Origin of the sequence: Okibacterium sp. HSC-33S16 (assembly GCF_024171565.1) — a bacterium.
Classification (GTDB): domain Bacteria; phylum Actinomycetota; class Actinomycetes; order Actinomycetales; family Microbacteriaceae; genus Mycetocola_A.
In genome coordinates, this window is sequence record NZ_JALJZZ010000004.1 from 172767 (window position 1) to 230077 (window position 57311).

Annotated in this window: 52 protein-coding genes and 4 pseudogenes (2 of these 56 cut by a window edge); 34 read left to right on the top strand and 22 right to left on the bottom strand. The window is 62.4% G+C overall.

Going from position 1 to position 57311, the window contains the following annotated elements; genetic code table 11:
- A protein-coding gene (locus L1277_RS11095; RefSeq protein ID WP_253376453.1) for a cytosine permease crosses the window boundary here: on the top strand, window positions 1–193 show its end. 1271 nt of this gene lie to the left of the window's left edge; 193 of the gene's 1464 nt are visible here — the last part of the coding sequence; its start codon lies beyond the left edge, outside the window; the stop codon is at window positions 191–193.
- A gap of 90 nt (window positions 194–283) precedes the next feature.
- Window positions 284–1804, top strand: coding sequence for an amidohydrolase family protein (locus L1277_RS11100; protein WP_253376454.1), 1521 nt, complete (start codon window positions 284–286; stop codon window positions 1802–1804).
- Here L1277_RS11100 and L1277_RS11105 read toward each other — a convergent pair.
- From L1277_RS11105 to L1277_RS11115, 3 genes and pseudogenes are all read right to left on the bottom strand, one after another.
- A pseudogene (locus L1277_RS11105) lies at window positions 1724–2030 on the bottom strand (transcriptional regulator). The gene L1277_RS11100 and the pseudogene L1277_RS11105 overlap by 81 nt on opposite strands.
- A gap of 301 nt (window positions 2031–2331) precedes the next feature.
- Window positions 2332–3090, bottom strand: a complete 759-nt coding sequence (locus tag L1277_RS11110; protein WP_308215096.1) for an SGNH/GDSL hydrolase family protein — start codon at window positions 3088–3090, stop codon at window positions 2332–2334.
- A 1038-nt stretch (window positions 3091–4128) separates the two neighbouring features.
- Entirely contained in the window at window positions 4129–4749 is a 621-nt protein-coding gene (locus L1277_RS11115) for an SGNH/GDSL hydrolase family protein (protein ID WP_253376456.1), read from the bottom strand.
- A gap of 646 nt (window positions 4750–5395) precedes the next feature.
- Between L1277_RS11115 and L1277_RS11120 the strand changes: the two genes are divergently transcribed.
- The 10 genes and pseudogenes from L1277_RS11120 to L1277_RS11160 all read left to right on the top strand — a co-directional run bounded on the left by L1277_RS11120 (window position 5396) and on the right by L1277_RS11160 (window position 15366).
- A complete protein-coding gene (locus tag L1277_RS11120; protein ID WP_253376457.1) occupies window positions 5396–6625 on the top strand; it encodes an O-antigen ligase in 1230 nt (409 codons plus the stop codon).
- Window positions 6626–6924: 299 nt separating this feature from the next.
- On the top strand, window positions 6925–6990 hold the full coding sequence (locus tag L1277_RS15855; protein WP_374110227.1) for a hypothetical protein: 66 nt from the start codon (window positions 6925–6927) through the stop codon (window positions 6988–6990).
- 30 nt (window positions 6991–7020) lie between these two features.
- A pseudogene (locus L1277_RS15860) lies at window positions 7021–7362 on the top strand (ATP-binding protein); the annotation flags it as partial.
- A gap of 351 nt (window positions 7363–7713) precedes the next feature.
- Complete coding sequence (locus L1277_RS11130) at window positions 7714–9168, top strand: polysaccharide biosynthesis tyrosine autokinase (protein ID WP_253376458.1); 1455 nt, start codon at window positions 7714–7716, stop codon at window positions 9166–9168.
- Window positions 9165–9776, top strand: a complete 612-nt coding sequence (locus tag L1277_RS11135) for a low molecular weight phosphatase family protein (protein ID WP_256481639.1) — start codon at window positions 9165–9167, stop codon at window positions 9774–9776. Before L1277_RS11130 ends, L1277_RS11135 begins: the two co-directional genes overlap by 4 nt.
- A gap of 169 nt (window positions 9777–9945) precedes the next feature.
- Entirely contained in the window at window positions 9946–11430 is a 1485-nt protein-coding gene (locus tag L1277_RS11140; RefSeq protein ID WP_253376460.1) for a sugar transferase, read from the top strand.
- A gap of 106 nt (window positions 11431–11536) precedes the next feature.
- Window positions 11537–12046 carry a DapH/DapD/GlmU-related protein gene (locus tag L1277_RS11145; RefSeq protein ID WP_253376461.1) on the top strand — a complete coding sequence of 170 codons (510 nt, stop codon included), beginning with the start codon at window positions 11537–11539 and terminating at the stop codon, window positions 12044–12046.
- A gap of 170 nt (window positions 12047–12216) precedes the next feature.
- Window positions 12217–13512, top strand: a complete 1296-nt coding sequence (locus L1277_RS11150) for a lipopolysaccharide biosynthesis protein (protein WP_253376462.1) — start codon at window positions 12217–12219, stop codon at window positions 13510–13512.
- Between the two features lie 455 nt (window positions 13513–13967).
- Window positions 13968–14558, top strand: coding sequence for a glycosyltransferase (locus L1277_RS11155; protein ID WP_253376463.1), 591 nt, complete (start codon window positions 13968–13970; stop codon window positions 14556–14558).
- A 7-nt stretch (window positions 14559–14565) separates the two neighbouring features.
- Window positions 14566–15366: a glycosyltransferase family 2 protein gene (locus L1277_RS11160; protein ID WP_256481658.1), complete on the top strand. Its 801-nt coding sequence runs from the start codon at window positions 14566–14568 to the stop codon at window positions 15364–15366.
- Between the two features lie 24 nt (window positions 15367–15390).
- Here L1277_RS11160 and L1277_RS15865 read toward each other — a convergent pair whose 3' ends face one another.
- Window positions 15391–16515, bottom strand: a complete 1125-nt coding sequence (locus L1277_RS15865) for a glycosyltransferase (protein WP_374110228.1) — start codon at window positions 16513–16515, stop codon at window positions 15391–15393.
- 713 nt (window positions 16516–17228) lie between these two features.
- On the opposite strand from L1277_RS15865, the gene L1277_RS11165 reads away from it, so the two are divergent.
- The 3 genes from L1277_RS11165 to L1277_RS11175 are packed head-to-tail and all read left to right on the top strand — an operon-like array spanning window position 17229 to window position 20517.
- Entirely contained in the window at window positions 17229–18512 is a 1284-nt protein-coding gene (locus L1277_RS11165) for a glycosyltransferase (RefSeq protein ID WP_253376464.1), read from the top strand.
- A complete protein-coding gene (gmd, locus tag L1277_RS11170; protein ID WP_253376465.1) occupies window positions 18509–19540 on the top strand; it encodes a GDP-mannose 4,6-dehydratase in 1032 nt (343 codons plus the stop codon). The genes L1277_RS11165 and gmd overlap by 4 nt, the downstream gene beginning before the upstream one ends.
- Window positions 19540–20517: a GDP-L-fucose synthase family protein gene (locus L1277_RS11175; RefSeq protein WP_374110222.1), complete on the top strand. Its 978-nt coding sequence runs from the start codon at window positions 19540–19542 to the stop codon at window positions 20515–20517. The genes gmd and L1277_RS11175 overlap by 1 nt, the downstream gene beginning before the upstream one ends.
- 97 nt (window positions 20518–20614) lie before the next feature.
- On the opposite strand, the pseudogene L1277_RS11180 reads toward L1277_RS11175, so the two are convergent.
- Both L1277_RS11180 and L1277_RS11185 read right to left on the bottom strand, forming a co-directional pair.
- Window positions 20615–20890: pseudogene (locus tag L1277_RS11180) on the bottom strand (integrase core domain-containing protein); the annotation flags it as partial.
- A 656-nt stretch (window positions 20891–21546) separates the two neighbouring features.
- Window positions 21547–22093, bottom strand: a pseudogene (locus L1277_RS11185) (transposase); the annotation flags it as partial.
- Window positions 22094–22396: 303 nt separating this feature from the next.
- On the opposite strand from L1277_RS11185, the gene L1277_RS11190 reads away from it, so the two are divergent.
- A complete protein-coding gene (locus tag L1277_RS11190; protein WP_253376466.1) occupies window positions 22397–23743 on the top strand; it encodes a UDP-glucose/GDP-mannose dehydrogenase family protein in 1347 nt (448 codons plus the stop codon).
- Window positions 23744–23798: 55 nt separating this feature from the next.
- Window positions 23799–24812: an LCP family protein gene (locus L1277_RS11195; protein WP_253376467.1), complete on the top strand. Its 1014-nt coding sequence runs from the start codon at window positions 23799–23801 to the stop codon at window positions 24810–24812.
- Between the two features lie 151 nt (window positions 24813–24963).
- On the opposite strand, the gene L1277_RS11200 is transcribed toward L1277_RS11195, so the two are convergent.
- The 4 genes from L1277_RS11200 to aztA form a co-directional block, all read right to left on the bottom strand.
- The gene (locus tag L1277_RS11200; RefSeq protein WP_253376468.1) at window positions 24964–25740 is read right to left on the bottom strand and encodes an HAD-IIB family hydrolase; all 777 of its coding nucleotides are present in this window, start codon (window positions 25738–25740) and stop codon (window positions 24964–24966) included.
- Between the two features lie 176 nt (window positions 25741–25916).
- Window positions 25917–26600, bottom strand: coding sequence for a nucleoside/nucleotide kinase family protein (locus tag L1277_RS11205; protein ID WP_253376469.1), 684 nt, complete (start codon window positions 26598–26600; stop codon window positions 25917–25919).
- Window positions 26584–27456 (bottom strand): sugar phosphate isomerase/epimerase, encoded by an 873-nt coding sequence (locus L1277_RS11210; protein WP_253376470.1) that lies wholly within the window; start codon window positions 27454–27456, stop codon window positions 26584–26586. The genes L1277_RS11205 and L1277_RS11210 overlap by 17 nt, the downstream gene beginning before the upstream one ends.
- A gap of 66 nt (window positions 27457–27522) precedes the next feature.
- Complete coding sequence (gene aztA, locus L1277_RS11215; RefSeq protein WP_253376471.1) at window positions 27523–28188, bottom strand: zinc ABC transporter ATP-binding protein AztA; 666 nt, start codon at window positions 28186–28188, stop codon at window positions 27523–27525.
- A gap of 54 nt (window positions 28189–28242) precedes the next feature.
- Here aztA and aztB point away from each other — a divergent pair, with 54 nt between their 5' ends.
- The 5 genes from aztB to L1277_RS11240 all read left to right on the top strand — a co-directional run bounded on the left by aztB (window position 28243) and on the right by L1277_RS11240 (window position 34015).
- Window positions 28243–29136, top strand: a complete 894-nt coding sequence (aztB, locus tag L1277_RS11220) for a zinc ABC transporter permease AztB (protein WP_253376472.1) — start codon at window positions 28243–28245, stop codon at window positions 29134–29136.
- Window positions 29123–30343 (top strand): ABC transporter, encoded by a 1221-nt coding sequence (locus tag L1277_RS11225; RefSeq protein ID WP_253376473.1) that lies wholly within the window; start codon window positions 29123–29125, stop codon window positions 30341–30343. Before aztB ends, L1277_RS11225 begins: the two co-directional genes overlap by 14 nt.
- Window positions 30344–30345: 2 nt before the next feature.
- The gene (gene aztC / locus L1277_RS11230) at window positions 30346–31254 is read left to right on the top strand and encodes a zinc ABC transporter substrate-binding protein AztC (protein ID WP_253376474.1); all 909 of its coding nucleotides are present in this window, start codon (window positions 30346–30348) and stop codon (window positions 31252–31254) included.
- A gap of 28 nt (window positions 31255–31282) precedes the next feature.
- Window positions 31283–32524, top strand: a complete 1242-nt coding sequence (aztD, locus tag L1277_RS11235; protein ID WP_253376475.1) for a zinc metallochaperone AztD — start codon at window positions 31283–31285, stop codon at window positions 32522–32524.
- A gap of 129 nt (window positions 32525–32653) precedes the next feature.
- Window positions 32654–34015, top strand: coding sequence for an HNH endonuclease family protein (locus L1277_RS11240; RefSeq protein WP_253376476.1), 1362 nt, complete (start codon window positions 32654–32656; stop codon window positions 34013–34015).
- A gap of 57 nt (window positions 34016–34072) precedes the next feature.
- Here L1277_RS11240 and L1277_RS11245 read toward each other — a convergent pair whose 3' ends face one another.
- Window positions 34073–34582, bottom strand: a complete 510-nt coding sequence (locus tag L1277_RS11245; protein ID WP_253376477.1) for a VanZ family protein — start codon at window positions 34580–34582, stop codon at window positions 34073–34075.
- Window positions 34583–34673: 91 nt separating this feature from the next.
- Window positions 34674–34949 (bottom strand): hypothetical protein, encoded by a 276-nt coding sequence (locus L1277_RS11250; protein ID WP_253376478.1) that lies wholly within the window; start codon window positions 34947–34949, stop codon window positions 34674–34676.
- Between the two features lie 175 nt (window positions 34950–35124).
- Between L1277_RS11250 and L1277_RS11255 the strand changes: the two genes are divergently transcribed.
- The 4 genes from L1277_RS11255 to L1277_RS11270 all read left to right on the top strand — a co-directional run bounded on the left by L1277_RS11255 (window position 35125) and on the right by L1277_RS11270 (window position 43308).
- Complete coding sequence (locus L1277_RS11255; protein WP_253376479.1) at window positions 35125–35262, top strand: hypothetical protein; 138 nt, start codon at window positions 35125–35127, stop codon at window positions 35260–35262.
- Between the two features lie 117 nt (window positions 35263–35379).
- Window positions 35380–35946 carry an ECF transporter S component gene (locus L1277_RS11260; protein ID WP_253376480.1) on the top strand — a complete coding sequence of 189 codons (567 nt, stop codon included), beginning with the start codon at window positions 35380–35382 and terminating at the stop codon, window positions 35944–35946.
- A gap of 166 nt (window positions 35947–36112) precedes the next feature.
- On the top strand, window positions 36113–40561 hold the full coding sequence (locus L1277_RS11265) for a DUF11 domain-containing protein (protein WP_253376481.1): 4449 nt from the start codon (window positions 36113–36115) through the stop codon (window positions 40559–40561).
- Between the two features lie 134 nt (window positions 40562–40695).
- Window positions 40696–43308, top strand: a complete 2613-nt coding sequence (locus L1277_RS11270; protein WP_253376482.1) for a LuxR C-terminal-related transcriptional regulator — start codon at window positions 40696–40698, stop codon at window positions 43306–43308.
- Window positions 43309–43346: 38 nt separating this feature from the next.
- Here the strand turns inward: L1277_RS11270 and L1277_RS15810 are convergent, their stop codons facing one another.
- Window positions 43347–43763 (bottom strand): DUF2945 domain-containing protein, encoded by a 417-nt coding sequence (locus L1277_RS15810; RefSeq protein ID WP_308215097.1) that lies wholly within the window; start codon window positions 43761–43763, stop codon window positions 43347–43349.
- Between L1277_RS15810 and L1277_RS11280 the strand changes: the two genes are divergently transcribed.
- Window positions 43712–44299: a thioesterase family protein gene (locus tag L1277_RS11280; RefSeq protein WP_253376484.1), complete on the top strand. Its 588-nt coding sequence runs from the start codon at window positions 43712–43714 to the stop codon at window positions 44297–44299. The genes L1277_RS15810 and L1277_RS11280 overlap by 52 nt on opposite strands.
- A gap of 46 nt (window positions 44300–44345) precedes the next feature.
- On the opposite strand, the gene L1277_RS11285 is transcribed toward L1277_RS11280, so the two are convergent.
- From L1277_RS11285 to L1277_RS11300, 4 genes are all read right to left on the bottom strand, one after another.
- Window positions 44346–44693, bottom strand: coding sequence for a hypothetical protein (locus L1277_RS11285; RefSeq protein WP_253376485.1), 348 nt, complete (start codon window positions 44691–44693; stop codon window positions 44346–44348).
- 60 nt (window positions 44694–44753) lie between these two features.
- Window positions 44754–45089 (bottom strand): hypothetical protein, encoded by a 336-nt coding sequence (locus L1277_RS11290; RefSeq protein ID WP_253376486.1) that lies wholly within the window; start codon window positions 45087–45089, stop codon window positions 44754–44756.
- A 149-nt stretch (window positions 45090–45238) separates the two neighbouring features.
- Window positions 45239–45952 (bottom strand): GAF and ANTAR domain-containing protein, encoded by a 714-nt coding sequence (locus L1277_RS11295; RefSeq protein ID WP_253376487.1) that lies wholly within the window; start codon window positions 45950–45952, stop codon window positions 45239–45241.
- The gene (locus L1277_RS11300) at window positions 45945–46661 is read right to left on the bottom strand and encodes a GAF and ANTAR domain-containing protein (RefSeq protein WP_253376488.1); all 717 of its coding nucleotides are present in this window, start codon (window positions 46659–46661) and stop codon (window positions 45945–45947) included. The genes L1277_RS11295 and L1277_RS11300 overlap by 8 nt, the downstream gene beginning before the upstream one ends.
- 209 nt (window positions 46662–46870) lie before the next feature.
- Between L1277_RS11300 and L1277_RS11305 the strand changes: the two genes are divergently transcribed.
- The 4 genes from L1277_RS11305 (at window position 46871) to phoA (ending at window position 50627) form a co-directional block, all read left to right on the top strand.
- On the top strand, window positions 46871–47041 hold the full coding sequence (locus L1277_RS11305; RefSeq protein ID WP_253376489.1) for a hypothetical protein: 171 nt from the start codon (window positions 46871–46873) through the stop codon (window positions 47039–47041).
- A gap of 2 nt (window positions 47042–47043) precedes the next feature.
- Window positions 47044–47256 (top strand): YozE family protein, encoded by a 213-nt coding sequence (locus tag L1277_RS11310; protein WP_253376490.1) that lies wholly within the window; start codon window positions 47044–47046, stop codon window positions 47254–47256.
- Between the two features lie 3 nt (window positions 47257–47259).
- Window positions 47260–48279 carry an NAD-dependent epimerase/dehydratase family protein gene (locus L1277_RS11315; RefSeq protein WP_253376491.1) on the top strand — a complete coding sequence of 340 codons (1020 nt, stop codon included), beginning with the start codon at window positions 47260–47262 and terminating at the stop codon, window positions 48277–48279.
- 464 nt (window positions 48280–48743) lie between these two features.
- A complete protein-coding gene (gene phoA, locus L1277_RS11320; protein ID WP_253376492.1) occupies window positions 48744–50627 on the top strand; it encodes an alkaline phosphatase in 1884 nt (627 codons plus the stop codon).
- Between the two features lie 236 nt (window positions 50628–50863).
- Here the strand turns inward: phoA and L1277_RS11325 are convergent, their stop codons facing one another.
- Window positions 50864–51181: a putative quinol monooxygenase gene (locus tag L1277_RS11325; RefSeq protein ID WP_253376493.1), complete on the bottom strand. Its 318-nt coding sequence runs from the start codon at window positions 51179–51181 to the stop codon at window positions 50864–50866.
- A gap of 517 nt (window positions 51182–51698) precedes the next feature.
- On the opposite strand from L1277_RS11325, the gene L1277_RS11330 reads away from it, so the two are divergent.
- Entirely contained in the window at window positions 51699–51998 is a 300-nt protein-coding gene (locus L1277_RS11330; RefSeq protein ID WP_253376494.1) for a hypothetical protein, read from the top strand.
- 45 nt (window positions 51999–52043) lie between these two features.
- Here the strand turns inward: L1277_RS11330 and L1277_RS11335 are convergent, their stop codons facing one another.
- The 3 genes from L1277_RS11335 to L1277_RS11345 are packed head-to-tail and all read right to left on the bottom strand — an operon-like array spanning window position 52044 to window position 53220.
- Window positions 52044–52514, bottom strand: coding sequence for a heavy-metal-associated domain-containing protein (locus L1277_RS11335; RefSeq protein WP_253376495.1), 471 nt, complete (start codon window positions 52512–52514; stop codon window positions 52044–52046).
- Entirely contained in the window at window positions 52515–52907 is a 393-nt protein-coding gene (locus tag L1277_RS11340; RefSeq protein WP_253376496.1) for a heavy-metal-associated domain-containing protein, read from the bottom strand.
- 31 nt (window positions 52908–52938) lie between these two features.
- Window positions 52939–53220, bottom strand: a complete 282-nt coding sequence (locus L1277_RS11345) for a metal-sensitive transcriptional regulator (RefSeq protein WP_121659949.1) — start codon at window positions 53218–53220, stop codon at window positions 52939–52941.
- 104 nt (window positions 53221–53324) lie between these two features.
- On the opposite strand from L1277_RS11345, the gene L1277_RS11350 reads away from it, so the two are divergent.
- Window positions 53325–55676 carry a heavy metal translocating P-type ATPase gene (locus L1277_RS11350; protein ID WP_374110223.1) on the top strand — a complete coding sequence of 784 codons (2352 nt, stop codon included), beginning with the start codon at window positions 53325–53327 and terminating at the stop codon, window positions 55674–55676.
- A gap of 139 nt (window positions 55677–55815) precedes the next feature.
- Here the strand turns inward: L1277_RS11350 and L1277_RS11355 are convergent, their stop codons facing one another.
- A complete protein-coding gene (locus L1277_RS11355) occupies window positions 55816–56436 on the bottom strand; it encodes a dihydrofolate reductase family protein (protein WP_253376497.1) in 621 nt (206 codons plus the stop codon).
- A gap of 182 nt (window positions 56437–56618) precedes the next feature.
- On the opposite strand from L1277_RS11355, the gene L1277_RS11360 reads away from it, so the two are divergent.
- Window positions 56619–57311, top strand: the start of a protein-coding gene (locus L1277_RS11360) for an LLM class flavin-dependent oxidoreductase (RefSeq protein ID WP_253376498.1). Its footprint extends 711 nt past the window's final position; the window shows 693 of its 1404 coding nt (coding positions 1–693); its start codon is at window positions 56619–56621; the stop codon falls past the right edge of the window.

The window sequence follows — 57311 nt, forward strand, 5'->3', positions numbered from 1 at the left end:
AATGGTTCCGGCGCTGCAGGGCTTCGGGGCGAAGGCTCTCGGCGGCCTCGACCTGTCCTGGCTCGCCGGTGGACTTGCGGCCGGCCTCACCTACTACCTGCTCTCACGCACCAGCCACAAAAAATGGATGGCCCTGCAGCAGGCACCGACACACACCGCGGAGAGCGCAAGCGAACCGGTGGTCGTGAGCTAGCAGCATCCGTTCGAAAAAAGACCGGCCGTGCGTCGACCGCGACGCACGGCCGGGCAGATCACCGCATTCCCAGCACCCAAGGAACTTCAGATGAGCATCTTCATTCGCAACGCCAACGTCATCACCATGGACGCGATCTCGGGCACAACGCCGCTGACCCGCAGCATCCGCATCGAGAACGGGGTGATCACCGCGATCGGCACCGACCTCGAACCGCAGCCCAGTGACCGGGTGATCGACGGACGAGACCGTCTCGTCGCGCCCGGTTTCGTCAACGCGCACACGCACTCGTGGGAGATGCTCTACAAGGGTCGCTACGACAACCTGCCGCTCGAGCTGTGGATGGCGCTGTCGTATCCTATTCTCGGTGACAGCCGGGTCGCGCCCGACCTGATTCGCTTGCGCACCAAGCTCTTCGCGATCGAGTCGCTCAAGGCCGGTGTCACCACGGTGGTCGACGATGTGCTCGAGACGCCCGGGCAGGACCGCGAGCAGCTGACCGCGGTGTTCGACAGCTACGACGAGCTCGGCATTCGCGCGAACATCTCCGGCCACGTGATCAGCAAGCCGTTCATCGACACGCTCCCATTCGTGACCGAGTACCTGCCCGACAGCATTATTAAAGAGGTACGTGGGATGTCTGTGCCCACGACAGACGAATATCTTGCGTTCAGCCGGAACGCGTTCGGTACGCACCACGGCCGCGGCAATGGACGGTTGCGCTACATGGTGGCGCCGTCGGGCCCGCAGCGGGTGGAGAGCGATCTGCTGGTCGGGGCAACCGAGATGGCGCGGGAGTTCGACGCGGAGTGTCACGTTCACGTGCTCGAGACGAAGACGCAGCTGGTCACCGGTGACGAGATGTACGGGCAGAGCCTGGTCGCCTATATGAACAGCATCGGCGCATTGTCGCCGAACACCACGTTTGCGCATGGCATCTGGCTGACCGATGCCGACATGGAGATGATTGCGGATGCCGGTACCTCCATTTCGCATAACCCCATCTCGAACCTCAAGCTCGGTTCCGGCATCGCCGCGTGGCGGAAGCTGCAGAATGCGGGCATCAACCTCGGGCTCGGCACCGACGGCTGCTCGAGCAGTGACTCACCGCGGATGCTTGACGTGATCAAGATGGCCGCGCTGTTGCACAAGGTCACCGATCCGGACTACACGAGCTGGCCGCGCGTCGACGAGGTGCTGGCTGCTGCGACCATCGGCGGAGCGAAGAGTGCGGTGCTCGACGACAGCATCGGGTCGCTCGAGGTCGGTAAGCAGGCTGACCTGGTGATCTACAACCTGGAGACCATGGCGTTCACGCCGCGGCAGAAGCTCGACAACCAGCTGGTCTACTCCGAGAATGGATCGTCGATCGAGACCGTAATCGTGAACGGGCAGATTGTGGTCGACGGCGGAGAGGTCACGACCGCGGACGAGGTCGCCCTGCGTGCCGAACTCACCGAGCGACTCGACGAGATCGTCGCCTGGCAGGACAACCTCGACGACCAGAACAAGGTGCTGACGGATGCGTTCTCAAAGATGTATCACCGGGCGATGTCGACGCACGGGCCGGTGAACCGCTTCAGCGGTGACGAGAAGGCCTGGTTGGCGTAGCCCGGTCTTTGCCCACACGGCATCGAGCGAGAGTCCGAGCACATCGGTGATCGCCGCGATGGTCGGAAAGGCCGGGGCTGCTACACGGCCGGCTCGATCTTCCGAAGCATCTCCGGAAACACTCCGGTATCGAGGCGGCCTCAAGCATCGAGCGCTCGCCTCGGGTGCGGTTCAGTATGGCGCCAAAGACCTGCCCGCGCTCGACCTCTCGGGGGGTGAGCGGCAATCGAACCGCGGCACCAACACTAATACCGGGATAATAGGGCCGGGATAGTTATTGGTCACGAGGAGAAGGCCGCTGAAGGGCGTGCCGAGTGCCATATTCGCGTGCTAGAAACCAAGACGCAGCTCGTTTCACCGGGAGCGAGATGTACGGGCAGAGCCTCGTCGCCTATATGAATGACATCGCCGCGCTGTCACCGAACGCGACGTTTGCCTAGGTGCCTAGTTGGCACAGGCGGAAATGGAAATGGCTGCGAATGCTGGCAGCTCCATTCCAAAACCGAGCGTGAAGTCTCCTAGGGCGCCTAACTCGTGGCCTCGATCGGCCACGCGGCAAGAAATTCGGCGGCGATGGCTCGGTGCCCGGCATCGTTCGGGTGTACCCCGTCCTCGGTGACGAAGCGAACATTCCCTTGTAGCGGGTGGCCCATGTCTAGGAATGTTGCCCCTGATGCTGCGGCAGCTTCACGCACGGTTGTCACAAGAGTGGGCCACCACTGCGGGGCTGCGTCGTCATCCCAGATCGGACTCGTGACAACGACTGTGGCCTTGGGCCATTTTTTCTTCGCGGTGCTGATCGCTCCCTGCACCGCGGCGTTGTAGCCTTCAGTCGCCTGTCCGTCATTCCGCCCGCCTGAGATAATCACGACGTCGGGAGTGAACGTAGTGCTGGCTGCGATGGCTTCCGAGTATATGGGGCAGTGTTCCAGCCCGCAGCCTTCGACGCCGCTGGTCTTCACGTACCCGGTGCCGCCACGCCCTTCATTCTTCTCGGTCCATCCGAGCTCCGTGCTCACGAGGGTGGTCCAGCGCAATTCCGGCTCGGACGCTCCCACACCTGCTGTGTACGAATCGCCAATGAAAAGAGCTTTTGGCGGTAGCACCTGGGGCGTTTGAGGCTTCGGTGTCCAAGGCGTTGTCGTGCTGGGTTGCGTAGGCGGCAGATTGAGTGCGGCGGCAGTTAGCCCGAGCGACGCCACTGCGACGACCGCAAGAAGCGTGTAACCCCACTTTCGTCCGAACCAATTCCTGGACCGCATGCTGCGCACCCGTGATTTTCCCATCTGATCAATCTATGAGGACGCATGCAACCCGCCGGACCGAACTCCACCCCCAGTTTGGGTAGACCCGTTGCCCTTTGAGGGGTGAAATTCACGCAGCGCGATGGTAGGCAGTCGCGTTACCTCACCGGAGTGGCAACGGCATCGATTCGGGGGTGCACGACCCTGTTCGCATGAGGTAAATATCGGCTTCGTATCAAGGGCGGGTTCTATCCCAGAATGGTTTCTCCGTGCGGCGGAATGGTCGTCGGTTCTGACCTCCCACCAGATGGCATGCTGGCCCGTCCGAGCGAGCATGTCAAGATCACTCGCTTATGGCGGGCAGACTAGTCGCGATGCGGTGGTCGTGTCTATTGCGCCAAGGGGCTTGCTCAGCTCGCGCTCGCGGAGGGGTGGTTGGCGGTAGCGGGCTCTGCCCGCACAGCATCGGCTGAGACCCCGATTATCGTCGATCGACGCGACGGTGGTGAGGCCCTACAGACGCGCTCGCCCGGAGCACGCCCGTTAGGTACGGGTAGCAGGGCTCCGAGTCGTTGCCCCCGTTTGAGTTCGTTGGAGTGAGTCGCAAACGGACGATGACTCTAACACTGTTACTGGGCAGTATGGCGATAGTTCATTGCCAAATAGGGGCAGCACGAGCCATCGATGCCCTGGTCACCGGTATTCTGCAGTCGCCCAGGCTCACAATACGGTCGGTACGAATCCACTCGGGTCCATCGGTACGATCTGGACATGATCCTCAAGGCCGGTGCCGAATCCTGCTTCGTCTTATACGTGCCGTTTCCGGCCGTTCGGTCACTACATTCGCACATCCGTGAACGATGCCGCGTTGCAAAGATTCCTCACTGCTACAGGCTCGCCACCGATGACCTGCTCACATTCGAGCCGTGAGTCATGATCAATACCGCTGAGCTAGTGACCAACCACAAAGGCTGGAGTGTGGGAAACAAGACCAGGTGCCGGATCGCCCATAGCCAGCGCACCATGGCGATCACCGAGAACGGTGCCGAGATCACGATGCTGCCGTCGTTTTCTTTTGCGCTAAGGTGTCGCGTTTACGAGTGACTCGACAGATGGGCGGATTGCCTCAAGCAGGATTGCGTGGCCCGCGTCGTTGGGTGAAACGCCGTCGGCGGCAAGCACATGGGTTCGTGCTTCAAGGGGCTGCAGGATGTCAACATAACTGCCCCCTGCTGCTTCGACGGCGGCCCGTACTTCCGTTCCAATTTCAGCCAACCGTGTCGGTGGCTCTGAGGTTCCCCAAAGCGGGCTGATCGCGATGATTTTAGCCTGCGGCAATCCCGCCCGGAGCTCCGAAAAAGTTGCAACGATTGCCGCGCTGACTGTAGTGACGCTTGAGCTTCCCAGGTAATCAAACCGGCCCCCCGAGACGATCACGACGTCCGGTGCCGCAGCGACGATGTCCACAGTTCGCTCGGCATACGGCCGCGCGTTGGGTTCTCCGCCTGCGGTGGCGTACCCTGTCGCCCCAACCCCTGCATTGATTTCAGCCCATCCGTTGGCAGCAGACAGTCGAGCGGTCCACCGCTGCTCGGGTGCGCTCGTGGCAGCGCCGGACATGTATGAGTCACCCAAAAATGCCACCTTGAGCGGAGCGATGGTCGAGGCGGGAACCGGCGTTGGCGTGCCATCGCCATTCATCGAAGCGGGCGGGAGGGACGTTACGGCACTTGACGGTTCCCCGATTGGTCGGTTCAATGCAAGCACGACGAAAACCGCGGCAACTATCGCGAGAGCGACAAGAACCACGTACCGACCAACGGTAGACCTGTTTCGCGCGGACATCTGTCGATTTGTGCGCTTGCCCATACGTCGACCTTAGTCGGCGCTTGCCCTTCCGGCTCAGGTGATCCATCTGGTTGCACGTTGTTGCCGTCCCGCAGCCGTCCACGCCCATGTCCGTCGCGATCGTATTCCGCCTGACGTGCTTGGGCGCTTGAGATTCCCATACAATTAATCAGGACGGCAGCGGAACCATCGCTAAGTGGAGGGCGGGACAAGCCCCGCGGAGATGCGGCGGCGCGACCAAAAGAGTGTGCAGTCCCGTAACGGCATTGGGCGTCATCGTCGTGCCTTCGTCAGGCGTTGTGGTTGCACGACGACGCATCGCGAAATTCGATTCATCTAGTAGCATCAAGCCCGACCGAATCAATCCTGCTCGGCATTCACGATTACGAATTATCGACATCATGGAGTCTGACACTTGACAGTCGTGCCCGCTAGCAAGATTATGCCGCCGCGAGTCCGCGTGACCGCCGGCGGGGCGAAGCGCCACGAAACTTCCGTGATGGTGCTTATCGTTGCCCTTTGGTGCTTTGCTGCGTTGCCGTCGCTCATCGATCAAGTGCAGGGTCGGGAAGTGATCGACGTGACTCAATCTCGTTCGCTTACGGGGCTTGCGGCTTATGCGCAGGTGGCAAGCATCGGGCTTGTCCTCCTCGTCTGCGCCCACATAATCATCTCGAAGGCTGTTAGGCCGGTACCGCGCGCGTCTGGTTGGCTCGTGGTGCTGCTTTTGCTGCCGTGGGGCGCTGCGCAGATCGCGACCGCGTTCAGCTCATCCGATTTTGGTATTTCGACCATCTACTTCCCGTTCGTTCTCTTTGCCCTCTGGCTTGCGAACCCCCCGCTCGAGGTCATTCGAACCATTGGATGGCTCACGGTCCTAACGGCAGGTGTCAGTCTCGTGCTGATGGTCATCGCTCCCCTAATCGTGACGATCCCTCAATCGGCCGGTGAATATGCGAAGGCGTTGGTGGGGGATCGCCTTCTGGCTGGCCCTTATGGCCACCCGAATACACTCGGTGTCGCGATGGCTCTAGGATTTCCGGCCATCCTCTACATCAGAAAGTCACGAACGAGAGTGATCGGCTATGCCGCCACTTTTGCTGCTCTGCTTCTAACCGCCTCCCGAACGTCCTTGCTTGCTGTCGTACTTGGCGTTGCTGTCGTATTGCTTGTTGCGGTAGGACGCGGGCAGAATGTGCGCTCGCAGCTTGCGCGGGTGCTCGCCTACGGGTTAGCGTCTGCCGCGCTTATTGCAGTAGTCGTGATTCCTCTTACAACGGTCGCGCCCGAAAGTTGGTCCAACCGAGGTCGTATTTGGATCACGAGTCTCCAATATTTCGCTGTATCACCGGTTGCGGGGAACGGGCCAGATTTCTACGGCCAGGTGGCTCATTTCATGACGGATTTCAATAGACTGGCTTTTCATGGGCACAACATGTTCATAAACGTCTCCACGACGACCGGCTGGCTTGGGCTCTCGGCATTCGGTCTTGTCATAGCGGCTGTGTTGCGCTCATCAGTACGTGCGGCTGCGAGAGGTAATTGTTTCCCACTGATGTTCACAGCGGCATTCGCGGGCGTGAGCCTACTTGAAGTTGTCACTGATTTTCGAAACTTCGGCAGCTTCGCCTACTGTGCGTGGATTCCGATTGTTCTAGTGGTCTTTTCGGGAAGGAACCTACAGGCGCAGGTCTCAGAAGCTCAACTTCCCGTCGAGGGAAGTTCTTGAGGTCGACGGCAGCCTCTGACGCGCCGTCCAGGCGCTACCGGGCGTGATGAGTGTCCAACTAACGACAGCAGGTTTCACTTGGGGAGGCGGCCTCAGAAAATCTGAGCATGAGAGAGCTTCGCTGCTGTCTCATGCTCGGGTCGGTTCCAGGGGCTAATCGCCTCGGCTCACATAACGTGCCGCAACATGTCCGCGCGTGAAGCACGCAGCCCGGAGCGCGGTGCTGCGGTTACCGCCGATTCCACCGCCGCTTTGGTTTCTCCGATCGGGTCCGGCTGCCCAGGGACTACTACGTCAGGGTGTTCAGTAATGACTATTCCGTTCATCCGTCTGTGATCGGACGAATGCTGGGGTGTCGCAGCTGACCTGGAGCAAGCAGATCGGCTACCTCGCCCGTGCTGAAGGCACCCCGGATTCGAAACCCTGCGGCCCGGCTCGCGGACCGGGCCTGGGACAGTGGTTGGTTTCATGAGGAGTATTTAGCCGCACTTTTGGAACGAGAAGTCAGCGCCCGGGATGCGTCCGGGTCGCGAATGCGGATCAGAGCGGCCGGGTTCCCGGCTGGGAAAACGATCGAGGATTTCAGCTTCGAACCAAGTGTAAACGCGAAACGATCGGTCACCGGGTCACCGGGTCACCGGGCCACGGGCGCGTTCCTCGCCACCGCGCAGAACGTTGTCCTGCGAGGCCCGCCCTGCACTGAAAAAACGCACCGCGCGGTCGGGGTAGGCGTCAAAGCAGCACAGGCCAGCCAGACGAGCAGTGAACGCAGCCGAATGGAACCAACCACAGGTCCTACTTTTCGAAGGTCATCGAAAGTCCGAAGTCACTCTACAGAACTGACCCGCGGAGGTGCCTCGGCCCCCCGTCGGATACAAAATGGTGCTGCGGACGGCCTCGCTAGCAGACCGCGATCTCGGCTCGAGCGCTCTGCGGACCCCCAGCTCGGGTTACGAGCGAAGAGCCCTGGCGCTTCAGAAAAGTTCATAACCGAGGCATCGCACCCATTGGTGTCACAGGCGAGCTCGACTGTATGTAAAGATGAATCGACCTGTCCGCCCACAGGTCGCCACTATGAGGGGGATCCGTTGGAGATCAAAGACTACGTAAGAATTCTGCACAAGAGTTGGATTCTGATCGTGGCTTGCACCCTTCTAGGAGTTGGGACGGCTGCAGCATATTCATTGACGCTCGCTCCGAAGTATCAATCGACCACCCAACTGTACGTCTCCGTGCGGTCTGCCGAAGGGGCAGCGACCGGTGATCTTGTAAACGGAACGAGCTTTGCCCGGCAGGCAGTAGCTTCCTACGTCGATGTCGTCAACAGCGCGCTCGTGCTCGACAAGGTTATTGAAGAACTTGAACTGGAAACAACGGCACAGCAGCTTGCCCCCAGTATCGTCTCAACGTCGCCGCTCAATACAGTGTTGATCAACGTGACTGTTACCGACACCGATCCGGTTATGGCGGCGGCTATCGCTAATTCGGTGGGGGCGACGTTCGCGGATGTCGTCACGAACCAACTTGAGAAGCCTGAGGGCGAAACGGCGAGCCCCGTCAAGATTGAGACAATCCAACCCGCAGTCACGCCGCTAACACCTTCGAGCCCGAACGTCCCACTCAACATCGTGTTTGGCCTTTTGCTCGGTCTTGCTGTCGGTCTTGGCGTCGCAGTGCTCCGTAGTCTTCTCGACGCTCGCATTCATAGCTCACATGACATAGAGCAGTTGACGGATGCTTCTATTCTCGGTGGAATCGCGCTTGACCCAGACGCGAGGAAGCGTCCGCTTGTGGTTCACGCTGACCCGCGAAGTCCCCGTGCCGAGTCCTTCCGGAGCCTTCGTACCAATTTGCAATTCGTAAATGTGGCCACCGGCCCACGCAGTTTTGTCGTTACCAGCTCTATTCCAGGGGAAGGAAAGAGCACGACCACGGCGAATCTCGCTATCGCCCTTGCTGAGACTGGCGCTTCGGTCGCCTTGGTCGATGGCGACCTCCGACTGCCGAGGATCGCGGAATACATGAGTATCGAAGGTGGGGTTGGGCTGACGGACGTATTGATCGGTCGCGCCGAACTAGGCGACGTGCTCCAGAAGTGGGGCCGCGGTAAACTTTATGTACTGCCAAGCGGTCGCGTGCCTCCGAATCCAAGCGAACTTCTCGGATCCGCTGCCATGAAACGGGTGCTGAGCTCACTGACCGACCAGTTCGATTTTGTGCTCATTGACGCACCCCCGCTTCTCCTAGTCACTGACGCTGCCGTGGTATCTAAACTGACAGGAGGGGCAATTATGGTTGCCGCCTCAGGACGCACCAAAAAGAATGAGCTCGCAGCTGCGGTGAGGACTCTTGAAGGGATCGGAAGTACCCTCGCAGGTGTCGTCGTAACGATGCTTCCAACAAAAGGCCCAGACTCATACGCCTATGGCCAATACAGCTACGGCAAGTTTGAAGAGCTATCAGTGGACGACGGCGAAGCCCAAAAGGACGGCAGGAAAGTGCCAGCCAAACGGCGACGCACGCTTCGCGAGGTTGAGAATTGAGCCGGCTGTCTAACTTCGTAATCCTCACGGTTTGTTCTGGGAACATCTGCCGTTCACCAATGGCCGCGCAACTTTTTCGAGACCGATTGAGCGCCTATCCCGGCATCACCGTGGGCAGTGCGGGCACCGTTGGGCTCGTTGGTGAGATGATGGACGAGCGCGCACGGCGACTCGCCGCCAGCCATGGGGTGTCCGACTCCGCAGATCACGTCGCAAGGCAACTCGACGTGGAGCATATTAGCGATGCCAACGTGGTTTTCGCCATGTCGCGAGATCACCGGCGTGCGATTGTGCAGCTCCACCCTCGCGCGTCACGGTACACGTTCACCGTCCGTGAGTTCGCGCGAATAGCCGCGGAAATCACAGAGGCCGATTTGACGGATGCTGCTCTGCTGCCTCAGGACGATGTTCCCGGTCGGCTCGCGGTGGCCGTCGAGGTAGCTGCTTCACTGCGCGGGGTTGTAACTCCGTTGCAGAACGTCGAAGACGATGACGTTGTCGACCCCTATCGCCGGTCCGATGACGTCTACGCGCTCTCTGGACGGCAACTGGTTCCCGCTGTTCAAAGCGCGGTTGCTCTTTTTGCGCGCGCTGTTGCCGCGCGGTAGGAACCCTAATGCCAGCTAGGTCTCTGTCTGCCAGCGGGGGCGAGAGGGGAAGTAGGTTGTCCGCCTTCGTTCGCTGTGCGATTGGCGATCGAGAATCTCGTGGCCGCCCTGCAAAACTGAAGTCGTAAGTCAGTGTCGATCGAACATGTTTTGGGGGGCTGGGGACTAAATGACGAGTGATACAACGCAATCCGCTCGTTCGGTCACTGCGAAACGCACGATGGACTGGCGATCTTCCTATGCTCTAAAGCTCGTCGTGTCGGACTTGCTGGTTCTCGTTGGCATCATCTTCGGTGTCCAGATCGCGTGGGTCGGGCTGGACAGCGCCGCTTTGGGCGTCAGCGGGAGCCGGGGCGAAGTGGAAATTGGCTACACGTGCATTTCGGTCTGCATCGTCGCTGCGTGGATGGCTGTTCTTGGGATCTACGGAACACGAACGGACCGGGTAGTCGGTGTTGGGGTGAGCGAGTACAAGCTCATTGCTAACGCGAGTGTTCGGTTGCTTGGGATCATCGCGATCCTAGCGTTTCTGTTCAAAGTCGATCTCGCGCGTGGGTACATACTTATGTCGTTCCCTTTGGGGTTGGCGTTTCTGCTTCTTTCTCGTTGGATGTGGAGACAGTGGTTAGGTGCGAAGCGTCGCCTCGGATCGTATTCCTCTCGTGTGCTGCTCGTGGGCTCCGAGGACTCGGTTGTGCACATCGCTCGGCAACTCGCTCGCCAACCGGAAGCTGGCTATCAGGTGGTCGGCGCTTGTGTTGCCAGTGGCCGTGTCGCTGACACGCTCCCAGGCACGTCTATCGTCGTATCTGGAAACCTCTCTGACTTAGATGATGCACTTGAAACGACCGGCGCCGACACAGTCATAATCACCAGCTCCGACGAACTTCCCCCCGAGCGAGTTCGGGAGTTGAGTTGGTCGTTGGAGCCTGGGAGGCAGCACTTAGTGGTGGCGCCCACGTTAACCGGCATCGCGGGACCGCGGATCCACACCCGTCCGGTCGCGGGACTTCCGTTGATTCACGTCGAGACGCCGCGATACGAGGGTAGAAAGATCTTCACCAAGCGGACGCTAGACGTGCTGTTTTCGGGAGTGCTCCTCATTTTGTTGTCGCCGGTATTCCTCGCCGTAGCAATTCTGGTCAAGCTGAGTTCGCCCGGACCGGTCCTATTCCATCAAGCGCGGATTGGAATACAGGGTAAGCAGTTCAGAATGTTAAAGTTTCGTTCGATGATTTTCGATGCAGAACAGAGGCTTGGGAGTTTGGGTCCGGCCGCTCGGAGCGAAGGCAACGAGATCCTTTTCAAAATGAAGGACGACCCACGCGTTACGACAATAGGACGCATCTTGCGTCGATTCAGCCTGGATGAGTTGCCGCAGTTGCTGAATGTCTTTGAAGGAAGTATGTCGCTGGTCGGGCCTCGCCCTCCGCTCGAAACGGAAGTGTCTTCGTATGACGAACACGTGCATCGCCGTTTCCTCGTAAAGCCCGGCATTACTGGCTTGTGGCAGGTAAGCGGACGCTCGAATCTCGACTGGGAGGAGAGTGTTCAACTCGACCTCTACTACGTAGAGAACTGGTCGCTGACCGGCGACCTGATCATTCTCTGGCGAACGGTGAGAGCAGTATTGTCCAGCGAAGGCGCGTACTGACGCCGTTGCTGCGATACGTCGTCCAACTCATCTCGAAACCTAGCTTAGGAGCTTGCCCTTGCCTCGACTACCCGGTTTTCTCCATCGCCGCTATTCGGCGGTCGAAATGGTCGCCATCGCCCTCATCGGCAGAACCCCCATTCATCGGTTGAGGGTAGCAGTTATACGAGCTTTCGGTGCAGACGTAAGCAACACGGCCGTCTTGTATCACGGTTTCCAAATTCGCGCCGCCAGAAGGCTACGAATCGGACCCAACACTTCGGTTGGGGATGGCGCAATATTGGACGCTCGAGGCGGTCTGACCATAGGGGCGAACGTGAACTTCTCGACTGGCGTACAAATATGGACGGCACAACACAGCTGGCAATCTGCTGACTTCGACTATGAGGAAAACGCGGTAACCATCGGCGACCATGTCTGGATAGGACCCCGGGTAACTGTCCTTCCAGGCGCGGTCGTTGGAGAGGGCGCAGTTGTCGCTGCCGGGGCTGTCGTGAAGGGGAATATCGCGCCGTTCACGCTCGTTGGCGGAGTACCCGCTAGGAAACTCGGAGACAGGCCCCGTGATTTGCGATATACCGTCACAAAGCCACGGTTGAAGACATGGTGGTGGTGAGGCGCATGCGCGCGACTTTAGTTTGCAACTCACAAATGCCCCCGGGACAAATCCATGCCCATGGACTGGGACTCGGGCGCGCTTCACAGTGTGTCGGAAGGTGTGGAATCAGACACGAGCGGCAGATGTCTTCCCCCCGGCAGCCAGCGATCAAGCTGTTTGGTTTTTGAGTGACGACCGTTTTCCGTAGCATGGCTCTGTCCGGGTTCTCACGGGCTGTTACCCTTCCAATAACCTTTTTCGCTACTTTCGCGACCACTTCTATAGTCATCGCCTACGCGGGCGCAACTATGTACGGGTTCGTTGCCTTGATTGGCTTGTTGTTTCAACTGATTCCCTTCGCAGACCTGGGGCTCGGAGCTGCGGTTTCAACCGCGATGGCGCGCCGCTCTTCGAACGATGGAGGTGAAGATGTAGCTCGCGAAACCGTGAAATCGGCGTTTCGAGCTCTCATGCTCTCGTCTATTGTTCTGTTGGCGATTCTCACGGTGATAAGTGCTGCTGGAGCTTGGCCAGATATGTTGGGCTTGCCGGACTCTCTGGCAGGTGCTTCGAGGTGGGCCATTCTCGTAAGCCTCGCGCCATTTGCGCTCTCTTTGCCCTTCGGAATAGGTCAGAGGATGCTGCTCGGCGACGGAAAAAACCATGTCGTCAATCTGGTTTCGGTGATGGGCCCAGTGCTCGCGACGCTCGCTACCCTTGTTCTAGCGTTTTCAGGGGCAGAGCCGCTCGTATTGGCAATGGCTACTCCGTTCGGTGTTTTAGGAGTGTCGGTTACATGTTTCGTTCTCGCCTTTCGTAACGTGCATTGGAAGTGGCGGACCGTTTGGGAGGCTCCTCAGGCCCTCTCGACACCGCTCGACATTTGGCATGCCGCAGCACCAATGATGATCGTGATGATTACGGTCCCACTTGCCTTACAAAGCGGACGTCTGATCGTGGCACACATGGGCTCACCGGAACAGTTGGCTTCCTATTCACTCGCGGCCCAGTTTTACGCTCCGACGCTATCGCTGATAACCACGGCGGGAATTGCCTTATGGCCGTCGTTCGCGCGTCTTGGATCCCAAGGGCGCGCACTTTGGACCAAGAGCATTGGCATCATGGCGGTCACGGGACTGGTGGCAGGCATCCTATTTCTCGTGCTGGTTCGCCCGGTTGCTTGGATTGTATCGAGCCAACAGATTGATGTTCCATGGGATGTTGCGGCTGCCTTCGCGATGCTTCTTTTTGTCACGGCGCTCCATCAGCCTTCTGCCTACTTGCTCACCTCGCCCCGTCTGTTGACATTCCAAGCAGGTTCCTCAAGCGCTATGGCTTTGGCCGCGATTCCTCTGGCGATATTTCTGACTCCACTAGTGGGGGCTAGCGGGCCTATCTGGGCAATGGTGATTGCTGTTGGGGCGTGTCAAATGATCCCGTGCATTATCCGAAGCTCCCTCTTTCTGAAAGGACACGCCGAATGAAATCACGAACCGAGATGGTGGCGCTTTACGACCCAAACGACCTCAACCCATATGGGTTAGAGGTCTCGAGAGTTATCGCTAACATCGGGGTTTCTGTCCGATATTGGGGAGTTGTCTCGAGAGCAGTACCAGACGATATGGCTGATGCAGCCCGCTTGAAATTGGCGGGGTCCATTAAGAATGGAACTCTTCTTCGGCAGATCACTCGGCGCGTGGTCGGCCCGGTGCAAGTCGCTCTTTCAATTCCCCTCTCGTCGCCCCTTGTTCTGGCATGGACGAGAGATGCGTGGGACGCATTCGTGTTCCTTTGTCGAGCCAGCATCGGAGGGCGCACGCTCGTGGTTTATCACAACCCGAAACAAGTGCGGCCGCGCCCCGGACTTCGAGGAACTTTAGAGCAAAGGTTGCTTCGTCGATCACGAGCTTGTGTACATGCGTCCTGGATGGCGGACCTAGTGAAGGACTACGCGTCGGATGTTGTAGTTACACCCCACCCTCCTTTTAGCTTCGCCGCCGAAGCCACACCCTCAGTGGTGCCTCCGACGGATGTGCAACCGAAGCAAGTAACGATGGTCGGCGGGCTGAGGCCAGACAAAGGATCGATTGACCTGCCCGCAATCGCACGCGCCAGTGGCGGGGGCTGGACATTGCTCATCGCAGGGCCGGATGTTCTCACGGTCGAGGTCGCTGAGGCCGTTCGGGACGCTGGGGTAAACATCAAGTACGCGACCGATTCCATGCCGCCGACAGACGACGAGTTACGCGCGGCGATGAAAGGCAGCCGCGTTATGCTTGCGCCTTACCGTCTGGTCACCGAAAGCGGGTCTGTTCTTCTGGCGCTCAGCTTGGAAGTGCCGGTACTTGGATACTTCTCGACAGCTTTAAGTAGGGTGGTCGCTGAGAGTGCGCTTGCGGAAAGTCCGGAGGAGTTGGGGCAGAAGTTGAAACGATTCTTGAAAGAGCCGTGGGAAACCTTTCGCTTAAGTCCAGCTCAGCTCGCGCTTGAGTCCCGTCAAGGATGGGAGGCCGCTCTTGCTCGCCGATGAGAAGAACTTGCAACTTACTATTGTTATCGCAACATTCAATGCAAGTGCATTCCTACCTGCGACACTCGCTTCGTTGGCGTCACAGCGTACTGATGCTCTAGCGAAGTGTGAGGTGATTATCGTCGACGGCAAGTCGGGAGACTCAACCTTAGAGATCGCCAAATCATCTCCAGTGGTCTCCCGCATCATATGCGAGCCGGATGACGGTATCTATGACGCCATGAACAAGGGCGCAAAACACGCGCGTGGCGCGTGGCTCCATTTTCTGAATGCAGGAGACGTACTTGCCGACAGCGAGTCGCTCAGTTCAACGCTTACGGCTCTAACCCGCGCCGACAAGGACGCGCACTTTTGGATGGTCGGAGGTGCGAATAACCTCGGTGGCGGGGCGGGCGCGCCGAGGAAAATTCCCAATCTGCCACACATCTGGTGGAAGCACGCGCTCGGGCTTCAGCCTCACTGCCATCAGGCCACCTGGGTCCGTAGCGACCTGTTTCGAGCAATGGGTGGCTATTCGCTTGACTTCGGCTTGGCGGGAGACTTCGACCTCATACTGAGGATGGGATTGCTCGGTCGCCCGTTCGAAGAGCATTCCCTTTTGATTGGTTACCTTGGCGGGGGAGTATCTGAGAAGGAAGCGCACCTAATGCCGCAACTTCTTCATCGCGTACGATCGGAGCGATTGAACCTCACCGGGATGGCCCTCGCGGGCGATCGCCTCGTTAGCCGGATCGTTGTACTGCGGAATCGCACGAAAATTCGGCTCGGTGCGATGAGGCGGAAATCGCCGCTAACGCATAGTGCATAGCGGCGCCCTCCTTGCATCACTTAGCTACCGATTAAGCTTCGGTGGCCACCTCGCCGCGGTCACGTACTCGTTCTGGAGCTTGGCTCTCACCGACTCTTGGTTCAGTATTTCTGCGCTGAGTTGGCGGGCACCGTCGATAGCGCGATCACGTCGGCTACCGTCCGCCAATAGTTCGTGAACGGCGTGGGCAATGGCGGCTGGGTCACAGTCGTCGACTACTATGCCGGCACCGAAAGCTTCGATGTCGGGTGCCAGGGCGGCCGAACGGGTCACCACCACCGGCTTTCCCAGTGACAAGGCGAGAACGAGTACATTTCCCCAGGGTTCGTCTTTAGAGGGGAGTACAAACACTCGGCACTCGCCTACTCGGGTCGGTACGTGTTCCCCGGGGACGGCGCCGTCATAGCGTAGCAGCTTGCACGCGGCGACATCCTCTCGAATTCCTGCTAGGTCACCCTGATCCGGACCGACTATGGAATAGTGATCCGTCCAACCCAACTTCTCCGCATGGACAGCCGCTGCAGCAAAGTCGGAAACCCTCTTTCGCGGCTCTAGGCGGGCAAGGAACAGGGCTCCCTCTGGCGGAGCGGGCTCGGCGGGCGTTTCCCCTCGCAAGACGGGGTTACCAATACAAACCGTCCTCGGCATGCCGTGACCGCACCACCTTTTCAATTGCATCTCTTCGGTCGCGGTTAGCGCAATGACCGCGAAGGATCTCCGAAAAAGCGGACGAACAATCACGTCAAGCGCGCGATGAAGCGTGCTGGTGCGGGCGGTTAGCATGCCATGTGGCTGAAGTATTACCGGCCGTCTCAACACTAAACAGAGCAGGACTGCGGTAATCGGGAGAAATTCGCGGCTAAAACTAATGTGGGCTACATCGACTTCCTTAACTGTGCGCAGCAGCGAGGCGACGGCCTTTAGCGAGCCTAGGGCCGGGAACCCCAACGGAGGGATCATCGAGCGGACCGGTGCCAGCTCTACTCGAATGTTGGCCCGTTCGACCGGGTACGGTCGGTCATTACGCAAGAACCCTGCAACTAGCACCACCGATAGGTCCGCGTTTGCTACGAGCTTGGCTTGCGCGAGGGCTGTGTCAGAAGGGCCGCCGTATTTACCACTCGCGCTGACGAGGGGCACTGCACGCATAACCCTCAGTTCAGCATCTCCTGTACGCTGTCGGCCGACACCGCCGTTGTTTTCCAATCTTTTGTTGTTCACGTTTGCTCTCGGTCAGGGAAACGTCTCCCGCGAACCTCACCGGGGGCTGCGCCGAAAATAGCGTTGCTTGGCACATCCGAGCCAGCAACACACGTCCCCGGGGTGACCAAAGCGGATTGCCCAATAACTGATCCGCCGAGGATGACACATCGGCTTGTTATCCATGCGCCGGCCGCGATGTGTATTGGACGTGTAACGAGCGCCATGTCTTGACGATGCCGGTGACTTCCTGTCGTAAGGAATGTATCTTGAGACACGACCACGTCGTGCTCTAGGTGAATGTGGTCTTGGTTGTGGAACCACACTCCTTCGCCAATCCACGACCGGTCTCCAATATGGAGCTTCCAGGGCAATTTGACGCGAGTACGCGGACGGAAAACGACGCCGCTGCCAATGTCCGCTCCGAACTTGCGAAGCACCCAAATGCGTAACCCAGAACTGATTTGCCAGGCGTTCGTCACGAATAATAGTTCGCAGATAGCCCAAAAGTAAACGAGCGCTCGCGGTCTATCCCATGCTTCCCGTTCGCCGGGAGCATCCGCCAAGTTCACAACCGGAACGCCGTCGAGGTTGAGCGGCTCGCCCTGCTTCACCGCATCCCCCATACGTTGTTGTGACCAATTATCGAATAGTCTCACCACATGGTTTCGACTCCCCGCGTTTCAATTCTAGCGCTCAATTATCCGCCCGAGCCCACAGGCATATCTCCTTACATTGGGTCATTCGCGCGAGGCTTGCGTACGCGCGGTATCCCGGTGCGCGTCTATACGGCGCATCCTCACTATCCCGAATGGGAGTTCCGTGAAGGGTATGGTCAGTGGAGTCGACATGAACGCATCGATGAGATCACGGTCACCCGTTTTCGTCACTATATTCCTAGGACACAAGATGGCATCCAGCGCCTGCTTTCAGAGATCTCGTTCGGCCTCCGGCTGGCGTTCGCGCATTGGGGCAGGCCAGACGTTATCGTTTTGGTGTCGCCGGCGCTGTTCGCGACATCGATCGCTACCATCCGTGCCCGTCTCAGCAGGCGGAAGCCAGCCGTCGTAATCTGGGTTCAAGACATCTATAGCCTTGGAGTAATAGAGACTGGGACCGGAGGTCGGACCGTCGCCCGTGTGATGAAATCCGTGGAATCAGCCACTCTTCGTGCGGCGTCAGGCGTCGTCGTGATTCACTCCCGTTTCTCGTCGTACATCACAGACACCCTGGGTGTCGATCCAGAGCGAGTTCAAATGGTGCGCAATTGGACGCACCTAGAACCGTTGCCGGCTCCTGACGTCGATCGCGTTCGGACCAGACACGGTTGGGGAGCCGCCGAGATTGTCGTATTGCACGCCGGGAATATGGGCGCGAAACAGGGCCTTGAAAATGTCGTTGAAGCAGCGCGCCTCGCCGACGCACGCAAGTTGCCGGTGCGGTTTGTGCTGCTGGGCAACGGTAGCAAGCGGGAGCACCTCGAGAAGCTTGCGGAGCGGGTGGCAAGGCTTCAGTTCATCGATCCGCTCAACGACGGGGACTTTCAGGACGCAATTGCGTCGGCCGACGTTTTACTCGTCAATGAGAAGCCGGGCGTTTCTGAAATGGCAGTACCGAGCAAACTGACTTCCTATTTCAGCACCGGTCGTCCCGTTCTCGCGGCAACGGATCCTTTGGGCACCACCGCGGGCGAGATCATGGCGGCCCAGGCCGGTGTGGTCGTGACCCCCGGCGACCCGCAAGCTCTGGTGGATACCGCGCTTGCTCTAGGGAACGATCCGGGGCAATGCCGGATGTACGGTTCGAACGGACAGCGCTATCGCGACGAGGTGTTGGGCGAAAAGGCGGCGATCGATCGGTATGCTGAGTGGCTGAGAAGTCTGGCGGAGAAGCGTGCTCGCCCTGTCAGCGCGCGCCTGCCCAACAACCAAGGGGGAGACGCATGACGAAACGTGCACTGATTACCGGTATCACGGGCCAGGACGGTTCGTATTTGGCAGAACTGTTACTGTCGAAGGGCTATGAAGTCCATGGCCTCATCCGTCGAGCCTCAACATTTAATACGTCACGTATTGACCACCTCTACGTTGACCCACATGACCCGTCCGCGAAATTGTTTCTGCATTATGGAGATTTAAGCGACGGTGCCCGTATGGTCACGTTACTTGGCGAGATTGAACCGGACGAGGTGTACAACCTCGCCGCCCAGTCCCACGTTCGTGTGTCCTTCGATGAGCCGGAGCACACCGCCGACACCACCGGGACTGGCACCATTCGACTTCTCGAAGCAGTCCGGGTGTCGGGGGTGCACTGCCGCTTCTACCAGGCGTCAAGTTCTGAAATGTTCGGTGCGACGCCACCGCCGCAGAACGAGGAGACCCCGTTCTACCCCCGCTCCCCGTATGGTGCCGCGAAAGTCTATTCCTACTGGATTACAAAAAATTACCGGGAAGCCTATGACATGTTCGCGGTAAACGGGATCCTATTCAATCACGAGTCGCCACGTCGCGGCGAGACTTTCGTGACTCGAAAGATCACCCGGGCTGTCGCGGCGATCGCGGCAGGCAAACAGGAGCACGTCTACTTGGGGAACTTGGACTCGGTCCGAGATTGGGGCTATGCCGCCGAGTACGTTGAGGGTATGTGGCGGATGCTGCAAGCAAATGAGCCGGACGACTTCGTTCTCGCCACCGGCGGCAGCTTCACGGTTCGGGACTTCGTCGAAGCTTCGTTTACCCGTGCTGGTTTGGACTGGGAGAAACACGTCCGGTTCGATGAACGCTATCTCCGCCCCACTGAGGTTGATGCGCTCGTCGGGGACGCTTCCAAAGCAATGGACAAGCTTGGATGGATCCCCGAAGTCGACACAGCAGAGCTCGCGCGCATCATGGTCGACGCCGATATTGAAGCTATGAAGCACGACGGCTCGCACTGGATTGATGCGCCGAAGTTGACTAGCTGGGGAACGAAATAGTGCCCGCCGAACAGGTCACCTACACACCCGGACCACTGGACCGGGACGCCACCTTCTATGTGGCCGGGCACCGTGGTTTGGTCGGTTCCGGGATCTGGCGGTTGTTGGAGAAGGAAGGCTTCACCAACCTGATCGGCCGCACCTCCAAAGAACTGGACTTGAAGAACCGCGAGCAGGTGTTCGCGTTCTTCGAGGAAATGAAACCGAGATACGTGGTGTTGGCGGCGGCGAAGGTGGGTGGGATTCTCGCGAATGACACCTACCCGGTGGATTTCCTCAGCGAGAACATGCAAATCCAGGTCAACGTCCTCGACGCCGCAGTGACGACAGGTGTGGAACGGTTGTTGTTCCTGGGTTCGAGTTGTATTTATCCGAAGTTGGCGCCTCAGCCGATCAAGGAAGAACACATGCTGACCGGGCACCTGGAACCCACGAACGACGCGTATGCGATCGCGAAGATCGCCGGCATCCTCCAAGTCCAGGCGGTCCGCCGGCAGTACGGGTTGCCGTGGATCTCCGCAATGCCCACCAACCTCTACGGTCCCGGCGACAACTTCTCCCCCAAAGGCTCCCACGTCCTGCCCGCGCTGATTCGTCGTTACGACGAAGCCGTCCAGTGCGGTGCGGACACGGTCACGAACTGGGGCACCGGCACACCACGCCGGGAGTTCCTCCACGTCGACGACATGGCTTCCGCGTGCCTGCACTTGATGGAACACTACGACGGACCCGAACAGGTCAATGTCGGCACCGGAACCGACGTCACCATCAAAGAAATCGCCGAAACCATCGCAAAGGTCGTGGGATTCGAAGGCGCCACCGAATGGGACACCAGCAAACCCGACGGCACACCTCAGAAAGTCCTCGACGTCTCAAAACTAGCAGATGCTGGTTGGACAGCACAGGTCGGCCTCGAAGAGGGATTGACCTCAACCGTCGAATGGTATCGAGAACACGTCCACTCGTTGCGCATCTAAGCCCCATCGGCACGACGGCTTGTCGCCACTGTTTGTCTCGGATCACGAACTGCTGTAGTGAGTGGATGCGCTGCTAACAGGAGTTAGATGTACTGGGTCAGGAGGTTGGTGACACTCGGCTGATGGGTGTTGCTCCGATGCCGGTGTGGATGCGTTCAGTGTTGTAGCAGTTCAGCCACGGGTCAAGAGCTGCTGTGCGTTGGTCGTTGTTGGTGAAGACTTGCCGGTAGGCCCATTCGGTAGCGAGGGTGCGGTTCAGCCGCTCGACCTTGCCGTTGGTCCAGGGGCAATGCGGTTTGATGAAGCGTTGAATGGCTCCGATCTCAGCGACTGCGTCCTTGAACGCTTTCGATTTTCGATAGGGGAAGGCGTTTGCTCAAGCGTAAGCATCAAAAAACCTCGCTTGGTGCCGCGACCGAGGCGCTCATTAATGCGAGGGCCGCCGTAGTCGTGCTCGAGCGTAACGAGTGCAAGTCGCTGAATTCGGTTGAACGGGGATGCCCAGTGAGCGACGCGTTGTGATCGATTGGAGAAATGCTTCGGCGTCGTTGTCTGGCGCGCGGCTGGCCTAGGACAGATTGGGCCTCGGGCGCCGCTAGTGTTCCGAGGTATGGGAGCTCCCTGGTATGGGGACTCCCCAGTTCGGGGTGGATCGCGCACGATGTGCGATAATGAGATATTCTCAGCTTTATAGATTTCCTCCGATTTCGTCGACACGGGAGCAGTAATGGTTCCTTTACCTACCCACCTCCGAGTTGGTGACGGTCGGGGCGGAACTCATACCGCCGGCAGATTTCATGCGCTGGAGACTGTGGAGCGCGGGGCGTACACTGCGCTCCTTACCGCGGCTGGCTTCATCATCGTTACGCTTTTGAGGTTTGCCGAGCGTGGTGACCGTCGAGCAGGTAGGCCTCGCGGTTGATTGTCACTGATTCCTCACTGCTTGCGCTGGCTGAACAGGGTCTACTCGACGAGCTTTGTCCTGGGGTGCCCCTATGTTCTTTGCCAGGTGGTGATCTGATGCTCGGCTTAATAAAGGGTGCCGTCGCGAAGCATGGCGAAGAGGACGTCGCAGCGTCGTCTGGCGAGGGCGATGAGGGCTTGATTGTGGCGTTTTCCTGGGATGAGTTTGCGGTCGTAATAGGCGCGTGAGGTTGGTTCTCGAGGGGCTGCGAACGCGAAGAGGGACAGTGCCCTTGTGAAGATCTCGTCGCCACGCCAGGAGAGTTGTTCACCGCGGATCGAGGACCCGGATCGCCCCGCGACGGGGCGGGCCCGTAGGCGGCGAGGTGGCGGCGGTGGCGAAATGTTTGCCGGAGATCTCGGTGACGAGTCGGGCTGCAATCCTGACGCCGACTCCAGGGCATGCTCGTCAGGACGGCTTGAAGAGAGGGGCTTCCACGTGTCGCTCGACTTCAACAGTGATCTCTGTTCATTGCCGACGCAAACTTGCGAGCTGGTCTGCAAGGCGTGGCAGCGCCAAGGATGCGGCATCGGTACCGACCACGACCACCGTCTGCTCGGCGAGGGACTGGCTGATTCCGGTCGCCGGCTTCCTCGACGTGCGGCGCCTCAAACATCGCATCGTGACCGCATTGACGTCGAAACATCGCGAGCGGCGAGGTGGCGATGCACGACTGGTCGTGTGCGTGCTCGTTAGCCGAGATGGTTCTTTCCCATTGTTTGAATAAGCCCAGATATTGCCACTGGTCGACGTAGCTTGATCTTCCGACCCGAAATCCTTCAGTTGCGTCTTGAACTACTCGTATTGGTCGGGTCCTGGAGGTTTTCATTGGGTTGGGCAGGGCGCCGACAGGACCGTTGACCTGCTTCCTTTCAGTACGGCAAGAGTCGAGGAAAGCCGTAGGCTGGAATCACAATGAAGATATCGGTAATCGGCTGCGGGTACCTCGGCGCCGTACATGCAGCATCCATGGCCAAGCTCGGACACGACGTCATTGGCATCGACGTCGACAAGGCGAAGGTCGAGGCTCTCTCGCAGGGTAAAGCTCCCTTCTTCGAACCGGGTCTGCCCGAACTTCTCGTTGAGGGGGTGCAGTCCGGATCGCTGCGGTTCAGCACTAATATGTCTGACGCTTCGGATGCCGTCACGCACTTCATCGCCGTCGGCACCCCCCAGCAGAAAAATGGTTCCGGCGCTGACCTCGCCTACGTCAATGGCGCCGTTGACGCTTTACTCCCGCACCTCAAGGCCGGCGATCTTGTTGTCGGCAAATCCACGGTTCCCGTCGGGACGGCCGAGCGTCTCGCGGCAATCGTCGAACCCACCGGAGCGCAGCTCGCCTGGAACCCAGAATTCCTTCGCGAGGGGTATGCGGTCAAAGACACGATCTCGCCTGACCGCCTCGTATATGGGGTGAGGCGCAACGCTGGCGACGGCCTGAACTCAAAGGCCAGGAGTGAGCTCGTAAATTCAGATCGATCGGCCGTCGACATCCTTAACGAGGTATATGAGCATGCCGTTTCACTTGGCACTCCACTCGTGGTCACCGATTATGCGACCGCGGAGTTAGTCAAGGTAGCGGCTAACGCCTTCCTTGCCACCAAGATATCGTTCATCAACGCCATGGCTGAGATAGCCGAAGTGACCGGCGGAGACGTGACAGAGCTCGCAGACGCGATTGGCTACGACGCCCGAATCGGCCGTAAATTCCTGAACGCCGGTGTCGGTTTTGGCGGAGGCTGCCTGCCGAAGGATATCCGTGCATTCACGGCTCGCGCCGAGGAACTCGGCCGCGGAGAATCGCTTGCCTTCCTCAAGGAGGTGGACGCGATCAACCTTCGGCGTCGCGATCGCGTGGTTGAACTGGTGGTCGATGCTTTGGGCGGAAGCGCCTATCAAAAGAAGGTCGCCGTGCTTGGCCTCGCTTTCAAGCCAAATAGCGATGACATTAGAGATTCACCGGCCTTGGACGTTGCTGTGCGCCTTCACGGACTTGGCGCGCGGGTTATCGCAACGGACCCCGAGGCGATTTCGAACTCTCGTCTACGGCACCCGCAATTGGCTTTCGGTTCAACAGTCGAGGCTCTCGCCGACGCGGATGCCGTGGTTCTCGTGACGGAATGGACCGAGTACAAAGACCTTGACCCTGCGAGAGTGGCATCCGCCGTACGCTCCCCGGTCATCGTGGACGGACGGAATTGCCTCGACCCGGGTGCATGGCGGGCTGCCGGATGGCGGTATATCGGATTGGGACGCAGGTAAGCGGTCGGGCCAGCTTGTGGCGTGATTCGTCAGCGACCTGCTCTAGGCTGAGCGAGTGACTGAAACTGACGCGATCCATAAGAGCCATTGGGTACGAAATACACTCATTAGCCTTGCTGTCCTAGTGGTTCTCGTTATCGCGGCCGTTGCTGTGTTCGCGGCCACGGTCTCTATGTCCTTCTCGTCAAAATCGACGACGATCGAGGAGGTGTTCCCCGAGGAAGCTGCTCGCCCGCCGGTGGCGACTGGCGCGGCTGCGAGCTCGCAGAATATCCTCCTCCTCGGCTCGGACACGCGCGGCAAGGTTGACAGCCTTGACGATGCGGCAGGAGAGCGCTCTGACACCATGATGGTTGCGCACATCCCAGCCAGTCGCGACCACATCTACATCATGTCGATCATGCGCGATAGTTGGGTCGAGATTCCGGGGCGCGGCGAGCACAAGATTAACGCGGCCCTTGCCTTCGGGGGCGTTCCGTTGGTGGTGCAAACCGTAGAATCACTCATCTCTGCCCGCATCGATCGTGTCGCGATCGTTGATTTCGAGGGGTTCAAAGGAGTCACGGACGCTTTGGGGGGCGTTGACGTCGACAACCCTGTTGCCTTCGACTCTTCGCATATGCCTGGCAAGACTTTCGAGACCGGGGTTCACACTCTGGACGGGAAAGAAGCACTTGCCTTTGTTCGCGAGCGTTACGCGTTCTTTGACGGTGACTTTCAGCGAGCTCGGAACCAACAGGCTTACCTCAAAGCGGTGCTCGGTCAAGTGTTGAGCGCGGACACCTTGCTTGACCCAGCAAAGATTTCTGGCCTCGTTTCGGCGATCTCGCCATACCTTACGGTTGACGACGGATTCACGCCGATGTATGTTGCCGGCTTGGGCGTAGAACTTAGGAACCTGCGATCTGCAGATCTAACTTTCTTCACAGCTCCCACAGCAGGGACTGGAACCTCACCCGATGGCCAGTCGATCGTGAATCTCGATCCCACTCGGATGCCGCTCGTCCAAGAAGCTTTCAGGACGGACACCCTGGATACCTATCAGCCCGTTCTCGAGACAATCGGCTAGCTGCAGGCCTCGATCGACCGAAATCCCTCGGATCCCTCCCGACCAGGCTATTTGCTGGACGCGGCTCGGGTTTTTTGCCCATGGTCGCCGGACCGTTGCGACTCCAGCCGGGGCGATCGAGTTTGCCATTTCGGGCCGTGCGCTTTCGCTCCTACGCGGTTGCAGCGGCGGCGCGAAGCTGCGGAATCAGCTTTTCCACGTACGCGGCGGTGTCTTCCCAATCCTCAACCGCGTGCGTACGCACGCCGAGTGCCTTGACCGGGTAATCATTGCCGTTTTCGTCGAGCCGGTCACCAATGAACAACATGTCGTCGAGCGGAATACCCGCGAGTTCGGCGAGCTTCTTCATACCGTAAGCTTTGTCGATGCCGCGGCGGGTGATGTCGACGGAGGTTGACCCGCCGGAGCGAACCTCGAGGTCGGGGAGATCTGCTTGGACCGCCTCGCGGAGCGTGTTCTTCTTCTCTCCGGTCGGGTCCCACGCCTGCTTGGCTGGAACGGGTGCTGCTTGGCCAAGCGCGGAGAACGTGATCTGTGATCCGCGGTCTTCGAGGATCGGGCCCCAGGTTTCGGTTTCCCAGAAGCCCAGTTCTTTAGCGCGCGCCTCAGTCGCTGCGAGTGCGTGGTTCTTCTGGTCCTCGGTGAGGTTCTCGGCGTAGATCTGCTTCCACAACTCGCCTTCGTAGCGGTAGTACTGGGTGCCGCAGGTGGGCATGAGGTGCAACCGTTCGAGGTGGCTGGAGCTCGAGTCCGGAAGGTTGTCGATGGCCTGCATCTTGAACTGCGAGAACTGCCCGCCGGAGATGATGCACACCTCGACGACGTCGAGCAGTTCGCTCAGCAGCCGCGACATGCGCGGGTCCATGGGGGACTTGGAGGGTGCGAGCGTGTCGTCGAGATCAAAAGCCACGAGCGTTGTCTTGGTCATGTGCCGAACATCCTCTTCACCCAATAGATAGGCCTCGACAACGGAACGAGGCATCGCTCCAGCCTACCGATTCATGCGTCGCATCCGGCTCACCGCGAAACGAGGATGCCCCGGGAAATTAGCCGCGGCATCCGTGGTCTCAATAGATCGATGGGAATCTAGAGCGGGGTGTGTCGCTACGCCTCGACTATCAGGTTGGCACGGGCGCGTGTCGATTCAATGAGCACGGCGTTCGCCCCATCCACTGTTCGCGCCCACGCTTCGGCCGCCTCGGGGGAGCGGCCGTGCCGCGTGTGGCGGTCAATCAGTCGGCGGAGACGCTCCTCTCGTGACGTGCTGCAGAACCAGGCTTCGGCGAGGACCCCGCGGATGCCGGTCCACGGCTCTTCGTTCACAAGGAGGTAGTTGCCCTCGACGACGACGATCCGCGCCGACGCCGGGATGGCGATCTCGCCGGCGACGCCCTCATCGACGTCCCGGTCGAAGCTTGGCGCGTAGACGGTGTGGTCGGTCTCGACGAGCAGCCGGCGGAGCAGGGCGACGAAGCCCCAGCCGTCGAACGTGTCGAGAGCACCTTTGCGGTCGTGGTTGCCCAGTCGGTCGAGGGTCGAGTTCGCCAGATGGAAGCCGTCCATTGGCAGGTATGCCGCGATCGGATTCTCCTCGTCGCTTGAACCCAGCTCGGTGTCGATACTCGCGACGAGCTCGCGCGCGAGCGTCGTCTTCCCCGCTCCCGGGCTTCCGGTGATGCCCAGCAGAACCCGTTGATCGGCTCTCATCAGAGCGATCGCGCGACGAGTGAGACCGGCGAGGTTTATTGCGTCGTGCCCCGTGGCATCCGCTTTATTTATCGTTTCCATTGGCCTTCAGAAGGGCGCACAGATAACCGTGTGCGTGAGCGGCGAGGGCAGATCCGTCGTTCCAAAGGTTACGCCAGATCGCAAGGTCGTTGGACAGCGTGGGGGAGACGATGGCCGACGAGAAGGATTCGAAGGTGATCGAACCGGTGTAGTTGATCTCGGCCAGGGCTTGGAAGAAAGAGGTGAAGTCGAGGTGTCCGCTGCCGAGGTATCCGCGGTGGTTTTCGCCGATGTGGACGTAGCCCAAGCGGTCGCCGACCAGCAGGACCGGGCGGACGAAGTTATCTTCCTCGATGTTCATGTGGTAGCTGTCGAGGTGGATGAGGACGTTGTCTTCGCCGATGTCGTCGGCGAGGGTGAGCGCTTCGCTCGCGGTGTTGATGACGTTGGTCTCGTAGCGGTTGCAGATCTCGAGGCCGAGCGTCATGCCCTTGGTGCGTGCTTCTTGGGCAAGTTCGGTGAGGACGCTCACGACGTTGCTGCGACCGGTCGCTGTGAGGGCGTGGCCGTACTTGCCGAGTGCACTGTAGAGGGCGCCGGTAAGGAGAGTACCGCCGAGGTCGTGGGTAACCTGGAGCGAGTAGTGCAGGAGATCGGCGCCCTTGGCGACGACGGCAGGGTCATCGCTCGAGATGTCGGCGTCAAAGGCGAGGCCTCGGGAGCAGACGATGTCGAGGCCGGCGTCGGTGAGCGCGGACTTCGCTGCGGCGGTGTCGATGTTCTTGGCGTCGTGCAGCGACAGCTCGAGGATGTCGTAGCCAGCCGTCTGTGCCTGGTTCACCGCGAGGGCGACGTCATCGGGGCCGGTACCTCCTGTGAAGACGAGGGCGTGAACTCCGAGCTTGTTGGTGATCATTGCCGTTTCCTTACTGAGTGAGCGCACTCGACGGTGAGTTGCTGGTGGGAGAACGTGTTGGCGATACTACTGCGCGTTTGGGTGTGGGCGGCAGGGAGTGATCACAGCCCGCCCGTCGGTCAGATGAACCCGCTGGGTTGCATCTCTCACACCATTCGGGTCGTGGGTCACGAGCACAACTGCGGCACCGCGGGCGCGTTCTGCGTCGATGCAGGTCCGCAAGTGGGCATGCCCTTCTTCGTCGAGACCGGTCGTCGGCTCATCAAGGAGTAGCAGGTCAGCGCGTTGGGCGAGCCCCTGGGCAAGAAATGCGCGCTGTCGCTGACCGCCAGAAAGTTCGCCAAGTGATCGCTTCTCCAGCCCCTGCACTCCGACGGCAGCGATAGCGGTCGCTACGAGAGCACGGTCCTCCGCTCGGTTGCGTTCTTTGGGTCGGAACCATCGCCCCATTTCCACGACGTCGGCCACGGTGAGAGGGAGCGCATCACTCGCCTCGCTTCTTTGCGGCACGAAAGCTCGCCGCACACCATCCGCGATCATGAGCTCACCGTCGTCGAGAAAACGCAGCCCGGCAAGCACGGAAAGAAGAGTCGATTTGCCACTGCCGTTTGCCCCGGTGATGACGGTGAGCGACGCGCGCGGAATGCTCACGTTCAGGCCGCGAAGCAGCGTTTGACCCGCTTGATCGATGCGAGCAGCGGTCACTGTTACGAGTGGCGGGGGAGAAGACATCCACTGACTATAGCAATTGATAATCGTTATCATTTAACGCTAGGGTCTCGAACCATGTCCTGGCTTACCGATCCGTTCAGCGCGGAATTCATGCAGCGAGCCCTGCTCGGCGGCGTTCTCGTCGCTCTGATCTGCGCCATCGTTGGCGTGTGGGTTGTCCTTCGCGGGATGGCTTTTCTGGGCGAAGCCATGGCTCACGGCATGCTGCCGGGCGTCGCGGTCGCCACTCTGATTGGTGCTCCGGTGCTGATCGGCGCCGCCGTCAGCGCCCTGGTCATGAGCGCCGGTATTGGCCTGCTTCGTCGACGCGGCCGCCTCTCGCATGACACGAGCATTGGCCTGCTCTTCGTCGGAATGCTCGCTCTCGGCGTCATCCTGATCTCGCACTCGGGCAGTTTTGCGACGGATGCCACTGCCGTGCTGTTCGGGGACGTCCTTGCGATCGCCTGGCCTGACGTCGCAACCCTTCTTGTTGCCCTCGTCGCGACGATAGTCATCGCGGCCGCGTTTCACCGTTCCTTCGTCGCGCTTGCCTTCGATGAACGCGTCGCCCGAGTCCTCGGACTCCGACCCGCCCTCGCGCAGTCGATGCTGATTGGGCTCGTCACCATCGCTGTGGTTGCGTCCTACCAGGCCGTCGGATCCCTCCTCGTGGTCGGGCTGCTGCTCGCCCCGGCCGTCGCCGCCGGACGGTGGACACGTCGAATTCTCCCGACGATGTTGCTCGGCGCCGTTTTGGGTTCCGCTGCCGTTGCCATCGGCCTGCTCATCTCCTGGTACACGGGCACCGCCGCCGGAGCATCCATTGCTGCCACAGCCATCGCTACGGCAGCGGCGTCCGCGCTCCTTCGCTCTATCGTCACCGCAGCAACGCGCGCCCCGCGTCAGACCATCTCGAACTCCCGCCCTCCCGCCCCCTCCATGGAAGCGACCAGTGTCTCCTCGTAATACCTTCGCCCTCTCGACTCTCCTCGTCGGATCAGTGATGCTCACCGCCTGCTCGACCCCCGAGCCGTCACCGGTACCCACCAGCTCGATCGGTGATGGCCACGGCTTCGTCGTCGGCGCTCAGGAAGTCGCCGAACCGCCCCTTCACTTGCTCACCGTGAGCAGGAACGGAGCAATCGACCAGATGGACCTACTGGATGAAAGCTGGGCCGAAATCGGTTCCTTCGAATCCGTCACGGACATCGTGACCGACGGGCGCTATGTCTTCGCCTCCGACGCCGAGAACGGCACCGTGGCCATTATTGACAGCGGAATGTGGACACGCGACCACGAGGATCACTTTCACTACTACCGCGCCACCCCTCGTGTGGTCGGCGTGGTTGAGGGGGACGGGGCTGCCACCATCAGTCCGGGAAGCTCAGCCACGGGCATTGTCTTCGCGGACTCTGGAGACAGCGTCATGCTCGACAACGCCGCGCTCGGAGACGGCGACGTGGTGGAAAGATTCCGGCTCTCAGACGAGCGTCACGCCGGATCTCTGGTTCAACTCGGCTCGTTCGCACTTCGAACCACCGGCGAAGCCGAAGAAACCAGCGTGCAGGTGCTGAGCGGCGACGGCGACGTCACGGGCGCGAAAGCGGCATGTGCAGATGCGGGCATCCCGTTCACGACATCGGTCGGCGTGGCAATCCCATGCGCCGTCGACGTACTTCTCGCGAGCATTGACAGTGACGACATTCGGTTCGAGCGGATCGCCTACCCCACCGGCGATGCCCCGACAGCGACCTCGTTTGATGCGCGGGAGGGTCGCCCAAGCCCCGCGGGACGGGCGGGCGACGCGGGCAGCTGGCTTCTGGATACCCGAGCACGAACCCTCACCTTGGTTCCCAGCGAACAGCCGCTCCTTCAGGTGACCGCGGTCTCGGACGACGGCGGCCACATTCTCGGGCTCACCATCGACGGGCGAGTTACCGTCTTTAGCGCTGACCGCGGTGCAGTGGCGACCACCAAGCCACTTCTCCCGAACACTCTCGCCCAGCCCGATCTTCTTGCCGGTGTCACCCTTATCGCCGATCAACAACGGGCCTACCTCAACGCACCAGCCGAGCACCTTCTCTATGAGATCGACTTCGCGGACTCGGCGCGAATCGCGCGAACTTTCGCCACCGAAAACGCCCCAGTGTTCTTGGCTGAGACGGGTCGGTGATCATGAAAACCCGCATCCTCGCTGTTCTTTCCGCCGCTGCTCTCGCGGTCGGTGCGACCGGTTGCACCCCAACGGCGACCGATCGACCGTTGATCGTCGTCACGACCAACATCCTCGGCGACGTCGTCGAGAACATCGTCGGGGACGAGGCCGGGGTTCTGACGCTCATGAAGCCCAATGCAGACCCGCACTCCTTCGAGATCTCGGCTCGAGAGGCGTCATTGCTGCACACCGCCGATCTGCTCGTTTCCAACGGCCTCGGGCTCGAAGAAGGACTGCAACAACACCTCGACAGTGCGGCTGCCAACGACGTCCCGAAGCTTGTCGCCGGCGATCAGATTGACGCGCTCGACTACGCCGACGGTGACGCCGCCGGCATGCCGGACTCCCACTTCTGGACCGACCCCGGACGCATGATGGACGTCGTCGCGGCGCTGGACACTGCGATCTCCGACATCGAAGGCGTCGATCCCATGGTCATCTCTGCGAACACCACCCGCTATCTGGTGGACCTTCAGGACCTCGACGACACCATGGCCGACGCGTTCACCCGCATTCCGGAGAACCAGCGCGCCCTCGTCACCAATCACCACGTCTTCGGCTACCTGGCCGATCGGTTCGGATTCCGGGTCATCGGAGCAATCATTCCGGGCGGCACGACACTCGCCGCTCCGAGCGCGTCCGATCTCCGCGACCTGGTCTCCGCGGTGAACGACGCAGGCGTGCGCACGATCTTCGCCGAGTCGTCGCAGCCTGACCGCCTCGCACAAGTGCTCGCGGATGAAGCGGGACTCGACGTCTCTGTAGTCGAGCTCTACACCGAATCCCTGACTGCGCCGGGCGACGGCGCCGAGGACTACCTGACCATGATGCAGGTCAACACCGACCGCATCGTCACTGGGCTCTCGTAATCACGAAGCCCTCTCACAGAAAGAAAACATGAAATCACGACACACACGCCTGTCGCGGGCAGCTCTCGCGGTGATGGGCACAGCACTGCTGGCCACCGCCTGCGCCTCACCAGCCGCCGGCGGAAGCCCGGCGTCCAAGACGGACGACGCAACAAGTGGCACGAAGGTTGATGCACAGTCGCCGCGGGTCACCGTAACCTACGACGGCGGGATCCTCGTTCTTGACGGCACGACCCTTGAGGAGGTCGCGGATCTTCCCATCGACGGCTTCACTCGCGTCAACTCTGCGGGCGACGGACGCCATGTTCTCGTCACAGTGCCCAGCGGCTTCCAGGTGCTCGACGCGGGCACATGGACCGAAGACGGCTCCAGTTACGTCACCGACCCTGAGCTCACCGACCTGATTTTTGAAGCGGATGCTGCCGGTCACGTCGTAAAGCACGGCGGAAAGACGGTGCTCTATGCGGACGGCACCGGCGACACCACTATCTTCACAACCGAGGACCTGTTGACCATGGACGGAGAGCTTCCGGAAACAGAAGTGATTCCTGCTCCCGAGGCACACCACGGTGTGTCGATCGAACTCGACGACGGGACGTTGTTGACCACAGTCGGCGACTCGGAAAGCCGATCAGGCATTCGTGTTCTCAACGCCGAGCGGGAAGAAGTTGCGGTCAGCGACGAGTGCCCGTCCGTGCACGGTGAGGGCACAGCGGCCAACGAGGTCGCCGTCTTCGGTTGCAGCGATGGAGTCCTTGCCTACGATGGCGGCGAGATCACCAAAATTCCGGCACCTGACGCCTACGGGCGGATGGGCAACGCCTACGTCAGCGACAGCAGCTCAATCGCCGTCGGCGACTACAACTCCAACCCTGACTCCGAGGGATACCTGCTGACCGAGCTTGCACTCATCGACACGGAAGCGAAGACCATGCAGGTCATCGACCTTCCCGAGGGCATCTCGTACACCTGGAGGGACGTCGCACGCGGACCGAACGACGACATCTACCTGCTCGGCAGCGACGGAAGTCTGCACGTCCTCGACGAGACGACCGGCGAGATCACGGCGTCATACCCGGTGATCGACCCCTGGGAGAGCCCGGTCGAGTGGCAGGACCCGCACCCGGCGCTCGTTGTTCACGGCAGCGTGGCGTACGTGACTGAGCCGGCGACGAACTCACTTCACGCGATCGACCTGATGACCGGAGAGGTCATCGAATCGACCGAACTCGCCGGTACGCCGAACGAGATTGCGGTCGCGGCGGGCTAACCGCAGGGCAGCACAAGGGTCGTGGCCGTCGGGCCACGGCCCTTGTGCGCCTTCGCCATGGCGTCCCGTATTGGGGGAGGAACGTGTGCGCTCGTGATGGATAGCATCGCTTGACCCCGCAGAGGAGCCATGCACTTTTCGAACAAGACCCCATCCAGCCGCCCGTCATCGTTGACAAGCCTAGGAACGACACAACAGCCTAAGGGCAAACCTCGCCTCTCGACATGGATCGTTGGCGCTGTTCTGTTGCTTCTCCTCATTGCGGGTACAGCCACGAGTGGGGTTTCGGGTCTGCTGATCATGCTCGGGCTTTTCGCTTTCGTTACCGGCCTGTACGTCACGGTGACCAAACGACGAAGCTGGGCGCGGCTGCCTGCGTCACGTGCCATGGGCTCGGGGGTTCTCGCCGTTGGGCTGATTCTGACGACGATTGGCGGCGCAACCGCTCCGGTGCCGGAAGAGACGGCCCAAGCGGCCTCGGAAGCCACTGCCTCTGCCTCGCCCACCCTGAAACCGACGCCAACACCGACCGTGACGTCGAACCCCTTCGCGGAACCGGCGGACCCCGCGAGCGTCGCCGCGGCGGCGGAACCGGCAAGCGTTGTCGTTGCTGACACCGGGGCCACGGCCGGGCTTGCCATCGACGTTCTCGCGCAACTGCCCGTCAAGGGGAAGTCACCCAAGACCGGCTACGACCGCAGCGGTCAATTTGGAACCGCCTGGCTGGACGTCGACCGGAACGGCTGTGACACCCGCAATGACATACTCGGTCGGGATCTCACCGCTGCCGAAAAGTCCGGGTCCTGCAAAGTTCTCAGTGGCAAGCTTCGCGACCCGTACACCGCCACGAACATCGACTTCGTTCGGGGCAACACGACCTCGCTCGAGGTGCAGATCGACCACGTCGTCCCGTTGCTCAACGCCTGGCAGACCGGAGCTCAGCAGCTCACCCAGGCACAACGAATCAGCCTCGCGAACGACCCGCTGAACCTTCTGGCCGTGTCTGGTGGAGCTAACGCCCGAAAGGGCGCTGGGGACGCGGCAACGTGGTTGCCGGCCAACAAGGCGTTCCGTTGTGATTATGCGGCGCGTCAGGTGTCCGTGAAAGCGACGTATGGCCTTTGGGTAACGGATGCCGAAAGGACTGCGCTCGTTGGGCTGCTTTCCTCATGCCCAGGCACGAAGGCGTCATCGTCGCTCTTCACGCCCCCACCCCCACCGCCTCCAATTGTCGCGCCTGCACCTGCTCCTCCCGCACCAGCTCCTCCCGCCCCGAAGGCTCCAACGCCGAAAGCTCCGGTAAAGCCAGCACCCGTTGCTCCCGCGCCAGCCCCACCGGCACCCGCCCCACCAGCGCCTGCTCCGCCGTCGGCGGTGCACCCTGGTTCGTTCTGTTCGTCAGAGGGGGCGACGGGCGTCACGGTGAAGGGAACACCCATGGTTTGCTCGTACAAAGCTGGAGATGAACGCTTGAGGTGGCGCGCCGCGTAAAGCCGGCATTCCGGCTGAACCCACCATGCTGCCCATCGGGCGCATCCTGAGGCCTTCCTATCGACCCGACGCTGCCCGCTCTCGGTTGCTACGGGGAAGCCGTATCGACATCGCGTTAATTGCTTCACGGTGCCGTCTCACATCTCGGAGCTGTAGCGCTGCGAGCAGAAGAAGCCCTAGCGCGGTGCCAGCGATGGCCCCTGCGGTGTTCGCTAGTACATCGTTCATGGTGGCGAATCGGGCGCTGAGAAAGTAGTGCTGACCCAGCTCGATTGCGGTCGAGATCGCGACTCCGATGACGATGCTCAGCCACCACCGCCGAGCGCCCAGGATGAGCACGAGAAGGAACCCGGCCGGCAGAAAGAGCGCCACGTTGGCCATCGACTCGATGAAGGAATAGGTCACGAACTCGAGATTGTGAGCCTGAAACCGTTCCACGACCCGGCGGATCGTTCCCTCAATCGGTCGGTCGACCGGCGTTGGCCAGAACGCGATGAGCGCGAGCAGCATCGCGTAAGCAAAGGCGAGCAGTGCCGCGATGCCGCGAAGCCGAGGTGGTGTGCGCAAGAGATCTCCAAGCTGTGGGGAGATCAGCGGTGACCGTGCTCGAAAGTGTAGACCAGCGGGCTGGAAATCGTCCGAGTTCGGCGGACGGAACTCAGCTGTCGGAGCGCGCCTGTTTCCGCGCCAACGTGCGGCGCTTCAAAATGCCGATAATGATGCTCACCAGACCGACACCCGTAAAGAGCGCGGCGCCGATGATGGTGCTCGACTGCCAGGCGGCATCCGCTGGGGCATTTCCTTCGACTGGAGTATTGGCGCCTTCAAGTGCGTAGCGGCCAATGAGGATCAGCCCGAGGACCAGCAGCACGGAGCCAATGATGAGCCAGCGCTTGCTCGTCGATGCTGTAGTGATGTTGTTGGTTGTAGCCATACAGCCACGTTACGAGGGTGGGTGAAATGTGGACAACGGCTTGACGTGAGCGGTGAACGTCGACTCACCTAGTGCCCATCACTGGCTCCGCGCAAGACCTTGGTTGTGGTGGGGGAGCCCGCGTAGGTTTGGCCCATCAGCACAGCTGCTGACTGAGCACGCGAAGGGACAGATCATGTCGAACACTGAGCCGATGAACTTCGACCCGCAAAACCCGGAGCCCACGATCATGGACCCGACCGACGTAGATTACGTCGGTGAAGAGCCCGAGGTGACCGACGAGGACGCGCGCGACGCCGACGTCATCGAGTAGTCGGTGAGCGGGGACCCTGCCACTGTCCATGACGGCGCCCGCCTTCCGCTCATCGCAGAGCCCCCGCGCCACCGAAGCGTCGTCCAGTGGTTTCGTAGCCGACGATAGGATTTGCGGGTGTCGACTTCGCCCGCAGCTTCTCCGCGCTGGACGAGTGTTGCGCTGTTGCAGTGCGCAGCGATCGGTGCGATTGCGGCGATCGTCGTTGTCGTCCTCGTGCCGCTTACCGGAACCCTCGCTTTGGCCTCGCCTCTCCTCTACGCCCTTGTCGCCGGGGTACACGCCGTCGGACCGATGCTGGCGTTGCGATGGACTCGAACTCCGGGTGCCGCCATTCTGGCGGCGGCCATAGCTGGCCTGCTCGCGGCGCCATTCAACGGCCTTGGGCTTTTGCTTGCGATCGCTCTTGTGGCTCCAGCCGCCGCCCTCGAAGCTGTGCTCGCGCTCGGTCGATATCGCCTGGACCGACCTCCTCTGTGGTATTTGGGCGCTGCAACGGCTGGCACCGTGATCTTTGCGCTGTCGTTGCTCGTCATTGATGAAGCGATACTCACGCCGTTCATGGTCTGGGGCACACTGGTCTGCCGGTTGCTGTCGTACAGTGTCGCGGCGTGGGTAACGGTCAGGCTTGAGTCGGCGCTCGCCCGGGCGGGTACTCGACGCGTGCTGCCTCGGCACCACTGACAGGAGAGTTTGGGCCCAGAACGCCGAGGGTGAAGCAGCGGGTGAAATTCGCCGGATTTGCCGTTTCGACGCTGTGGGAACCGCGAGGGTAAAGAGGCCCGCGAATTTTGACGTGCGCGGTGCCTGCCCCCCCCCCCCCACACCACCCACATTCGAGGTTTCCTGTATGCATTCCGCCGAAGGCGTCAGCGCGCCGTCCGCACCTGACCGACGTTCTCTCATCCGCGTTTTAGCGGCCGTTATTGCAACCCTGTTGGTGACGGCAGGCTTCACTCTCACTCCGTTCCCCGCACACGCCCTCACGGTCAAGGACATGGAGATTCGATACAACCAGGTCGTCAACGGCGACTATGTTCTCGTCGGTAACGGCGTCCTGGAATGCGAGAGGTCAGTCGCAAGCAACAGCGGAAGCTGCGCCCAGCTGCACAACGGCGTTTCGTCCTCGAGCCCGCAGATCGTGAACGACTCGTTCTATATGAGCAACGTGAACGACGCACCCGCCCTGGCCGCCGCCGGTGCCGCGAACTCGAGCCGCGCAACCGTTACCGTTCCGAACGGGGCGAAGGTTGTACAGGCCCAGCTGTACTGGAGTGGAAGCACCGGAGTGCGTCGCACCGATGGCCTCAACGCGAACCGGTGTGGTGCAAACAACGAGCAGGCAACGCTCCCCAACAACAACACTCGGGGCGGCTACCTCACTCAGCAGCCGATGCTTCAGGTCGGCACAGCCGGTGCGGTCACGCGGGTCGCTCCAGGCACCGTCTACACCGAGGCCCTCTCGGCGCTCTCCGCCACCGACGTCGGTTACTACAGCACGACCGCTGATGTCACCACCGCCTTCGCGAACATCGTGACCGGAAGCGCACAGACCGTTTCCGTGGGTGACCTGTGGGCCGCACAGGGACCCAACTGCTACGCCGGATGGTCGCTCGCCGTTGTCTATGACTTCGGAACCTATGACCCGACCAACGCGCTGAGCGCAGCACGTGAGGTGACCCTCTACGACGGCCACGTGCGCAAGTTCTCGACGGACGCCCAGGCAGACCGCATGCTCTTCGACGGCTTCACCGCTCTCGCCGACACAGCATCGCTAGGTATGACCATGTACGAGGGTGACCTGAACATCTCAGGTGACACCGCGAAGTACACGACGTCGCTGACGCAGCAGGCAACGGCGCTCAAAAACCCTGTCACGCAGGCCTCGAACAACATCGGCGTCTCGCACGCCAACGGGTCAACCCGATACGCCGGCACCTCCGGTGCCTTCACGAACGCCAACGTCGACGTTTTCACGGCCGACTCGGTTGACCTCGGTGGCACTGGCGCCCGATCGCTGACCCTCGAACTCGAGACGGCGGGGGACTCGTTCCTCATTCAGAACGCCATCCTGTCTGTGCCCGTCGCTCGGGTCCTCATCGACAAGAGCGCAGACGGAACGGCCGACACGCAGACCCGGGTTGCCGGAACGCCCGCGTCTTTCACCATTCGGGTGAGCAACGTCGGCCAGGTGCCGCTGAGCAACCTCGCCGTCGCTGACCCGCTCGCTCCTGACTGCGCGATTACCATCGCAGGCCCGATCGCCCCGGGTGACTTCTCCGAGTACGCCTGTGACGGCCCGGCAACCGTTGCTGCCTACACGAACACCGCCACCGTTACCGCTGCGGTTCCCGGCTACGACGGCGATATCAGCGACACCGACACCTCTCGTGTTGAGGTTTCCAACCTTGACGTCGTGAAGACTGGTGCGCTGGCTGGCACCAGTGCCGCTGGTCAGACCGTCGACTACACCTTCGTGGCAACCAACACCGGATCGGTGCCACTGACCAACGTCGCCCTTGATGACCGTCTTCCGGGCCTCAGCCCGCTCAGCTACAACTGGCCCGCCGCCGCTGGCACCCTCGCGGTCGGCCAGTCGGTCACCGCAACGGCGACATACGCGCTCACCCAAGCGAACGTCAATGCGGGCAAGGTCGATAACACCGTGACCGCGCGCGGCACCGATCCTGCCGGCCAAACGCCGACGGATGTTGCCGACGAAATGGTGCCAGTGGCATCCGCTTCATCGATCGAGCTGATCAAGTCAGCCGCCCTCGCTCCGGGCGTGACCGGTCTTGCCGGTGACGATGTGACCTACACGTTCGACGTCACCAACACCGGCAACACGACGCTGACCGGCGTCGGAATCACCGACCCGCTCGCCGGTCTGAGCGCGCTTAGCTTCGGAACGTGGCCGGCAGCAACCGGAGTACTGCTGCCAGGCCAGACGGTCTCGGCGACGGCGACCTATACCCTGACTCAGGCGAACGTTGACGCCGGGCGAGTCGACAACACGGCAACCGCAACGGGCACGTCGCCGGCCGGCGCCCCGGTCACAGACACCGACGACGCGACAGTTCCGACGGCAGGGCAGCCCGGCATCACCCTGGTGAAGACCGGTGCGCTCGCCGATGGCGGCACCGGAGCGGTCGGCGATCTCATCGAGTATGACTTCACCCTCACGAACACCGGTTCGCTCACCCTCTCGAACGTGGCCCTGACGGATGCTCTTCGCGGGCTCAGCGAGATCAGCTTTGGTTCGTGGCCTGCCGCGGTGGGTACCCTTGCGCCCGGCCAGTCGGTTTCCGCCACCGCGACCTACGCGCTGACACGAGTCGATGTGGACGCCGGAACGGTCGAGAACACGGCAACGGCGACCGGAACGCCGCCGAACGCTGCACCGGTTTCGGATGAGGACGACAGCACGGTCGTTGTTCCGCAGACTCCGCGGATTGACCTGGTCAAGACCGGGGCGATTACGTCGGGAACAGGCGTTCTTGGTGACACCGTCACCTACGAGTTCACGGCGACCAACACCGGCAACGTCACCCTGACGGATGTCGCAGTCGCTGATGACCTCGACGGCCTCAGCGCCGTGAGCTACACCTGGCCGGCAGCAGCGGGGACCCTGGTTCCTGGAGCGGTGGTCACGGCTGTGGCGACATACGTGCTCACGCAGGCGAACATTGACGCCGGCTTCGTCGACAACTCGGCAACGGTAAGCGGCACCTCGCCGACCGGCGCCCCGGTGACCGCCGAGGACGACGAGCGCATCATCACGATCTCCTCGCCGCACATCACCCTGGACAAGAGCGGAGTGCTCGCGGCTGGTGCAACCGGAAAGGCCGGAGACACCGTGAACTACAGCTTCACGGTGACCAACTCGGGCACCGTGACGCTCACCGGGGTCAACCTCGCCGACGCCCTGCCGGGGCTCACAGCTCTGATTTACGGCGCCTGGCCCGGCTCGACCGGAACGCTGGCGCCAGGGGAGCAGGTCACCGCGATCGCAAGCTACTCGCTCAGCCAGGCTGACGTCGACGCTGGTTTCGTGAACAACACGGCGTCGGTATCTGGGACCTCACCCACCGGTGATCCCGTGACCAACGAGGATGACGTCCGCGTCGACATTCCCGCCACGCCAGGAATCGACCTCATCAAGCTCGGTGCGTTCGATGCCGGCTTCAGCGCGGCAGCCGGTGACGGTGTGAGCTATGACTTCCAGATCATCAACACGGGTAACGTCACACTGACCGACGTCACTGTTGCCGATCCGCTGCCCGGACTGAGCGCTCTGGTCTACACCTGGCCCGCTGCCGACGGCGTGTTGGCTCCCGGCGAGCGTGCGCTTGCGACGGCGACATACCTGCTGACCCAGGCGGATGTCGATGCTGGTGAGATCGCCAACGCGGCAATCGCGACAGGCACAGTGCCCGGCGGAAGCACGGTGGAGGACCCCGACACCTCGGTGCTCGACATTCCGGAAGGCCCCGCCATCCAGATCGTGAAGGCTGGCGCACTCGCTGAGGATGCGACCGGATCCGCGGGCGACACCGTCGAGTACAGGTTCGAGGTGACCAACATTGGAAATGTCACGCTCTCCGACGTCGACGTGGTCGACCCGTTGCCCGGTCTCTCCGAGCTCGAATTCGGTGCCTGGCCCAGCACGACAGGCGTGCTTGCGCCCGGCGAGACGGTGACAGCGACCGCGACCTACGAGCTGACGCAGGTCGACGTCGACAACGGCTTCGCCGACAACACGGCGACGACGCGCGGCACGACGCCGAGCGGCGGCGAGGTCGACGACACTGACGATGCAACGGTCCTGGTGCCCGCTGCTCCCGCCCTCACCCTGGTGAAGACCGGAGCGCTCACCGACGGTGCCGGGGTTGGCGACACGGTTGGCTTCAGCTTCGTAGCGTCGAACACCGGTAACACCACTCTCACCGCGGTCACGATCACCGACTCGATGGCGGGACTCAGCGCACTGGACTTCGGTGCCTGGCCGGCTTCGGTCGGCGTGCTTCTGCCCGGCGAGAGTGTGACGGCGACGGCGAGCTACTCGCTCACCCAGGCCGACATCGACGCGGGCAGGGTGATCAACGCTGCGACCGCGACGGCCACGCCGCCGACCGGCGACCCGGTCTCGGCCGCTGACTCGGTCGAGGTCGATGTGCCGTCACCGCTCGCCGCAACCGGTGCGGCCGGCATCGCCGGGTTCTTGCTGTTGAGCGCACTTGCGCTGATCGCCGTTGGTGTCGGAGTGCGCACTCTGGCTGCGCGATCCACGCAGGCGTAGCCGCGGCTGAACTCCGGAGCGGAAGTGAGCCCGAAGCTTCCGCTCCGGATCGAGAAGACCCTCAGGTCCCCAGCCTGAGGGTCTCTCGCATATAACGGCACTTCATCCCCGAGCCCTCGATAGTCTTTGTTGTAATGGACGACATGCCCCGGTCACCAGACCATATTTTCGGTGCGCCCCGCACGCCATCGGCGTTGGTCATGCGGCAGCGGCTGCTGGACCTGCTCGATGGCCCTGAAGCGCTCGTCGTCGTTCGCGGGCCCGCCGGGTATGGCAAGACGGCTCTCCTGGCACAGTGGGGGCAGAACACTCGGGTGAGTGGCGTCTGGCTCTCCATTGAAACCGGAGAAGCGGACTCCGCCGGGTTCGCGTCGCTTCTCGTGCGGAGCATGGCCGACGCCGGCTTCGTGCGTCCCGGCACGGTGCTCGAGACTGCAGAGCTGGCCTTCGAGAGTGCTGATGAGCCGTGGGGCATCCTCCGTCGTGGACTGGCCCAGCTCGACCGCGACCTCGTTCTCGTCATCGACAACGGTGATCGGCTGCCCGATGACGCCGTGAAGCACCTGATCGAGTTGCTCGCCGCGTCGCCCCGCGTGCGCGCTCGCGTCGCCACCCGGCGGACGAGTGCTCTGTTGTCGTCAGCGACCGCACTGGTTCTCGATTCGAAAGTGATCGAGGCATCCGCTCTCCAGATGACCGATGACGAGGTGGCCGCGGCCGTGCGAGCCGCCGGTGTGACGACCGACCCGACTCCCTTCATTCGAGCGGCGGGTGGGTTGCCGCTTGCGGTGCGGGCGTTGATCTTGCAAGCGGATGCCGTCGGTGCGGAATCACCGAACGTCGGTTTCACCCGCGCGATCGACGCGATTGAAAGCTATCTCTCCGTTCACGGCAATGAAAATGCCGTCGATCCCCGCTACGCGCGCTTCCTGGCACGGACGTCGCTGGCCGAAGTGCTCACCGAAGAACTCGCGGTGTCGCTGACCGGGGAAGACGACGTCGCGGACCTGTTCGGCCAGGCCGAAGCGTCCGGCCTCGGTATGTGGAGCGACGAGGGGCCTGCCCGGGTCTTTACCTACACGACCATCGTTCGGGAACTTCTGCGACGAGCCCTCGAGCGCACGGCACCCACCGAGCGTCGCGAATTGCAGCGGACGATCGCGCTCTGGTCAGCACGCAACCACCGCCCGCTGAGCGCGGTTGCCCTCGCGGTCGAAATCGGGGACTTCGCGTTGGCCAGTGACGTGACCCGAGGAGCATGGTCATCACTGTTGCTCTCGCACGGTGGAAAGCTCAGGCCAATCTTCGCCGGCGTCTCGGTGGCCTCGCTGAGTCGATATCCCGTCATCACCATGGTGCTTGCCCTCAGCTACAACGCGGCCAGCATGCACCGGGTGAAAGCCGTCGAGCTCTTCGCTGTGTCGATCGTGTCAGCGCGGATACAGCGGCGCCGGGCCTCCCCGCCCGATCGCGCTCTGCTGAGTGGCATGGAAAGTGCCTCGTTGAGGGTGATCGGCCAGTTCGACCAGGCCCTGGCCGCGGCTCGGGATGCTGTGACGTCGCTCAACGCGCTGAGCATTACCGACCGGGAGGCGCTGGGAACGCTGGTTCCGGCCCTGTACTCGCATTCCGGCCTCTCCCTCTTTTACAGCGGGCAAGTGAATGAAGCACTCGCCGCGTTCCGGTCGGCCGTCTCTCTCGGTGACTCGCTCAGTAGCGTGTCAGGACTCAGCGGCCTCAGCCACACCGCCGGGGTGCTCGCACTTGCTGGCGATCTCACCGATGCTCGGGCGGTGTGCGAGAACGCGCGTGCCCGTGTGTGGCCGGATAGCTGGGACACCGCCTATCTTGGAAGCTTCTACCAGCTGGCTGAGGCGCTCCTCGCGCTGGAGGACGGCGACACCCACGAGGCGTCGCGACGCATCGGGCTCCTCGACCGGCACCGCGACACCATTGAGCACTGGCCGCTGCTGTCCGACGCTGAAGCGATGATCGCGATCCTGCGCGGGACGCCAGCCGAAGGGTTGGCCGTGCTTGAGATGAGTGTGCGGCGCCATTCCAACCGGGCGTCAACGGCGGCGCCGATTGTCCGTCGGGTAGCCGTGACGCAGTCTTTGCTTGAGCTCGCCGCAGGGGCGGTCGCGGCAGCGGAGAAGCGACTGGCGCCGCTCGCTGCTAAGGACCAACAGGCTGCCGTCGCGTTTGCCCGAATCGCATTAGTGCGCGGCGACGCCGCCGCCGCGCTACGGCGACTTGAGGCCTCACCTGCCGCCGGCTCGCAGCGGACCACGCGCATGAAAGCCGAAGCAGGTGCTGTCGAGACCGCTGCGTTGCTTCGCGAAGGGCGTCAGGTCGAGGCGCTGCGATCGCTCGAGAAGCTCTGCGGCGTGTTGAAAGTCAGCGGTTTGCGGCTCCCGCTTGTGTTGCTTCCCGACCACGATGTGCGTGCATTGCGTGCGCTTGCCGCCGAACGCCAGGAACTCCTCGACGCGTTCGATGGGATCGTGGGAGTGATTCCGGAGGCAGCCGGTGGAGCCGTCCTGACCCAGCGCGAGACCATCGTGCTCCAGGCTCTCGCCCGTCACAGAACCGTCGCCGACGTTGCCGCCGACCTGTTCGTGTCACCGAACACCGTGAAATCCCAGTCGAGGGCGCTGTATCGCAAGCTCGGCGTGTCAAACCGAGAGGATGCGATCGCTGTAGGACGTCAGCAAGGCCATATTCTCGAAGGTTCGTCCGGCCACTAACCACAGAGCGCGTGAATGCGAGGAGGCGTGATCTGCCCTCAGCTCTTCGTCAGCGCGTCGCCCTTATGCACGGCACGTTTGTCCGTTTCGTCACTCTGGACTTCGTATTGCGGTTCGTCCTTCGAACACCGTCGCGTTCGGCCCATGAACTCGAAATCCTTAGTATGGACCTTCTTAACGGTGCCTTTCACGTGACCGCCTTCTGAGTTCCATGTCACTTTGTCGCCCACTGAAAACGTCGACACGCTGCACCCCAATCGGTTCCTGCAACCACTCTCGCTGACGACGGTCGGTTCCGCTCGGCATTGACTTTTGCGACAAAGCGGGCGTATGAATCGATGCTCTTTGTGGGATGCCCACAGCGGTGTGTTGATTCCGTACCTGAAGTGTCTAGTCTGACGGGGTGAATCTTCTCTGGCGCACCATCCTGCACTTCTGGGTCTCAAAGCGAGCACACCGTCGAGCCACAGACGGACTCCACCCCTACGATGTCTACTCGACGTCGTATCGAGTGCTGCCCACGGATATCGACATCCTTGGCCACATGAACAACGGACGGTATTTGTCTATCGCCGACCTCGGTCGATTCGACATGCTCGTGCGCAGTGGGCTCTGGCAAGAGATGAAGCGTGTCGGCTGGTATCCCGTGGTGCAGAGCCTCACGATCAGCTACCGCAAGTCGCTGCTGCCCTGGAAGAAGTTCGATGTCGAGAGTCGCTTCATTGGGTACGACGACCGGGCTGTCTACGTTGAGCAGCGTTTCGTCTTCGAGGGTGAAATCTACGCGCGCCTGCACATGAAGGGCCGGTTCCTCAAGCGCTCGGGTGGTTCCGTGTCGATCGAAGAGATCCAGGGCGTCGTCGGCGACGCTCCCCACGACGTGGAACTCGACGACTGGATCCACACCTGGGCGTCAGACGTTTCGCTGCCCTCTCCCAAGAGAGATGCTCCCAGCGAGTGGCACTCCGAGCGGCCCGTACACAGGCGCTAGCCGGATAGCCCGGCGGCGAGGCAGCAACCGCCGGACCCTGGCGTTCTCAGGCAAACGAGTGCACGTCCGAGTACAGGCCCGTCGCCTCTGCTTGTTGCGCCTGCCACCCGTCGGGCGGGCGAGTGGCGAGTAGCTGTGCTGCACGTTGGCGCAGGTCATCGATGAGCGCCTCGTCGACGATGTCCCTGACCAGTGTCGGTTCGGACTCGAAGACCATCCCTCCGGGAGTGATCAGGATCTCGACCCGACCGGGAGAACCGTCGTTGCGAGCGATCGGCACTTCGACCACGTCGCTGTGATTCTTCTCGGTGAGCGCGCGGGCCAAGTCAATGAGCGCCCGGGCGATCGCGTCACCGGTGACGAAGCTGGTGCCGGCGTAGTGGATTCGTTTCATCGAAAGTGTCCTTTCCGATAGCGGGTTGTGACGTTGGGGCTCACGCGTGTCCGCGTGTTCTCACAGCGTCAGGTAGTCGTCGGTGAATGCCTGTGTGGTGTCGCCACCAGCGGCGGCTGAGACCAGAGCGCCCCGGGACATGTGCCCGCGCAGGGAGGCAACGAGGACGTCGTCTTCGAGCTCGCGCCCGACATCCGGCTCGGGCTTCAGAACGAGTTCGCTGCTCGGGCCGAGAAGAAAAAGTGCCCGCCCCTCGCTTCCATCCGCTTTCCTGATGGGAATCTCAACGGAGGCAACTGTCCGATGCTGCATGAGGTGCACGGCGTACGCCGCGAGCGTGTCGGCGATGGCATCGCCGGTGGCAAACGACGCTCCCGCGTAGAAAACTCTCTTCATCGGTACTCCCGGGTCGTGCGCCTCAGAGGCGTGACGGTCCCGGGGTCTGGGGGAGATCAGGCATTCTGCCCGTATTAGGACGTCAGCATACGCCCCAATATTGGTACCGAGAAGAGGTTGATTTTGGCCCGAATTACGCGAAAATCACCCTAGATGACGAGCGTGCGCTGCACCACCTGTTCCGCCACGACCGACAACAACATCTGGTTCTTCCGGGCGTAGCCGCGCAGCTTCGCGAAGGCCTCGTCCGTCGACGAATTGTGCAGGAAGGCGAGAACGCCTTTGGCCTGTTCGATGATGATGCGGGAGTTCAGTGCTGACTGGAGTTGGGCGCGGATGGACTCGCTTTCACTCAACATGCGTTCATGGATAATGCCGATGGTCGCCACGTCTGCCAGGGCCTGGGCGGCACGCACATCGCCGTCGTTGAGCACTCCTTCCTCGAAGCGGAGAAGGTTGAGAGCGCCGACACGGGTTCCACGAACGCGCATCGGAACGGATAAGGCGCTACGGAAGCCCTGCTCACGGGCGCTGTTTTGAAAGAGCGTCCACCGTTCAGGGCTGTCGTCGATTTTTGCCACTGAGATGATGTCTCCCGTGGAGAAACTGTCGATGCAGGGGCCTTCGTGTGCGGCGAGTTGCATCAGTTCGACGATGCTCGATGCCTCGCTCGTCGAGGCGACGAGTTCGAGCTCATCGGCGGAATCGCCGATGAGCACCCCTGCCGACGACGCGTCGAGGAACGTCACGCAGTTGTCGACCAGAAGCTGGAGCACGCCGACGGCGTCGTAGTCAGCGACAAGCGATTCGGCGAGCGTCGCGAATGCCTCCACCAGGTTCGCTTGGTGTGTCAGGTCAGTCATCGTTCTGTCCTTCCGCTGTGGCATTCGAGATGGTGAAATCAACTTTCCGGGCAAGAACGTCTTCTGCGACCTCTTGCACCGAGCGCCCGGTTGAGAAGGCGTGTGCCTGGATGACCAGTCGGGCGTCCTCGGCGGCGATGTTCAATTGGGCAAGCACCATGCCGGTTGCCTGGTGAAGGGTTCGACGGAAGAACGGGCCGCTCGGCTCGGGAGGCTCGGGATGTTCGAGCGCCGTGAATGCCCGACGAAGAACCAGCCGACTCACGACCGCTGCCAACAACTTCGACCGCTGGGAGTCCGCCGCGCTGAGAACGAACGGTGCGGTGCAGTAAAGATCGATGGCGCCGAGCTTCAACGGTCCAACGACCATCGGGAACGCGAAGATCGCGCCGATCTCCTCCGACTGGATAGCCTCAGAGAACGCGGGCCACACGCGGGTCGGGTGCTGGCGAAGATCAGGCTCGAAGACCGGGGCCGCAGCGAGCATGGCGTCCCAGCACGGTCCCTCGCCGAGGTCAAACTGAAGTTCGTCGATCCGTGCAGCGCGTTTGTCGGTGGCAGACAGGGTTTCGGTGCCCAAAAAGTCGCCCAGTGTGGCCACCGACGCCCCGTTCACAGGAAGCACCTCAACGAACGGCGACGCGAAGTCAACGTCAGGCCCATCACTGCGCGCCAACGTCTCCAACACCCGGGTAAACGACTCAGGCATCTCGGCAACCTCCCAACGGGGTACGCCGGCACGACGAGCGCGCGAGCGTCATTAATCTCTTAGCCTTTCCACGTTACCCGTGTTGGTCGCCGGTGAGTAGCATCTGGTATTCTCTCGCGCCTGTCTAGCCAGTGAGACGAACACCAGCAACCCCTTTTCGATCGGTCACCCGAGACGTAGGGTGGGCCAACGACCGAGAGGAAATTTACATGTCTGACACCACTGGTGGAGTCGGCCCCGACTCGACAATCCCCGACCATGACACCGGCCTGGCCGCAGGTCACACCGGCGAACCATCGAGCTTTGAGCCGGAGGAAGACCCGGAGGCCGCGTCAGGCGACTCCAGCATCGAACCTGGCGACAAGCGAATCGAGAGTTGAGCATGACATACACCTTCTCCGGCTGGCTCTCTGAGCAGACCGAACGTGATGATGTTGTCGGCGAGCTGGCCCGCAGCGTCCGCAACGATGAGCAGTTCCCCGAGCACGGCGACAAGGCCATCTTCGACGGCTACTTCTCCGCCGAGAACACCGTCGGTGAAACCCGTGAGGCGTTCGAACGCGCCTGGGACGAATTCGACGGGCTCTCGGGCTAACGCATGCGCGTCGTTGTCGTCGGGGCGACCGGAAACATCGGCAGCGCCCTCCTGACCCGCCTGCATGCCGAACCCTCCGTCACCGACATCGTGGCGGTGGCACGCCGCATGCCCGTGGCATCCGCTTCTCCGTATAGCGGCGTCTCCTGGCACGCGCTGGATATCGGCGAATCGTCAGCACCGGCGCGTCTCGCCGGAATTTTTGCCGGAGCGGATGCTGTCGTCCACCTGGCCTGGGCACTCCAGCCCAATCACGATGAAGAGTTGCTCTGGCGCACGAACGTCGTCGGCACGAAAAACGTGCTCGCGGCCGTCGCCGCGGCACGGGTACCGCAGATCGCCTACCCCTCGTCGATTGCGGCGTACAGCCCGGGCCCCAAGACCCAGCGAGTGGACGAGAGCTGGCCGACCGGCGGGGTGCCGACATCGCACTACTCCCGGCACAAGGCGATCAACGAGCGGGCACTTGACCGGTTTGAGGAAGACAACCCGTCCATCGTCGTGACGCGATTTCGGCCGGGCTTCGTGTTCAGTCGAGACGCGTCATCGGAGATCACCGGCCTGTTCGCGTCGAAGCTGCTCGCGCTCGGCTGGCTGCGCTACCTCTCGACGCCCGTCGTGCCGCTGCCGCGGCAGATTGTCGCGCAGATCGTGCACTCCTCCGACGTGGCAGACGCGTTTTGGCGGGCGCTCGACCGGCGGGCGGCCGGGGCGTTCAACCTCGCGGCCGAGCCCGTGATCGACGGCAAGGCCGTTGCCTCGGTGCTCGACGCGACGTGGCTGCCGGTGCGGCTGAGGGTCGCGCGGTTCGCAGCGAAACTCAGCTGGAAGCTCCGGCTGCAAAACTCGGACCCCGGGTGGATCGACCTGGGGGCGTTCGTGCCGATCATGTCGACCGAGCGCGCGCGCCGTGAGCTCGGGTGGGAGCCGACCGTGTCGTCGACCGATGCCCTGGGCGAGATCCTGCGGGGTGCCGCCGAGGGGGCGCGGGTGGAGGCGTCGCCGCAGTTGCGGGGCCGGTAGGCGCCCTGCGCACCTGCCCGGCGCTACCCCGCGGCCGCATGCGCCCGACCCCGCGGGACCTCGGTTCGCGCGCTCGAATGCCGCTCAACCGCGGTATCAGCGACCCATACCGCGGTTCAGCGGCATTCGAAGGCGCCAACGGCGTCGGTGCGCCGCGCGCTACGAGTGCCCGGTCGCCGAGGTACCAGTTCTGGTGGGTGGAGGCCGGCCACACCCCCAACAACTGGCGCTTTCGCGACGGGGCCACGCGGCCTGACCGGAGAAGTACCAGTTCCGTTGGGTGGAGCCCGGCCACACTCCCAACAACTGGCGCTTTCGCGACGAGGCCCAGCGACGCTCGCCGCGTGCCTGCGGCGAAACCGTCACCCACCGTTGGCGGCGCGTTCACCTCGTGTTTTCCCGTGCTCGCTTGGCTGGGGAGCCCGCCGCTCGGCGGGCTCAACACACTCAGGGGAACAACTCACATGCATGCACCGAACACCGTGCGCCGGGGTCGAATCGTGACGTCCGTGGCATCCGCTGTGCTGATCGCGGGAATCAGCATCGCCTCTCCACTCGCCGCCGTCGCGGCGCCAGACGAGAACGGGGGAGCGGCACGCAACGACTCCGATCAGACCGAGGCGCTTCGCAACTCGATCGTCAACTCGGACGCGAAGAACGTCATCCTCCTCATCGGCGACGGCATGGGTGACAGCGAAATCACCCTGGCGCGCAACTACGCGAAGGGTGCCGCCGGCGAGTTCGCGGGCATCGACGCGCTGCCGCTGACCGGGCAGTACACGACCTATGCGCTCAACAAGGACGGCACTCCGAACTACGCGTCGGAGTCGGCATCGACCGCGTCAGGCTGGTCGACCGGAACCAAGACCTACAACGGGGCGCTCTCGGTCGACATCCGCGGCGAGGCGCAGGCGACGCTGCTCGAGCTCGCCAAGGCGAACGGACTGAAGACGGGCAACGTGTCGACGGCCGAGATCCAGGACGCAACGCCCGGCGCCGAGATTGCGCACGTGTCGGCGCGCTCGTGCTACGGCCCAACGGCCACCACGAAGACCTGCCCGGAGGCGGCGCTGGAGAACGGCGGGCTCGGCTCGATCTCCGAGCAGCTGCTCAACGTGCGACCCGACGTCACCCTCGGTGGTGGCTCGAAGACGTTCACGGAGACCGCGGTTGCCGGCCCGTGGGAGGGCCAGACCCTGTTCGAGCAGGCTGCCGACCGTGGCTTCCAGCTCGTGAACGACGCCGCATCGCTCGACGCCGTAACGGCAGCCGACGCCAGCGCGCCCGTGCTCGGACTCTTCACCCCGGGCAACTTCCCGACCCGCTGGGTGGGACCTGAGGCAACCGTCGGTGGCGGCGACCTGCCAGCCGTGTCGTGCACCGAGAACCCGGAGCGCCTCGACACTGGCCTCTCCCTCGGTTCGCTCACCAGCAAGGCCATCGACCTGCTCTCCTCGGACGAGCAGGGCTTCTTCCTCCAGGTGGAGGGGGCGAGCATCGACAAGCGCGACCACGCCGCAGACGCCTGCGGCCAGATCGGCGAGACCGTCGACCTCGATGAAGCCGTGCAAGAAGCACTCGAGTTCGCCAAGGCCGACGGCAACACCCTCGTTGTCGTCACCGCAGACCACGCGCACACGAGCCAGATCCTCGGCTCGACTCCTCCCGGCCTGAGCGCACACCTCGTCACCGAAGAGGGCCAGCCGATGATCGTCGGATACGGCACTGCCGAAGCCGGTGGCTCGCAGCAGCACACCGGTTCGCAGGTGCGCATCGCGGGCTACGGTCCCGGCGCCGCCAACGTTGTCGGCCTCACCGACCAGACCGACCTGTTCTTCACCTCGGCGAATTCGCTGTCGCTCAACCGCGACCTCAATTCCTTGAGCGCGGATGCCACTCTCTCGCTCTCCGCCCCCGCCGTGAAGCCCGGTGCAAAATTGACGGCCTCGGTGTCCGGTCTCGATGCCGACTGGCAGGTGCGTGGTTTGGTTGAGTCTGACCCGGTCGACCTGGGCCAGGTTGATGTTCTCGGTGGAGACGCGTCGTTCGCGGTTACAGCGCCGACCGAGTTGGGTGAACACATCGTGACGCTCACCGGAGCGCAGACCGGAACGGAACTCACCGCCACGTTCGTGGTGGCCGAGGACCCGGCCGCCGTGCCGGCGCCGTCGACACCGGCTGACCCCGCCGCGGGAGCGGCCGCGGGCGGCTCCGGATCGAACGGAACGGGCATCCTCAGCACGACGGGTGCGGTCGTCGGTCCGCTGGCCGCGCTCGCCGCTCTGCTGATGGCGGCGGGGACGCTGCTCGCCCTCCGTCACCGCCGGCGCCAGGCGCAGCTCGTCTAGCCCACCCTTGCCGGCGGGCAGCTCGTCTCGCCCGCTCATTGGCAGGAGCCGGCGGGCCGGCGAGTGCGCGTTCACATGACGCAAGACCGCGGTATGAGTGCCTTCATACCGCGGTTTTGCGGCATTCGAAGCACCATTCATGCTGAAAGTGCCAGTTGTGGCGGGTAGTGCGCGAGCGCACCCGCTACAACTGGCACTTTCGCGTCGGGGCCGACCGGAGGCCGCGACGTGTATGGCTAGAGCTGGCCCTGGATCTCGGTTCCCGCGGGAAGCGGCTCGAGTCGGGTGACCTCGATCGGGCGGGCGAGCTTGCCCTCGAGCGACGCGTTGAGGGCGGCTACGGCCTCACCCGCACCGTGGGTGTCGAGCAGCTCGGCTGACTCCCACTTCTCGATCATCATGATCGTGTTCTCGGGCGTCCGGTGAATTGCGTAGAGGATGCAGCCCGGCTCCTCGTGCACGGCGGCGATCGCCGGAAGAAGTGCTTCATGCACTGCATCGAACTGGCCGTCGGCGGGAACGAAGTGGGCGGTGACAACAATGGGGGAGCTCATGCTGACCGATGTTACCGCGTGCTGCATCGGTGGTCATCGGATGTCGAGCCGGATCTCGACCGCTTTCCGCCCGGACTGGGGACGTGCCGTGGTCCCACGGAGCCTCTACGTTCGATGGAAGCAACGTGAGGCTCCGCCATTCAGAGCGAGTCTCACTCCATAGGCGGCGCGCCCCGGGGTAACCAGCATCAATCAAAGAAGGCTCTGTGTGTAGAAATAGCGACATGTCCGCAACCTGGGCGAGCCAACTTGGCGAGATGGACAGCTGATGCGTCGGTCAATGATGAATCGAGTCGCCTTTGCTGCGCTGGTCATTGCTGCCGGATTCGGGCTGTACGGATGTACGTCAAGTTCCGAGGCATCGGAGTTCGAAATGATGCAAGCTGACGCAGAAGAAAGGGAGAGCGCAGAGAGCGACGTCCTCGAAGAGGGCCCGGTTGGGGAGTCGTGTGGCTCAAGCTGGAGCGAGAGTCGAGGATACTGCGATGGTGCTGATGCCGCAGATTCTGTGGCGCCCATGGCGGAAACTCAGCCCGGAGGCGGGATCGCCTGGAATGATGCGGCTGCTTATGCGGGCACGACCCAGCGGGTGTGCGGGCCACTTGCTGGCACCGGCAATTCGTCTGATGACGTCTTTGTGAACCTCGGTCGGGACTACCCGGACCCCGGGCGTTTTCAAATCGTGGTCTGGGACGTCGGCGCACTGGAGCCTATCCGAGGGGGAGTCACTGTGTGCACGGCAGGAGTGATCACGCTGTACAACGGTGTCGCTCAGATCGAGCTAGAGTCCCCAGAGTTGATCGAGATCTACGAGTAGACCGCTCGGTGAGCGGTCTCGTCACGGCCGTTGAGGCCCGAGTCGTTACGGAAGGACCGGAACCATGCCGTTCTCCACCGCATACCCGGCTTGGCTCAGCGCGGCGCGAGCGGCGTCGAGGTCGAGTTCCCGCGAACTGGCCACCGTCACGAGCGACACCTCACCGGGCTGAAGGTCGACGTCGACCGAATTCACACCCGGAATCCGCTCGAGCGCATTCATCACCGTGACGATGCACCGGGCCCGGGTCATGCCGGTTACTTCGAGCACCGTCGACTGGCGCCGCGGCGCACTCGACACCTTCGGCGCACCGATCACCGAGTCCGTGCGAAAAGTAGGCGCCGGGGCGCTGCACGCGCACCCGCCTGGGCTGCCGCATCCGCCGCTGGCACTCGCTCCACCGCCGTCGCCACAGGCGCCGCCGCAACCGTCACCGCCGCAGTCGCCGCCACCGCAGCATCCGCCCGCCGCGCCTCGAGCGGTCAGGCCGAGGTCGTTCTTCGGTCCCGTCGACATTTAGTCAGCCGACAGCGGCGCTGCAACGAGCGAGTAGCCGGCCTCTTCGATCGCGGCCGCAACGTGCGCCTTGTCGAGCGGAGCCTCGCTCAGCACGGTGACCGACGAGACGCCCTCCGGGTTGAGCTTGACGTCGACGCCGTTCACGCCGTAGATCTCGGCGAGCTCTTCGGTCACGCTCTTCACGCAGTGCCCGCAGGTCATGCCGGACACCGAGAGCTCGGTCACGACGGCGGTTGCCGCGGGCGAGCCGACGGCAGCGTGGCCGTGGCTCGAGTCGGCACCGTGTCCGCCGCACATGCATCCGCCGCCGCCGTGGCCGCAGCCACATCCGCCGGCGGCAGTGGGTGAATCGGTGCGGGCGGTCAGGCCGAGGTCAAGGTGAGCAGGCATGGGTTCTCCTAGGTACGTGAAAAATGAACAATCAGGAGCGAACGAGCCGCGCAATCGCAGCGGACGCCTCGCGAATCTTCTCGTCGGCGACGGGCCCGCCCTCGCGGGTGGCCTCGGCAACGCAGTGGCTGAGGTGATCGTCGAGCAGCTGCAGCGCAACCGTCTCGAGCGCCTTCGTGGCCGCAGACACCTGGGTGAGGATGTCGATGCAGTACACATCGTCCTCCACCATCCGCTGGATACCCCGCACCTGACCCTCGGCCCGGCGAAGTCGCTTCACCAGGTCGGCCTTGTTGTCGACATATCCGTGCATGGTTTCCTCCGTTGCTGCCCTCCCACCATACCCGGCAGGGGTATCGATGGCAATTGAGTGGGCCCCCTTGAAATGATACCCCCTAGGGGTATAGGTTTCACACCATGGACAAGCCTGAGAGAACGGATGCCACTGCGTCGCCTTCCACAGATCGGCACGCGCACCAGCACACTGCGAGCGGTGACCCGCACGCGGGTCACGCGGCGGTCGACCCGACCGATGGCCACGCGGGGCACGCGGCGGTCGACCCGACCGATGGCCACGCGGGGCACGCGGCGGTCGACCCGACCGATGGCCACGCGGGGCACGCGGGCATGGACCACGCTGCGATGCGCACCGACGACCATCGCGACCATGCGGGCATGGACCATGGCGCGATGGACCACAACGCGATGCATCACGGCGACCACGCGGGCATGGATCACGCCGCGATGAACCACGGCGGGCACGCGGGCCACGGCGACCACGTCGGCCAGTTCCGCCGCCTGTTCTGGATCATGCTCGCGCTCGCCGTGCCGGTCGTCGGCTTCAGCCACATGTTCGCCATGATCGTCGGCTACTCGCTGCCCGATGCCAGCTGGGTTCCCTGGATCTCACCGGTCCTTGGCACCGTGACGTACCTGTGGGGCGGCAAGCCGTTCCTCGTCGGAGCGGTCGACGAACTCAAAGCCCGGCAACCCGGAATGATGCTCCTCATCGGCCTCGCCATCACCGTGGCCTTCGTCGCGTCGTGGGGCGCGAGCACCGGCGTCCTCGACGCGCAACTCGACTTCTGGTGGGAGCTCGCCCTCCTCATCGTGATCATGCTGCTCGGGCACTGGATCGAGATGCGCTCCCTCGCCCAGACCTCCTCCGCGCTCGACTCGCTCGCCTCACTGATCCCCGACGAAGCCGAACGCGTCGATGGAGACACCGTCACGGTCGTGTCACCGGCGGAGCTGGCGGTCGGCGACCTGGTGATCGTGCGACCGGGTGGCCGCATCCCGGCCGATGGGCGCGTCGAGGAGGGCTCCGCCGACGTCGACGAGTCGCTCGTCACCGGTGAGTCGATGCCGGTTCGCCGAGAGGTGCGCGACCCGGTCGTGGCCGGAACAGTGGCCACCGATTCGGCACTGAGGGTTCGCATCACCGCAGTGGGCGACGATACGGCGCTCGCAGGCATCCGTCGACTGGTGTCAGACGCACAGAACTCGACCTCCCGCGCGCAACGCCTGGCCGATAAGGCTGCGGGCTGGCTGTTCTGGTACGCGCTCGCTGCCGCGGCGATCACCGCCGTGGTGTGGACACTGCTTGGCACACCCGACGACGCGATCATCCGCACGATCACGGTGCTCGTGATCGCCTGCCCGCACGCACTTGGGCTGGCCATTCCACTCGTGGTGTCGATCTCAACCGAGCGGGCGGCGCGTGCCGGTGTGCTGGTGAAGGACCGACTCGCGCTCGAGAGCATGCGCACCATTGACGCTGTGCTGTTCGACAAGACCGGCACGCTCACCCGGGGGGAGCCGGCCCTCGCCGAGACGGCCGTGGCGAACGGGTGGGACCCGGACGAGGTGCTGGCCCTCGCGGCAGCCGCCGAAAGCGACAGCGAACACCCGCTCGCGCGGGCTCTTGTTACTGCGGCGACGAGGAGCGGTCGCGCGCTGGAAACAGCATCCGCTTTCCGTTCCTCACCGGCCGAAGGCGTGGAGGCGACCGTCGACGGACGGCACGTGCAGGTCGGCGGACCGAACCTGCTCGAGCGTGCCGGTGCGGCACCGCTGCCTGCGGCCGAGGCGTGGGCCGGGCACGGGTCGACGATCCTGCACCTGCTTGTCGACGGCACGGTCGTCGGTGCGTTTGCGTTGCGCGACGAGATTCGGCCGGAGTCGCGTGAGGCCGTCGACTCGCTGCATGCGGTCGGCATTCAGGTGGTGATGATCACCGGTGACGCCGATGCGGTTGCGCAGGCGGTGGCCGGGGAGCTCGGCATCGACCGGGTGTTCGCCGGGGTCCGACCTGAGGACAAGTCCGCCAAGGTGGCCGAGCTGCAGCGGGAGGGGCGCCGGGTGGCGATGGTCGGCGACGGCGTCAACGACGCGCCCGCACTCGCGCAGGCGGACGTGGGGCTCGCGATCGGCGCGGGAACGGATGTCGCCATCGCCTCAGCCGGCGTCATCCTGGCGAGCGACGACCCGCGCGCCGTGCTGAGCGTGATCGAGCTGTCGCGGGCGAGCTACCGCAAGATGACGCAGAACCTCTGGTGGGCGGCCGGCTACAACCTGGTGTCGGTGCCGCTCGCCGCTGGCGTGCTGGCGCCCGTGGGGTTCGTTCTGCCGATGGCAGTTGGGGCACTGCTGATGAGCCTCTCGACCATCATCGTCGCACTCAACGCGCAGTTGCTGCGGCGGCTGGACCTGCGGCCTGGCGCGGTGTCGGCGCGCCCATTGGCGCGGGATGCTGTCAGCGCGAGATAAGGAAACCAGCGCCAGATAAGGATGTCGGTGCCGTTTTGATCCTTGTGTCACCGGTGTTTCCGTGTGCCGCGCCGACCGCGGACGTGCCGGACATCCATACACCGGAGCGATGTCGGTCCCAGCACCGGAGTGTCCGGGGTCAGCCCATCGTGCCCGTCGCCGGCTCGGGCCTCTTCCAGCCGTAGCGCAGGAGGACCGCTCCCCTCGGTGAGGCAGGTTCGGCGGCCAGGAGCTCGAGCGAGGCCGGTGGTCCATCATCGGGAAACAGGCGTTTGCCCGCTCCGACGACGATCGGGTACACCCACAAGTTCAAACAGTCGAACCAGCCCTCGGCGACGAGCGTTCGGGAGAAGTCGATGCTGCCGATGACGTGGATGTCCTGGTGTCGGTTCCGCAGCACCGACAGCTCGGCGGCGAGATCGGCACCGAGCAGGTGTGAGTCCCTCCAGTCGAGTCGCGGCTTCCCGCGCGACGCGACGTACTTCGGGATGGCGTCGAACTTGCGCGCGATGCCGGACTCGGGCCCGTCGACCTGGTTCGGCCAGTAGGCGGCGAAGATGTCATAGGTGCGACGGCCGAGCAGTAAGGCATCCATGGACTGGATCCCCTCGTCGATCTGCTCCCCGGTCGTCTCGTCGAGGAGCGGAGCCTGCCAGCCGCCAAACCGGAACCCGCCGGTGGTGTCCTCATCGGGGCCACCCGGCGCCTGTGCGACGCCATCGAGGGTCGTGAAGTGATCGATCTGAATACGCCCGGTCATGGTGGTCTCCGTTCTGCGACTGGGAACATGCTCCTCAGCCGTGGCGTGGGCGTCAAGGGCGCGAGGCGCAACGACCGAATATGACGGAGTGCGACGCTTCGGCTCCCCGCACGTTGGTCGTCGGTCGTAGGGTGAAAATGATCGAGGGGCGACCGGCGTCCCCGCTCAGCGAAAGGCGCGTTGTGCCCGAGAAGAAGAAGCTCATTCTCAATCTGTTCGAGATGAACTGCGTGAGCCACATCACCCACGGCCTCTGGACGCTCGACGGCAATCACCGTGACCGGTTCAACGACATCGAGTACTGGACCGAGCTCGCGCAGCTCGTCGAGTCGGGTGGCTTCGACTCGATCTTCCTGGCCGATGTCGTCGGTGCGTACGACGTGTTCCGCGACGGCATCGAGACGCCGCTCGTCGAGGGGCTGCAGATTCCCAACAACGACCCGCTTCTCGTCATCCCGGCGATGGCCGCGGTCACGAAGCACGTCGGTTTCGGCGTCACCTTCTCCACCACCTACGAGCCGCCGTTCGCCTTCGCGCGCCGCATGTCGACCCTCGACCACTTGACCAAGGGCCGGGTCGGCTGGAACATCGTCACCTCTTACCTGCCCAACGCCGCCCGCAACTTCGGCCTCGACGGCGAGATCCCGCACGACCGTCGCTACGAAATCGCCGACGAGTACCTCGACGTGCTTTACAAGCTCTGGGAAGGGTCGTGGGACGACGATGCCGTGGTCGCCGACCGTGCGCGCCGCGTCTACACCGACCCGTCCAAGGTGCGATTGATCAACCACGTCGGCGAGAACTTCCGGGTCGCCGGCCCGCATCTCAGCCAGCCGTCACGGCAGCGCACCCCGGTGCTGTTCCAGGCCACCGGC

What these genes read in the sequence shown, in the direction of transcription:
- L1277_RS11100 (WP_253376454.1), top strand. Translation starts at nt 284, where the DNA reads ATGAGCATCTTCATTCGCAACGCCAACGTCATCACCATGGACGCGATC.
- L1277_RS11110 (WP_308215096.1), bottom strand. Translation starts at nt 3,090, where the DNA reads ATGGGAAAATCACGGGTGCGCAGCATGCGGTCCAGGAATTGGTTCGGA.
- L1277_RS11115 (WP_253376456.1), bottom strand. Translation starts at nt 4,749, where the DNA reads ATGAATGGCGATGGCACGCCAACGCCGGTTCCCGCCTCGACCATCGCT.
- L1277_RS11120 (WP_253376457.1), top strand. Translation starts at nt 5,396, where the DNA reads ATGGTGCTTATCGTTGCCCTTTGGTGCTTTGCTGCGTTGCCGTCGCTC.
- L1277_RS11140 (WP_253376460.1), top strand. Translation starts at nt 9,946, where the DNA reads ATGACGAGTGATACAACGCAATCCGCTCGTTCGGTCACTGCGAAACGC.
- L1277_RS11145 (WP_253376461.1), top strand. Translation starts at nt 11,537, where the DNA reads ATGGTCGCCATCGCCCTCATCGGCAGAACCCCCATTCATCGGTTGAGG.
- L1277_RS15865 (WP_374110228.1), bottom strand. Translation starts at nt 16,515, where the DNA reads ATGCGTGCAGTGCCCCTCGTCAGCGCGAGTGGTAAATACGGCGGCCCT.
- L1277_RS11165 (WP_253376464.1), top strand. Translation starts at nt 17,229, where the DNA reads ATGGTTTCGACTCCCCGCGTTTCAATTCTAGCGCTCAATTATCCGCCC.
- gmd (WP_253376465.1), top strand. Translation starts at nt 18,509, where the DNA reads ATGACGAAACGTGCACTGATTACCGGTATCACGGGCCAGGACGGTTCG.
- L1277_RS11190 (WP_253376466.1), top strand. Translation starts at nt 22,397, where the DNA reads ATGAAGATATCGGTAATCGGCTGCGGGTACCTCGGCGCCGTACATGCA.
- L1277_RS11200 (WP_253376468.1), bottom strand. Translation starts at nt 25,740, where the DNA reads ATGACCAAGACAACGCTCGTGGCTTTTGATCTCGACGACACGCTCGCA.
- L1277_RS11205 (WP_253376469.1), bottom strand. Translation starts at nt 26,600, where the DNA reads ATGGAAACGATAAATAAAGCGGATGCCACGGGGCACGACGCAATAAAC.
- L1277_RS11210 (WP_253376470.1), bottom strand. Translation starts at nt 27,456, where the DNA reads ATGATCACCAACAAGCTCGGAGTTCACGCCCTCGTCTTCACAGGAGGT.
- aztA (WP_253376471.1), bottom strand. Translation starts at nt 28,188, where the DNA reads ATGTCTTCTCCCCCGCCACTCGTAACAGTGACCGCTGCTCGCATCGAT.
- aztB (WP_253376472.1), top strand. Translation starts at nt 28,243, where the DNA reads ATGTCCTGGCTTACCGATCCGTTCAGCGCGGAATTCATGCAGCGAGCC.
- aztC (WP_253376474.1), top strand. Translation starts at nt 30,346, where the DNA reads ATGAAAACCCGCATCCTCGCTGTTCTTTCCGCCGCTGCTCTCGCGGTC.
- aztD (WP_253376475.1), top strand. Translation starts at nt 31,283, where the DNA reads ATGAAATCACGACACACACGCCTGTCGCGGGCAGCTCTCGCGGTGATG.
- L1277_RS11240 (WP_253376476.1), top strand. Translation starts at nt 32,654, where the DNA reads ATGCACTTTTCGAACAAGACCCCATCCAGCCGCCCGTCATCGTTGACA.
- L1277_RS11250 (WP_253376478.1), bottom strand. Translation starts at nt 34,949, where the DNA reads ATGGCTACAACCAACAACATCACTACAGCATCGACGAGCAAGCGCTGG.
- L1277_RS11255 (WP_253376479.1), top strand. Translation starts at nt 35,125, where the DNA reads ATGTCGAACACTGAGCCGATGAACTTCGACCCGCAAAACCCGGAGCCC.
- L1277_RS11265 (WP_253376481.1), top strand. Translation starts at nt 36,113, where the DNA reads ATGCATTCCGCCGAAGGCGTCAGCGCGCCGTCCGCACCTGACCGACGT.
- L1277_RS11270 (WP_253376482.1), top strand. Translation starts at nt 40,696, where the DNA reads ATGGACGACATGCCCCGGTCACCAGACCATATTTTCGGTGCGCCCCGC.
- L1277_RS11285 (WP_253376485.1), bottom strand. Translation starts at nt 44,693, where the DNA reads ATGAAACGAATCCACTACGCCGGCACCAGCTTCGTCACCGGTGACGCG.
- L1277_RS11290 (WP_253376486.1), bottom strand. Translation starts at nt 45,089, where the DNA reads ATGAAGAGAGTTTTCTACGCGGGAGCGTCGTTTGCCACCGGCGATGCC.
- L1277_RS11295 (WP_253376487.1), bottom strand. Translation starts at nt 45,952, where the DNA reads ATGACTGACCTGACACACCAAGCGAACCTGGTGGAGGCATTCGCGACG.
- L1277_RS11300 (WP_253376488.1), bottom strand. Translation starts at nt 46,661, where the DNA reads ATGCCTGAGTCGTTTACCCGGGTGTTGGAGACGTTGGCGCGCAGTGAT.
- L1277_RS11305 (WP_253376489.1), top strand. Translation starts at nt 46,871, where the DNA reads ATGTCTGACACCACTGGTGGAGTCGGCCCCGACTCGACAATCCCCGAC.
- L1277_RS11310 (WP_253376490.1), top strand. Translation starts at nt 47,044, where the DNA reads ATGACATACACCTTCTCCGGCTGGCTCTCTGAGCAGACCGAACGTGAT.
- L1277_RS11315 (WP_253376491.1), top strand. Translation starts at nt 47,260, where the DNA reads ATGCGCGTCGTTGTCGTCGGGGCGACCGGAAACATCGGCAGCGCCCTC.
- phoA (WP_253376492.1), top strand. Translation starts at nt 48,744, where the DNA reads ATGCATGCACCGAACACCGTGCGCCGGGGTCGAATCGTGACGTCCGTG.
- L1277_RS11325 (WP_253376493.1), bottom strand. Translation starts at nt 51,181, where the DNA reads ATGAGCTCCCCCATTGTTGTCACCGCCCACTTCGTTCCCGCCGACGGC.
- L1277_RS11330 (WP_253376494.1), top strand. Translation starts at nt 51,699, where the DNA reads ATGGCGGAAACTCAGCCCGGAGGCGGGATCGCCTGGAATGATGCGGCT.
- L1277_RS11335 (WP_253376495.1), bottom strand. Translation starts at nt 52,514, where the DNA reads ATGTCGACGGGACCGAAGAACGACCTCGGCCTGACCGCTCGAGGCGCG.
- L1277_RS11340 (WP_253376496.1), bottom strand. Translation starts at nt 52,907, where the DNA reads ATGCCTGCTCACCTTGACCTCGGCCTGACCGCCCGCACCGATTCACCC.
- L1277_RS11345 (WP_121659949.1), bottom strand. Translation starts at nt 53,220, where the DNA reads ATGCACGGATATGTCGACAACAAGGCCGACCTGGTGAAGCGACTTCGC.
- L1277_RS11350 (WP_374110223.1), top strand. Translation starts at nt 53,325, where the DNA reads ATGGACAAGCCTGAGAGAACGGATGCCACTGCGTCGCCTTCCACAGAT.
- L1277_RS11355 (WP_253376497.1), bottom strand. Translation starts at nt 56,436, where the DNA reads ATGACCGGGCGTATTCAGATCGATCACTTCACGACCCTCGATGGCGTC.